Annotated in this window: 48 protein-coding genes; 21 read left to right on the top strand and 27 right to left on the bottom strand. The window is 64.1% G+C overall.

The genetic code is table 11. From position 1 onward, the window contains the following. The 3 genes from BM136_RS11125 to fdhD form a co-directional block, all read left to right on the top strand. On the top strand, positions 1 to 1809 hold a 1809-nt coding region (locus BM136_RS11125), incomplete at its 5' end, for an FdhF/YdeP family oxidoreductase (RefSeq protein WP_092971899.1). Then, the gene (locus BM136_RS11130; RefSeq protein WP_092971900.1) at positions 1809 to 2054 is read left to right on the top strand and encodes a hypothetical protein; all 246 of its coding nucleotides are present in this window, start codon (positions 1809 to 1811) and stop codon (positions 2052 to 2054) included. The genes BM136_RS11125 and BM136_RS11130, both read left to right, overlap by 1 nt. Further along, positions 2051 to 2866, top strand: a complete 816-nt coding sequence (gene fdhD / locus BM136_RS11135; protein WP_092971901.1) for a formate dehydrogenase accessory sulfurtransferase FdhD — start codon at positions 2051 to 2053, stop codon at positions 2864 to 2866. The genes BM136_RS11130 and fdhD overlap by 4 nt, the downstream gene beginning before the upstream one ends. 18 nt (positions 2867 to 2884) lie before the next feature. On the opposite strand, the gene BM136_RS11140 is transcribed toward fdhD, so the two are convergent. Then, positions 2885 to 4780, bottom strand: coding sequence for a potassium transporter Kup (locus BM136_RS11140; protein ID WP_092971902.1), 1896 nt, complete (start codon positions 4778 to 4780; stop codon positions 2885 to 2887). A gap of 349 nt (positions 4781 to 5129) precedes the next feature. Here BM136_RS11140 and BM136_RS11145 point away from each other — a divergent pair, with 349 nt between their 5' ends. Next, the gene (locus tag BM136_RS11145) at positions 5130 to 5333 is read left to right on the top strand and encodes a cold-shock protein (RefSeq protein ID WP_004627322.1); all 204 of its coding nucleotides are present in this window, start codon (positions 5130 to 5132) and stop codon (positions 5331 to 5333) included. 176 nt (positions 5334 to 5509) lie between these two features. Beyond that, a complete protein-coding gene (locus BM136_RS11150) occupies positions 5510 to 5716 on the top strand; it encodes a S1 domain-containing protein (RefSeq protein ID WP_092971903.1) in 207 nt (68 codons plus the stop codon). Positions 5717 to 5792: 76 nt separating this feature from the next. On the opposite strand, the gene BM136_RS11155 is transcribed toward BM136_RS11150, so the two are convergent. Both BM136_RS11155 and BM136_RS11160 read right to left on the bottom strand, forming a co-directional pair. Continuing rightward, positions 5793 to 7316 carry a CoA-acylating methylmalonate-semialdehyde dehydrogenase gene (locus BM136_RS11155; RefSeq protein ID WP_092971904.1) on the bottom strand — a complete coding sequence of 508 codons (1524 nt, stop codon included), beginning with the start codon at positions 7314 to 7316 and terminating at the stop codon, positions 5793 to 5795. 1 nt (position 7317) lies between these two features. After that, entirely contained in the window at positions 7318 to 8655 is a 1338-nt protein-coding gene (locus BM136_RS11160) for an omega-aminotransferase AptA (RefSeq protein ID WP_092971905.1), read from the bottom strand. A 154-nt stretch (positions 8656 to 8809) separates the two neighbouring features. Here BM136_RS11160 and BM136_RS11165 point away from each other — a divergent pair, with 154 nt between their 5' ends. The 4 genes from BM136_RS11165 (at position 8810) to BM136_RS11180 (ending at position 13276) form a co-directional block, all read left to right on the top strand. Further along, complete coding sequence (locus BM136_RS11165) at positions 8810 to 10213, top strand: aminotransferase-like domain-containing protein (protein WP_092971906.1); 1404 nt, start codon at positions 8810 to 8812, stop codon at positions 10211 to 10213. 190 nt (positions 10214 to 10403) lie between these two features. After that, complete coding sequence (locus BM136_RS11170) at positions 10404 to 11147, top strand: acetoacetate decarboxylase (RefSeq protein WP_092971907.1); 744 nt, start codon at positions 10404 to 10406, stop codon at positions 11145 to 11147. A 48-nt stretch (positions 11148 to 11195) separates the two neighbouring features. Further along, positions 11196 to 11981 carry a 3-hydroxybutyrate dehydrogenase gene (locus tag BM136_RS11175; RefSeq protein ID WP_092971908.1) on the top strand — a complete coding sequence of 262 codons (786 nt, stop codon included), beginning with the start codon at positions 11196 to 11198 and terminating at the stop codon, positions 11979 to 11981. A gap of 32 nt (positions 11982 to 12013) precedes the next feature. Next, complete coding sequence (locus BM136_RS11180) at positions 12014 to 13276, top strand: DUF3734 domain-containing protein (RefSeq protein WP_024978708.1); 1263 nt, start codon at positions 12014 to 12016, stop codon at positions 13274 to 13276. A 5-nt stretch (positions 13277 to 13281) separates the two neighbouring features. Here BM136_RS11180 and BM136_RS11185 read toward each other — a convergent pair whose 3' ends face one another. Beyond that, complete coding sequence (locus tag BM136_RS11185) at positions 13282 to 15393, bottom strand: cation:proton antiporter (protein ID WP_092971909.1); 2112 nt, start codon at positions 15391 to 15393, stop codon at positions 13282 to 13284. Further along, positions 15390 to 16466 (bottom strand): oxidoreductase, encoded by a 1077-nt coding sequence (locus BM136_RS11190; RefSeq protein WP_092972303.1) that lies wholly within the window; start codon positions 16464 to 16466, stop codon positions 15390 to 15392. Before BM136_RS11190 ends, BM136_RS11185 begins: the two co-directional genes overlap by 4 nt. A gap of 266 nt (positions 16467 to 16732) precedes the next feature. Here BM136_RS11190 and BM136_RS11195 point away from each other — a divergent pair, with 266 nt between their 5' ends. Genes BM136_RS11195 through speG form a run of 3 tightly spaced genes read left to right on the top strand, consistent with a single transcriptional unit; the run spans position 16733 to position 20616 of the window. Further along, positions 16733 to 18853, top strand: a complete 2121-nt coding sequence (locus BM136_RS11195; protein ID WP_092971910.1) for a TonB-dependent receptor — start codon at positions 16733 to 16735, stop codon at positions 18851 to 18853. 22 nt (positions 18854 to 18875) lie between these two features. Next, positions 18876 to 20018, top strand: a complete 1143-nt coding sequence (locus BM136_RS11200; protein ID WP_092971911.1) for a PepSY-associated TM helix domain-containing protein — start codon at positions 18876 to 18878, stop codon at positions 20016 to 20018. A gap of 55 nt (positions 20019 to 20073) precedes the next feature. Then, on the top strand, positions 20074 to 20616 hold the full coding sequence (gene speG / locus BM136_RS11205) for a spermidine N1-acetyltransferase (protein WP_092971912.1): 543 nt from the start codon (positions 20074 to 20076) through the stop codon (positions 20614 to 20616). 16 nt (positions 20617 to 20632) lie between these two features. Here speG and BM136_RS11210 read toward each other — a convergent pair whose 3' ends face one another. Further along, complete coding sequence (locus BM136_RS11210; RefSeq protein WP_092971913.1) at positions 20633 to 21349, bottom strand: ArsR/SmtB family transcription factor; 717 nt, start codon at positions 21347 to 21349, stop codon at positions 20633 to 20635. An 88-nt stretch (positions 21350 to 21437) separates the two neighbouring features. Here BM136_RS11210 and BM136_RS11215 point away from each other — a divergent pair, with 88 nt between their 5' ends. The 3 genes from BM136_RS11215 (at position 21438) to BM136_RS11225 (ending at position 24276) form a co-directional block, all read left to right on the top strand. After that, positions 21438 to 22577 (top strand): cytochrome P450, encoded by a 1140-nt coding sequence (locus tag BM136_RS11215; RefSeq protein ID WP_092971914.1) that lies wholly within the window; start codon positions 21438 to 21440, stop codon positions 22575 to 22577. A gap of 47 nt (positions 22578 to 22624) precedes the next feature. Further along, positions 22625 to 22969 carry an antibiotic biosynthesis monooxygenase family protein gene (locus tag BM136_RS11220; protein WP_092971915.1) on the top strand — a complete coding sequence of 115 codons (345 nt, stop codon included), beginning with the start codon at positions 22625 to 22627 and terminating at the stop codon, positions 22967 to 22969. 152 nt (positions 22970 to 23121) lie between these two features. Continuing rightward, complete coding sequence (locus BM136_RS11225; RefSeq protein WP_092971916.1) at positions 23122 to 24276, top strand: Gfo/Idh/MocA family protein; 1155 nt, start codon at positions 23122 to 23124, stop codon at positions 24274 to 24276. A gap of 53 nt (positions 24277 to 24329) precedes the next feature. Here the strand turns inward: BM136_RS11225 and BM136_RS11230 are convergent, their stop codons facing one another. From BM136_RS11230 to BM136_RS11310, 17 genes are all read right to left on the bottom strand, one after another. Then, a complete protein-coding gene (locus BM136_RS11230) occupies positions 24330 to 24620 on the bottom strand; it encodes a hypothetical protein (RefSeq protein ID WP_092971917.1) in 291 nt (96 codons plus the stop codon). A 169-nt stretch (positions 24621 to 24789) separates the two neighbouring features. Further along, entirely contained in the window at positions 24790 to 28029 is a 3240-nt protein-coding gene (locus BM136_RS11235; RefSeq protein WP_092971918.1) for a bifunctional cytochrome P450/NADPH--P450 reductase, read from the bottom strand. Between the two features lie 150 nt (positions 28030 to 28179). Beyond that, positions 28180 to 28971, bottom strand: coding sequence for a DUF2968 domain-containing protein (locus tag BM136_RS11240; RefSeq protein WP_092971919.1), 792 nt, complete (start codon positions 28969 to 28971; stop codon positions 28180 to 28182). Positions 28972 to 29077: 106 nt separating this feature from the next. After that, positions 29078 to 30484, bottom strand: coding sequence for a sigma 54-interacting transcriptional regulator (locus tag BM136_RS11245; RefSeq protein ID WP_092971920.1), 1407 nt, complete (start codon positions 30482 to 30484; stop codon positions 29078 to 29080). 15 nt (positions 30485 to 30499) lie between these two features. Beyond that, a complete protein-coding gene (locus BM136_RS11250; protein ID WP_254775662.1) occupies positions 30500 to 32179 on the bottom strand; it encodes a TadG family pilus assembly protein in 1680 nt (559 codons plus the stop codon). Positions 32180 to 32242: 63 nt separating this feature from the next. Beyond that, positions 32243 to 32572: a DUF3613 domain-containing protein gene (locus BM136_RS11255; RefSeq protein ID WP_092971921.1), complete on the bottom strand. Its 330-nt coding sequence runs from the start codon at positions 32570 to 32572 to the stop codon at positions 32243 to 32245. Continuing rightward, complete coding sequence (locus tag BM136_RS11260; protein WP_092971922.1) at positions 32569 to 33504, bottom strand: tetratricopeptide repeat protein; 936 nt, start codon at positions 33502 to 33504, stop codon at positions 32569 to 32571. The genes BM136_RS11255 and BM136_RS11260 overlap by 4 nt, the downstream gene beginning before the upstream one ends. A 1-nt stretch (position 33505) precedes the next feature. Continuing rightward, positions 33506 to 34495 carry a type II secretion system F family protein gene (locus BM136_RS11265; protein ID WP_092971923.1) on the bottom strand — a complete coding sequence of 330 codons (990 nt, stop codon included), beginning with the start codon at positions 34493 to 34495 and terminating at the stop codon, positions 33506 to 33508. Between the two features lie 9 nt (positions 34496 to 34504). Then, on the bottom strand, positions 34505 to 35431 hold the full coding sequence (locus BM136_RS11270; RefSeq protein ID WP_092971924.1) for a type II secretion system F family protein: 927 nt from the start codon (positions 35429 to 35431) through the stop codon (positions 34505 to 34507). After that, positions 35424 to 36779 (bottom strand): TadA family conjugal transfer-associated ATPase, encoded by a 1356-nt coding sequence (locus BM136_RS11275; RefSeq protein WP_092971925.1) that lies wholly within the window; start codon positions 36777 to 36779, stop codon positions 35424 to 35426. Before BM136_RS11275 ends, BM136_RS11270 begins: the two co-directional genes overlap by 8 nt. Then, on the bottom strand, positions 36776 to 38119 hold the full coding sequence (locus BM136_RS11280) for a CpaE/TadZ family protein (protein ID WP_092971926.1): 1344 nt from the start codon (positions 38117 to 38119) through the stop codon (positions 36776 to 36778). Before BM136_RS11280 ends, BM136_RS11275 begins: the two co-directional genes overlap by 4 nt. Before the next feature lie 9 nt (positions 38120 to 38128). Continuing rightward, a complete protein-coding gene (locus BM136_RS11285; RefSeq protein ID WP_092971927.1) occupies positions 38129 to 39493 on the bottom strand; it encodes a type II and III secretion system protein family protein in 1365 nt (454 codons plus the stop codon). Beyond that, positions 39486 to 40415: a Flp pilus assembly protein CpaB gene (cpaB, locus tag BM136_RS11290; RefSeq protein WP_092971928.1), complete on the bottom strand. Its 930-nt coding sequence runs from the start codon at positions 40413 to 40415 to the stop codon at positions 39486 to 39488. Before cpaB ends, BM136_RS11285 begins: the two co-directional genes overlap by 8 nt. A gap of 55 nt (positions 40416 to 40470) precedes the next feature. Then, on the bottom strand, positions 40471 to 40974 hold the full coding sequence (locus BM136_RS11295; RefSeq protein WP_092971929.1) for a TadE/TadG family type IV pilus assembly protein: 504 nt from the start codon (positions 40972 to 40974) through the stop codon (positions 40471 to 40473). 64 nt (positions 40975 to 41038) lie between these two features. Beyond that, on the bottom strand, positions 41039 to 41503 hold the full coding sequence (locus BM136_RS11300) for an A24 family peptidase (RefSeq protein WP_368073441.1): 465 nt from the start codon (positions 41501 to 41503) through the stop codon (positions 41039 to 41041). A 92-nt stretch (positions 41504 to 41595) separates the two neighbouring features. After that, positions 41596 to 41775: a Flp family type IVb pilin gene (locus tag BM136_RS11305; RefSeq protein WP_092971931.1), complete on the bottom strand. Its 180-nt coding sequence runs from the start codon at positions 41773 to 41775 to the stop codon at positions 41596 to 41598. Positions 41776 to 42340: 565 nt separating this feature from the next. After that, entirely contained in the window at positions 42341 to 43465 is a 1125-nt protein-coding gene (locus BM136_RS11310) for a collagen-like triple helix repeat-containing protein (protein ID WP_092971932.1), read from the bottom strand. Between the two features lie 490 nt (positions 43466 to 43955). Here BM136_RS11310 and BM136_RS11315 point away from each other — a divergent pair, with 490 nt between their 5' ends. The 5 genes from BM136_RS11315 (at position 43956) to BM136_RS11335 (ending at position 51863) form a co-directional block, all read left to right on the top strand. Continuing rightward, positions 43956 to 45428: a collagen-like triple helix repeat-containing protein gene (locus tag BM136_RS11315; protein WP_092971933.1), complete on the top strand. Its 1473-nt coding sequence runs from the start codon at positions 43956 to 43958 to the stop codon at positions 45426 to 45428. A gap of 268 nt (positions 45429 to 45696) precedes the next feature. Further along, positions 45697 to 47370 carry a ShlB/FhaC/HecB family hemolysin secretion/activation protein gene (locus BM136_RS11320; RefSeq protein WP_092971934.1) on the top strand — a complete coding sequence of 558 codons (1674 nt, stop codon included), beginning with the start codon at positions 45697 to 45699 and terminating at the stop codon, positions 47368 to 47370. A 129-nt stretch (positions 47371 to 47499) separates the two neighbouring features. Next, positions 47500 to 48753 carry a helix-turn-helix transcriptional regulator gene (locus BM136_RS11325; protein ID WP_092971935.1) on the top strand — a complete coding sequence of 418 codons (1254 nt, stop codon included), beginning with the start codon at positions 47500 to 47502 and terminating at the stop codon, positions 48751 to 48753. A 302-nt stretch (positions 48754 to 49055) separates the two neighbouring features. Next, on the top strand, positions 49056 to 51143 hold the full coding sequence (locus tag BM136_RS11330) for a putative bifunctional diguanylate cyclase/phosphodiesterase (protein WP_092971936.1): 2088 nt from the start codon (positions 49056 to 49058) through the stop codon (positions 51141 to 51143). Positions 51144 to 51554: 411 nt separating this feature from the next. Beyond that, entirely contained in the window at positions 51555 to 51863 is a 309-nt protein-coding gene (locus BM136_RS11335; RefSeq protein WP_004627393.1) for an H-NS histone family protein, read from the top strand. 120 nt (positions 51864 to 51983) lie between these two features. On the opposite strand, the gene BM136_RS11340 is transcribed toward BM136_RS11335, so the two are convergent. The 4 genes from BM136_RS11340 to BM136_RS11355 all read right to left on the bottom strand — a co-directional run bounded on the left by BM136_RS11340 (position 51984) and on the right by BM136_RS11355 (position 57342). Then, the gene (locus BM136_RS11340; protein WP_092971937.1) at positions 51984 to 53525 is read right to left on the bottom strand and encodes a methyl-accepting chemotaxis protein; all 1542 of its coding nucleotides are present in this window, start codon (positions 53523 to 53525) and stop codon (positions 51984 to 51986) included. 180 nt (positions 53526 to 53705) lie between these two features. Then, complete coding sequence (locus BM136_RS11345; RefSeq protein WP_092971938.1) at positions 53706 to 55133, bottom strand: PAS domain-containing protein; 1428 nt, start codon at positions 55131 to 55133, stop codon at positions 53706 to 53708. A gap of 38 nt (positions 55134 to 55171) precedes the next feature. Beyond that, positions 55172 to 56197 (bottom strand): UDP-glucose 4-epimerase GalE, encoded by a 1026-nt coding sequence (gene galE, locus BM136_RS11350; protein ID WP_092971939.1) that lies wholly within the window; start codon positions 56195 to 56197, stop codon positions 55172 to 55174. Between the two features lie 164 nt (positions 56198 to 56361). Next, positions 56362 to 57342: a tyrosine-type recombinase/integrase gene (locus tag BM136_RS11355; protein ID WP_092971940.1), complete on the bottom strand. Its 981-nt coding sequence runs from the start codon at positions 57340 to 57342 to the stop codon at positions 56362 to 56364. 86 nt (positions 57343 to 57428) lie between these two features. Here BM136_RS11355 and BM136_RS11360 point away from each other — a divergent pair, with 86 nt between their 5' ends. Further along, positions 57429 to 57635, top strand: a complete 207-nt coding sequence (locus tag BM136_RS11360) for a hypothetical protein (RefSeq protein WP_092971941.1) — start codon at positions 57429 to 57431, stop codon at positions 57633 to 57635. Positions 57636 to 57671 lie beyond the last annotated feature (36 nt).

Below are 57671 nucleotides of genomic sequence, written 5' to 3' on the forward strand. Positions count from 1 at the left end.
GACTGCTCCAACATGTGCCACGAGCCTTCCGGCACGGGCATGCGGGGCAGCATCGGCGTCGGCAAGGGCACCGTCACGCTCGACGATTTCACCAAGGCTGATGCCATCTTCATCTTCGGCCAGAACCCGGGGACGAATCACCCGCGCATGCTCGGTGAGCTACGCGAGGCCTCCAAGCGCGGCGCGGCCATCGTCTCGTTCAACCCGCTGCGCGAGCGCGGGCTGGAGCGCTTTGCCGATCCGCAAAGCAAGATCGAGATGCTGACGCTGGGCTCCACGCGCATCAGCACGGAGTACCACCAAGTCCGCATCGGCGGCGACCTGGCCACCGTCAAAGGCATCATCAAACACGTGATCGAGCGTGACGACGTGGCACGCAGCCGCGGAGAGCCTGCCATCATCGACCACGCCTTCATCGCCCAGCACACCGGCGGCTACGACGCCTTCGCCGCCGACGTGCGCGCCGAATCGTGGGCAACCATCGAAGCCGAATCGGGCCTGCCAGAACACGAAATCCGCCAGGCCGGCGACACCTACATCAAGGCCGGCAGCGTCATCGCCTGCTGGGGCATGGGCATCACGCAGCACAAGCATTCTGTGGCGACGATCCAGATGATCGTCAACCTGCTGCTCCTGCGCGGCAACATCGGCCGCCCGGGCGCCGGCGCGTGCCCCGTGCGCGGCCACAGCAACGTGCAGGGCGATCGCACCATGGGCATTTACGAGAAGCCCGCCCCCGCGTTTCTGGATCGGCTGGAGCAGGTCTTCGGGATTCAAGTACCGCGCGAACATGGCTACGACACCGTCGGCGCCATCGAGGCGATGCGCAATGGCGCGGCGCGCGTGTTCTTCGCCATGGGCGGCAACTTTGCGGCGGCCACGCCGGACACCGCCGCCACGTGGGCCGGCCTGCGCCAGTGCGACCTGACCGTGCACGTAACCACCAAGCTCAACCGCAGCCACATCGTGCACGGCAAGGCCGCGCTGATCCTGCCCTGCCTGGGCCGTACCGAGGTCGACCAGCAGGCTGGCGGCACGCAAGGCGTGACGGTGGAAGACTCGATGAGCATGGTGCACATGTCGGCAGGCATCAATCCGCCGGCCTCGGCGCATCTGCTGTCGGAGCCGGCCATCGTGGCGCGGCTGGCGGAAGCCACGCTGCCCGAGAGCACCATCCCGTGGCGCTGGCTGGTGGAAGACTATGACCGCATCCGCGAGCGCATCGAAGCCGTGTTCGACGACTTTGCCGGCTTCAACGAGAAGATCCGCGTGCCGGGCGGCTTCCGCCTGCGCAACACCGCATCCGAACGGGTGTGGAGCACGCCGTCGGGCAAGGCGGAATTCCACACGCACGCCGTGCCGACCGACACGCCAGTCCATCGCGCCCGCGAGCGCCATGCGGATACGACGGTCTTCACGCTGGCCACAATCCGCTCGCACGACCAGTACAACACCACGATCTACGGCATGGACGACCGCTACCGCGGCGTGTTCGGCCAGCGCCGCGTTGTCTTCATCAACAAGGAAGACCTGCACACGATCCGCATGAAAGACGGCGAGTGGGTCGACATGGTGACGCTCTCCGAAGACGGCACCACGCGCCGCGCCGATGGCTTCCGTCTGGTGGCGTATGACATCCCGCGCGGGTGTCTGGCGGCGTATTACCCCGAAACCAACCCGCTGGTGCCGCTCTCTTCCGTCGCTGACCAGGCTCGCACGCCGACTTCAAAGTCGATTCCGGTGATGCTGGCGCCGAGCCAGGTCGAGCGCGCTGCGGATACCCAGGCCGCCAACACGGCAGAAGCCTGATGCCAACCGAGCCGGCATGGTCTGCGCTGCAACTGGCGCTACTGGCCGCATTGCGCGAGACCGATGCAGGCAAACCGGTGTCGCTGCCGTGGCTGACCAAGCGCGTAGGCGAGCGCGCCAGCACAGTACTGCGCGCGCTGCATCCGCTGGCTGATGCTGGCCTGCTGCGCGTCGCCATGGACGACACACGCTGGCTCATCGTGCTGCTCGACGCCGGCCGCGTTCTGCCCGATTTCACTGCATGACTTTTCTGCCCCGCCACCCCGCCGGCTTGCCCGTCGTTTCCACCATCGCGACGAAGCGCACGCGCGCCGGCACGCAAGAAGACACCTCCACCGCTGTCGCCGATGAAGCACCGGTCGCGCTGGTCTTCAACGGCATCACCCATGCAGTGATGATGGCGTCGCCAGCCGACCTGGAAGACTTTGCACTGGGTTTCGCGCTGTCTGAAGGCATCATCGACAGTCGCGCCGATTGGCGTGGTGCAGATGTGGAAGCGCATCCGCATGGGCTTGAAGTGCATGCGGAAATCGCTTCGCATTGCTTCGTGCGGCTGAAGGAACGCCGCCGCGCGCTGGCCGGCCCAACTGGCTGCGGCCTGTGTGGCATTGAAAGCCTGCAGACGTTTGAAGATGCTCCGACACCGTTGGGGCCGGCTGCATGGCTGGCGTCATTGACCGACGCACAAGTGCTGGACGCCATGCACGCGATGACGGCGCATCAGCCGGCCAACGCGCTCACCGGCGGCTTGCATGCCGCGGGCTGGGTACCTGCAGACGGCAACGCGCCGCTGCATGTGCTGGAAGACGTGGGCCGTCACAACGCGCTGGACAAGCTGATCGGCCGGCTGGCCCGGCTCGGCATCCGCCCCGCAGACGGGTTCATCGTCATGACAAGCCGCGCGAGCTTCGAACTGGCGCGCAAGTGTGTGCAGGTACAGGTGCCGCTACTGGCAACAATCTCCGCTCCGTCCTCGCTGGCGATTCGCCACGCCAAGGCCGGACAGCTGACACTGCTGGCGTTCTGCCGGGGTGATGGCGTGACGCGGTTTGCGTAGCGCACAGCACGCCCGAGGCTAAATCTCCACCTTGCTCCCCAGCTCAACCAGTCGGTTGGCAGGAATCCGGAAGAAGTCCGACGGTTTGGCGCTGTTGTGCTGCATCCAGGCAAACAACGACTCCCGCCACATCGCCATGCCGGGCAGCGGCGACGGCACCACCGTGGCGCGCGTAATGAAGAACGAGGTTTCCATATCCTCAAAAACGATGCCCAGCCGCTCACCGACGTTGCGGACGATCTCGTCAACGGCTGGTGTTTCCTTGAAGCCGAAATCGACCACAGCGGTGTGGATATCATCGCCAATGGTTTTGATGGCCAGGCGCTTGGCAGGGTCCACATACGGCACGGCCAGCGTGCGGAAGTGAATGAACAGCACGCGCTTGTGCAGCACGTGGTTGTGCTTGAGGTTGTGCAGCAACGCCAGGGGCACGAAGTCGATGCTGGGCGTGAGATACACGGCCGTGCCGTCCACCCGATACGGAGGATGGCGCAGCAGCCCTTCCATGAACGGCTCGAGCGGAATGCCGCCTTCCACATTGCGCGCCTTCAACAGCTGCGTGCCCGAGTGCCACGTCACCATCAGGAAGAAGATCAAGCCACCGAGCAGCAGTGGGAACCAACCACCTGCGGCAATCTTCAGCAGGTTGGCGGAGAAGAACGACAGATCCACCGCCAGGAAAACCGCGCCGATGCAGGCCACCAGCGACAGGCGCCACTTCCAGGCGTTGCGCATGACCACCGTGACCAGACCCGTCGTCAGCACCATGGTGGTCGTTACCGCGATACCGTAGGCCGCTGCCAGATTGTCGGATTTGCCGAAAGCCAGCACCACCGCCACCACCAGCACCAGGAGCATGTAGTTCACCACCGGCACGTAGATCTGGCCGATCTCCACATCCGACGTGTAGAGAATCTTCATGCGGGGCGCATAGCCCAGATGCACGGCCTGCGCCGTCATCGAAAATGCACCTGAGATGACTGCCTGTGACGCAATGACGGTGGCCGCGGTGGCCAATAGCACCATCGGGCCCACTGCCCAATTCGGCATCAACAGAAAGAAGGGGTTCTGCACAGCGCTTGGCTCACGCAGGAGCAAGGCACCCTGGCCAAAGTAGTTCAGCAGCAGACACGGCATGGCAATGTAGAACCACGCGTAGCGGATCGGGCGCGCGCCAAAGTGGCCCATGTCGGCATACAACGCCTCGGCGCCGGTCAGCGCCAGAAACACCGAGCCGAACACGATGAACGCCAGCACCGTGTGCCGAAACCCGAATTCAATGGCGTACACGGGGCTCAGCGCCACCAATATCTGCGGCGACTTCACCACCGAAACTATCCCCATCAGCCCCAGCAGCACGAACCAAATCACCATGATCGGCCCGAAGAGGCGCCCAACCACGTGCGTGCCCTGCTTCTGGATCAAAAACAGGGCGATCAGTACGATCAGCGCGAGGGGTAACACCCATTTCTGCAACGCGGGCGCCATGATCTCCATGCCTTCAATGGCGGAGAGCACGGAAATGGCGGGTGTGATGACGGCATCGCCATAGAACATGGCGGCGCCCAGCAGGCCGAGCAGCATCAACGTGCGTGTGAACCGCGCGCTACCGCTGCTCGCACGCATGGCCAGCGCCGTGAGCGCCAGGATCCCGCCTTCGCCGTTGTTGTCAGCGCGCATGACGAACAGCACGTACTTGATGGACACCACCAGCGTCATCGCCCAGAACAGCATCGACAGGATGCCGAAGACGGTCTGATCGGAAAACGGAACCCCATGCTCGGGGTTGAAGCATTCCTTTAACGCATACAGGGGGCTGGTGCCGATGTCCCCGAAGACCACGCCAATTGCGCCCACCATGGTGGCCATCAACGCGGGATTTTTCTTGGTTTTACTGGCTGCGGCGGTCGTCATGGGTAGGCTGCGACTGGAACGACGGGGGCACACGCAATTTTCGTGCACCGTCTGCGGCGCTGGCTTTACGGTGGGCCGAGTGCGGCAGAAGCCACTAAAGCTTAGGTGAAAACGCTCGGTTTTGCGCGGGTGTTTGCACCGATGGCGAGCCTGCGCGAACCCTGCTGAACGTCAGAAAACGACGGGGCTACCCGGTCCGAAAAGAAAGCTTAAAAAAACAGACTTTGACGGGGAGACGCGCCAAGCATATATTCACCAAACGATCGTTTGGCCGGTTAGGCCGGGTCTGCCTGCTGCGTTTGTATTTGGCCGGCGGCCGATCGATTTCTCAACTTCACGACTCAAAATCATGGCTACTGGTACCGTCAAGTGGTTCAACGACGCAAAGGGTTTCGGCTTCATTACCCCGGATGATGGCGGCGAAGACCTTTTCGCACATTTCTCCGCTATCAACTCCGCAGGCTTCAAAAGCCTGAAGGAAGGTCAGAAGGTGTCGTTCGAAGTCACGCAAGGCCCCAAGGGCAAGCAAGCTTCGAACATCGTGCCCCAGTAACTAGGAGCACGCGGGCGCGGTAGCCCGGTTTTGGCTTGCCGCGCGAGGTTTCCTCGCGCGTGTATTGGCCGGGATATTCCGCCAGGCAGGTTGTTCAGTACGTGTTTGCCATCAAGCAGTCGGATGGCCGCCGGAAGCGGTGGCCTGGTTTGACGAACCCCTATTGGGAGCATGCAATGGCCAGCCGAATTGAAGAGAACGCCGTTCAATATGATCCGCCCGCCGGGGCAGTTGCAGAAATGCATGCTGCCCCGAGTTTCATTCGGGATTCGGAAATCCACTTTTCGCGCTCGCAGACATTCCATGAAGGCCAGCGCGTCAGCTTTGATGTAGAGATTGGGCCCGATGGCGAACTGATTGCCGTCAACATCAAACCGATATGACACGCCGGTTTCAACTCAGCATGTTCAAAAGAAAAAGGGAGGCATTGCCTCCCTTTCTCATGGGTGATGCGCCGGCTTACTTGGCTGTCGGCATCACGAACTCGGCGCCCTTGGCAATCGAATCCGGCCAGCGTTGCATCACACTCTTGTAACGCGTGTAAAAACGCACGCCTTCTTCGCCATAGGCGTGGTGGTCCCCGAACAGCGAGCGCTTCCAGCCGCCAAAGCTGTGCCACGCCATCGGTACCGGAATCGGCACGTTGATCCCGACCATGCCCACCTGGATCTGCCGGGCAAATGCGCGCGCCACACCGCCATCGCTCGTGTAGCACGACACGCCGTTGCCGAACTCGTGCGCGTTGATCAGTTTCACCGCCTCGGCAAGATCGTGCACGCGCACCACCGAAAGCACCGGCCCGAAAATCTCTTCCTTGTAGATCGTCATGCCCGGCTTGACGTGGTCGAACAGCGTGCCACCCGTGAAGAAGCCCTCAGCATGGCTCTCGACCGTGTGGCCGCGGCCGTCCACCACCAGCTTGGCGCCCTCTTCCACGCCCTTGGCGATATAGCCTTCGACCTTGGCCTTGTGCGCAGCCGTCACGAGCGGGCCCATTTCGCTGTCGGCTTGCATACCGTTGCCGATCTTGAGCGCACGGGCGCGCTCGGCAAGGCGCGGGACGAGCTTGTCAGCCACGTCGCCCACTGCCACGGCCACAGAGATCGCCATGCAACGCTCGCCGGCCGAACCGTAGCCGGCACCGATCAGGGCATCCACCGCTTGGTCGAGGTCCGCATCGGGCATGACCACGAGATGGTTCTTTGCGCCGCCCAGGGCTTGCACGCGCTTGCCGCGCTTGGTGCCCTCGGCGTAAATGTATTCGGCGATGGGCGTGCTGCCGACGAACGAGACGGCCTGCACATCCGGATGCTCGAGCAGCGCATCGACGGCATCCTTGCCACCCTGTACGACGTTGAACACGCCATCGGGCAGGCCAGCCTGCTTGAGCAGGTCGGCAATCATCAGACTGGGGGTCGGATCGCGCTCACTCGGCTTGAGGATGAACGTGTTGCCGCACGCCAGTGCCACCGGCGCCATCCACATCGGCACCATGAACGGGAAGTTGAACGGCGTGATGCCGGCCACCACGCCCAGCGGCTGGCGCAGGTTCCAGTTGTCGATGCCGCCGCCAATGTTGTCGGTGAACTCGGTCTTGAGCAGGTTCGGAATGCCGCAAGCAAATTCCACCACTTCGATGCCGCGCGTGACTTCGCCCTTGGCATCGGAGAACACCTTGCCGTGCTCCCGCGTGATGGCTGCAGCCAGGGCATCCTGGTTCTGGTCGAGCAGCTCCTTGAACTTGAACAGAACGCGCGAGCGCTTGAGCGGCGAGGTCTCCGCCCAATCGGCGGCGGCCGCATGCGCCGCGGCCACGGCGGCGTCCACTTCGGATTTGCCGCCCAGCAGCACCTGCGCGCTCACGGCGCCCGTGGCGGGGTTGAACACATCGGCGCTGCGCGTGCCGGTGCTGGCATGGCGTTGCCCGCCGATGTAATGGCTGATGACGGATTCCGTCACGGCGGGATCAATCGGTCGGTTCATTTCAGGCTACCTCTTGCAGAACGGTGCGAACGGTGTCGAAGATGCGCGCGATCTGCGCCTCTTCAATGATGAGCGGCGGGGAGAACGCCAGGATGTCGCCGGTGTAGCGCACCAGCACGCCACGCTCCAGGCATTTCAGGAAGACTTCGTAAGCCCGCGCGCCCACCGCGCCCGGCCGCGATTCCAGCTCGATGCCGGCGACCAGGCCCAGGTTGCGGATGTCCTTCACATGCGGCGCACCCTTGACCGAATGCGCCGCTGCTTCAAACACCGGCGACATCGCACGCGCGCGCTCGAACAGCCCTTCGCTGCGGTACAGATCCAGCGCTGCGACCGCCGCGGCCGCAGCCAGCGGGTGAGCCGAATACGTATAGCCGTGGAACAGCTCGATCGCACCTGGCGCGCCGGCATCGACGACGGCGTCGTGCACCGACTGGCGCACGGCCACGGCGCCCATCGGCACGGCGGCGTTGTTGATGCCCTTGGCCATCGTCAGCAGATCTGGCGTCACGCCAAAGAATTCCGCTGCCGTTGCCGCGCCGAGGCGGCCAAAACCGGTAATGACCTCATCGAAGATCAGCAGGATGCCGTGCTTGTCGCACAGCGCGCGCAGACGCTCCAGATAGCCCTTGGGCGGCACCAGCACGCCGGTGGAACCCGCCAGCGGCTCGACGATGACGGCAGCGATGGTCGACGCGTCATGCAGCGTCACAAGGCGCTCCAGTTCGTCGGCCAGGTGCTCGCCCCAGGCCGGCTGGCCCTTGGAAAACGCATTGTGCTCAGGCGCATGCGTGTGCGGCAGGTGGTCCACGCCCGGCAGCAGGTTGGCCGAGAACGCCTTGCGGTTCGGCGAGATGCCGCCCACCGAGATGCCGCCGAAACCCACCCCGTGATAGCCGCGCTCGCGACCAATCAGGCGTGTGCGCTGCCCTTCGCCCCGTGCGCGGTGGTAGGCCAGCGCAATCTTGAGCGCCGTATCCACCGCTTCCGAACCCGAGTTGACGAAGAAGATGCGGTTTAGCCCCTCCGGCATGATCTCGGCGACTTTTTCTGCCGCACGAAACGCCAGCGGGTGGCCCATCTGGAAGGTGGGCGCGAAATCCAGCGTGGCGGCCTGCGTGGTGATGGCGTCGACGATTTCCTTGCGGCAGTGGCCGGCATTGACGCACCAGAGACCCGCCGTGCCGTCCAGCACCTCGCGGCCATCGCCGTCGCGATAGTACATGCCCTGGGCCGACGTCAGCAGGCGCGGCGCGGCCTTGTACTGGCGGTTGGCCGTGAACGGCATCCAGAAGTAGGACAGATCGGTGGTTTCCAGCGGGTGCGGTGCGGGTTTCATCGGTCACTCCGAAAAAACAGCGAAAGGGAATGGACTGGCAAGCCAGCCGTTGGAGCAAACTGTACAGAGTCAAATCCGACACGGACATGCACAGATGGCGGTTCTATAAGAAACTGTATAGGCGTCCACCACCGCATCCCCGCTGCATCGCAACATGCAACTCGAACTCGATCCTTCTCATCCCCAGCGTACGTTGGTCGACCAGATCGTCCAAGGTATTCGTGCGGCGGTCGACAGCCACACTCTGCTGCCAGGCACGCGGCTGCCTTCCGTGCGCAAGTTGGCCCAGGCCCACGATGTGAGCACCTTTACGGTGGCGGAGGCCTATACACGGCTGGCGGCACTGGGCGCCATCGTGGCGCGGCCGCGCTCGGGCTACCTGGTGGCGGCGCGCACCCCCACCCAACCGGCGCCCGTGGCCCCTCGCTGGGAGCCGCCCACACTCAACGCGGCGTGGTTGCTCTCGGATGTGTTTGCCGATCGCTCCATCGCCATCAAACCGGGCTGCGGCTGGCTGCCGAACGACTGGCTCGACGAGCGCGGCGTGCAGGAAGCCATGCGCGCGGTGAGCCGTGTTTCCGCGCTTCGGGTGGCGGGCTACGGTCACCCGTGGGGTTATGCGCCGCTGGGCGAATATGTGGCGCAGTCGCTTGCGCTGCGTGGGCTGCCGGTGGAACGCTCGCAAGTGCTGCTGACCAGCGGCGCCACGCAGGCACTCGACCTGATCGTCCGCACCCTGTTCAAAGCCGGCGACGTCGTCGCCGTGGATGATCCGGGCTACTGCAATGTGCTCCAGGTGCTCAAGCTGGCCGGCCTGCGCGTGGTCGGCGTGCCGCGCACACCGGATGGGCTCGACACAGCAGCATTGGAAACCATCCTCCGCGCGGACGATACCGACCGGCCGCGCGCCCTTTTCACCAGTTCCGTGCTGCAGAACCCCACCGGCTCTTCAATGACCGCACAGAACGCTTATCGCGTGCTGCAACTGGCCGAACAGCACGGCCTGTGGATCGTTGAAGACGACTTGCACCGCGAACTGGCCGACCCGGCCGCGCCGATGCTGGCCGCGCTCGACGGCCTGCGCCGCACGCTCTACGTGAGCGGCTTCTCCAAGACGATCTCGCCGTCATTGCGCGCGGGCTACGTGGTGGCCGACGCCGCCATCACGCGCGAACTTGCGCGCACCAAGATGGCAGTGGCACTCACCTCGTCGGAGATCACCGAGCGCATCGTGCACGCTTTCGTCACGCGCCCCGTCTATGGAGAGCACGTGGCGCGGCTGATTGCGCGGCTTGGCGAAGCTCACACGCACGTCGAAGCTCTCATGCGCCAACATGGTGCCGAATTGTTCGATACACCAGGGCGCGGCCTCTTCCTGTGGGCCCGGCTGCCGGGCCACGCAGATGCCGCTGCGCTGGCCAATCGGGCCATCGATCACAACATCTGGCTTGCACCGGGACAGTATTTCCGGCCGCATGACGAGCCCAGCCCGTGGCTACGCTTCAACGTGGCGTACTCCGCCGAACCTGCACTCTGGGAATTTCTCTCGCGCGCGTAACGGCGCTGTCCGCATATGTCGCAATGACGTATTGCATGCAATCAATCACGTTACGGGCACTCAAACGTGATTCGCGTGAACGGAAGGTTGCAGCGTCACAAAAGCGCGACACGATGCGCTGTCGCCTACCGTTCTCTTGCGCCGTACCGATTCCCAACGCCACTTGCAGCCAGCCTGCACAAGGAGTGCCATGGACATCAAGACCGTCCGCGAAACCGCGTTCGCAATGCCGCTCACGAGCCCCGCGTACCCGCCCGGCCCGTACCGCTTCATCCATCGCGAGTTCTTCATCATCACGTACCGCACCGACCCGGCCAAGCTGCGCGCCATGGTGCCCGAGCCGCTGGTGGTGCCTGAACCGCTGGTCGCCTACGAGTTCATCCGCATGGCCGACTCCACCGGCTTTGGCGATTACACCGAGAGCGGCCAGGTGATTCCCGTCACCTACGAGGGCAAGCCCGGCACGTACACGCTGGCGATGTATCTCGACGACCACCCGCCCCTGGCCGGCGGCCGTGAAATGTGGGGCTTTCCCAAGAAGCTCGCCACGCCCAGGCTCGTGACGGACAAGGACACCCTGATCGGCACGCTCGACTACGGCCCCGTGCGCGTAGCAACCGGCACCATGGGGTACAAGCACCGTGAGCTGGATCTGGCTGAGCAGAAACGCCGCCTGGAGCGCCCGAACTTCCTGCTCAAGATCATTCCGCACGTGGACGGCAAGACCGCGCGCATCTGCGAGCTGTCGCGCAACTACATGATTGATGTCGACATGAAAGGTGCCTGGACGGGCCCAGCATCGTTGGAGCTGGCGCACCATGCGCTGGCACCCGTGGCCGAACTGCCTGTGCTGGAGATTGTCGAAGCCCGGCACATCATTGCAGACCTGACCCTTGGCATGGGCGAGGTCGTGTTCGATTACCTCGCGCAGTAACGCCTGCCCGACGCCATCCTTTTTTCCGTCAACCCTCGGAGTACACACATGTCTGATTTGAAAGGCAAGGTCGCCGTCGTCACCGGTGCCGCAAGCGGCATCGGCAAGCAGATCGCCCTCACGCTCGCCGGCTCGGGCGCGGCCATCGCCATCGTTGACCTGAACGAAGACGGCGCCAAGGCCGTCGCCAAAGAGATCACCGATGCGGGCGGCAAGGCGATCGGCCTGCGCATGGACGTGACCGATGAACAAGCCGTAGACAGCGGCATCGACCGCGTGGCTGAAGAGCTCGGCTCGGTCGATATCCTCGTTTCGAACGCCGGCATCCAGATCGTCAACCCGTTCGTGAGCTACTCGTTTGCCGACTGGAAGAAGATGCAGGCCATCCACGTCGATGGCGCGTTTCTGACCACACGTGCCGCGCTGCGCCACATGTACAAGGACAACCGTGGCGGCGTGGTGATCTACATGGGCTCGGTGCACTCGCACGAGGGTTCGCCGCTCAAGTCGGCCTACGTGGCGGCCAAGCATGCGCTGCTCGGCCTGAACAAGGTGCTGGCCAAGGAAGGCGCCGCGCATAACGTGCGTTCGCACGTGGTGTGCCCAGGTTTTGTGCGCACACCGCTGGTCGAAAAGCAGATTCCCGAGCAGGCCAAGGAACTCGGCATCAGCGAAGACGAAGTCGTGAAAAAGGTCATGCTGGGTGATACCGTGGACGGCGTGTTCACCACGGTGGAAGACGTGGCCGAGACGGTGCGCTTCCTGGCCACGTTCCCGAGCGCCGCGCTGACCGGCCAATCGTTCGTGGTGAGCCACGGCTGGTTCATGCAATAAGTCTCTGCACACGCAAGGAGGTTGGAGGAGATATGCCCGCACCCAAACTACGCGTGGCCGCAAGCAAGCGGCCCACACCGGCAGAATCGTCGCGCCCGGCAGATGCACCGCTCACCACGGCACAGCGCATCGTGCTGCCGGCGTACGAGAACATCGCGCTGGTGCTGCAAGGCGGCGGCGCGCTTGGCTCGTACCAAGCCGGCGTGTTCGAAGGGCTGGACGAAGCCGGCATCGTGCCGAACTGGATTGCGGGCATCTCCATCGGGGCGCTGAATACGGCCATCATTGCAGGCAATGCGCCCGAGCATCGGCAAGCAAAGCTGCGTGAGTTCTGGCAGATCATCACGCAGCCGACGTTCTCGCCGCCGCTGCCTGACATCCTGGAAAACGCCTGGTTTGACGGCAATGCGCATCTGCGCAAATGGCTGACCGCCATGCAAGCCGCCGATACGCTGCTCGAGGGCCAGCGCGGCTTTTTCACACCGCGCTTTCCCGCTCCCCTGCCAGCCAACGAAGTCGACCCGCTCGAAGCCAGCTATTACGACACTACGCCGCTCAAGGCGACGCTGGAACGCCTGTGCGATTTCGACCGCATCAACGATGGCGGCATCCGCGTGTCAGTGGGTGCCGTGAACGTGCGCACAGGCAATCTGGAAGCGTTTGATAACACCGAGCGCCGTCTGCGCGCAGAGCACTTCATGGCATCGGGCGCGCTGCCGCCGGGCTTTCCGCCCGTGCTGATCGACGGCGAGTATTACTGGGACGGCGGTGTCGTCTCCAACACGCCGCTGTCCTATGTGCTTGGCACCAAGCCGCGCCGCGACACGCTGGTGTTTCAGGTGGACCTTTGGAGCGCGCTGGGGCCGGTGCCCAATACGATGATCGGCGTGGCCAGCCGGCAGAAGGACTTGCAGTACTCCAGCCGCACGCGGCTTACTACCGACTGGATGGAGCGCTCGCAATCGACTCGTCGGTTGATGCGCAAGCTGCTCGATCACCTGCCACCCAAGGAGTTCGAGCGCACGCAGTGGTACAAGCACGCGCAGGAAATGGCCTGCACCAAACGCTACAACGTCTTCCACCTCATCTACGCCGCCAAGGAACATGAAGGGCCGGGCAAGGACATCCAGTTCGGGCCATCAACCATGCGCGACCACTGGGCCTCGGGCCTGGCGGATATTCGCGAATCGCTCTCGCATCCGGAGTGGCTAGAGATGCCCGACAACGACACGGGCTTCGTCACGCACGACATCCACCGCCATCCAGGCGTGGAGCGGGAAGACAAGCGGCTCTGAGCAATCTACTCCTGAGCGGCCGGCATGCGCAGCGCAGTCGACAGCGGCGGCCGCGGCAGCGCGGCCGTCCAGGCACGGCGGATGACCGCGCTGATCTGCTTGTAGACCTCTTTCGAGATCACCGTTTCGGCCAGCATCGTGTCGATCTTGCTCTGACCGATGTAGAGCGCGAACAACACGAGCAGGCGCTTTTCCAGGGCGGCGCTGTAGTCGCCAAACTTTCCGCGCAGTTCGGCCAGACCCTCTTCCGCCGCCTCGATCCGGGCAATCAACACGCCGTCGAGCAGATCTGCCATGCGCTCGCCCAACACGGGCTGCAGCGACGCACGGTTGTACGCGCGCAAGCGTTCGAGCACCGTCTGGCGACAAATGAGCAATTCAAAGCGATCAGCCAGCGCGTTGGCCAGCGGGCGGTCGATATGCACCACGCGGTGCAGCCAGACCGCGAACCGGTAGCCGGCGTGCTTGGCCAGGATGCGCCGCGATGCGCGCTTGTAGCCAAGACGCCCCTCCGTGCGGGCCGCGTCGATCATGTCCGCGGTGTTGCGCATCATCGCGTCAAGGTTGCGGATGGAGACGAGGCCGTTGCCGTACTCGGGAATCAACTCGCGCTCGCGCGTGGCGAGTGAAACGAGACCTATGGTCAGGCGCTCGCGTTCGGACAGCGCTTCTTCAAGGTTCAGCTCGACCGCACCAGCCGCGACCTCCCGCCGATACGCCCGCGCCGCCTGATCCGTCGCACCCGAGGTGAAATGGAAATGCCCGCCGATGCGGCGCATGGTGGATTCCACTTCCTCCGTCGACATGTTCAGCGCCTGCCCTTGCAGGGCCTGCTCTTGCGGCGACAACTGATCCAGCCCCAGCCGGCGCATCACCCAGCGCAATGTGGCGCCGTTGAAGAGCACGCTCACCAGCACAAAGCCGGTGGCAAGGATGGTGACGAAATGGCGATCTGCCTCGTGCACGGCCTGGTTCTCCGCCACGCCCAGTGCCAACACCAACGTGACGGCGCCACGCAAGCCGCCCCACGCAATCGCAAGCTTGTAGGCATGGCTGACTGGTGCAGAGAGCTTGAGCCACGCGAGCGCAGGCAACAGACCGAACAGCACCGCGAGTCGTGCACCAAGCGCAGCCAACACGATCACCGCCAGCCAAAGCGCGTCTTTCCACACCACGCCGTGCAACAGCTCCGGAACGCGCACCGCAGCCAGCAGGAAGACCACCGCCCCAGCCAGCGCTGCAATCTGCTCCCAGATGAGCTGCAGGTGCGACCAGTTGCGCGGCGTCAGGCGCGTGCGGCCCAGCGCGCCGATCACCAGCCCCGCACAAACCACCGACACCACGCCCGACACGCCCAGCACGTTTTCGGCCACGAGATACAGCGGATACGGCAGCGCCAGCGTCCACGCGGCTTCAGCCTGGGCAATGCCACGCAGCGCGGGCAGCAGGAATGCGGCGATGCGCCCGGCAATCAACCCAAACACGACGCCGCCACCAAACGCCTTGGCCAGTTCGCGCAGGCCGGTGCCGACGGTGGCGTCCCCGCCGTGCCCTGTCAGCATGGCAAGCAGCACGCCCATGATGGCAATGGCGGCCGCATCGTTCAGCAGCGCTTCGCCTTCCACCAGGCGGATCAACCGTGCTGGCGCGCCCACGTCGCGAAATACCGCAATCACAGCGGACGGATCGGTCGTGGCAATCATCGCGCCGAGCAGCAGACATGTGACGATGCCGAACGGCGTGACAGCGGCCGCAGCGAGTCCGATCACGCCCGTGGCGACCACCACGGCGACGATGGCCAGCATCAAGATCGGCGCGGCATCCGGCGCCATGCTGCGCACGTCCACCGACAGCGCTGCCTGAAAGAGCAGCGGCGGCAAGAACAGCCACAGATACGCCTCTGCCGGCCAACTCGGATCGACAAGCGGCGCGAAGAACGTGGCCGCGGAGGCCGGCGCGCTGTTCTGAACGATCACATAGGCGCCGCCGATGCCGATGCCCGCCAGCGCCAGCAATGTCGATTCCGGCAGCGTCAGCCGCGAGGCCAGCATCTGCACCAGCGCCACCACGGCGAGCAAGCCGCCCGCCACCAGCAACAGGATGACGACGCCGTTCACGAGGCCGTCTCCCGTGCAGCCAGCCAATCCGCGCGTTCTGCATCGGTCAGGTCCGGTACGACAGCCGTACCGGTTTCGGCCGCGGCCACGGCGGCTTCCAGCACGGCCATGACGGCCACGGCTTGCACGGGCGGGACCGGGTTTGCGCGCTCGCCGAGGATGGCGTCGCGCACAGCAGCGTAGTAAGCGCGCTGATCGCCCGAGGGCGTTGCAATGCTGGTTTCGGCTGAGGTTGCGCCGTCGATCAGCAGGCCCGCGTCGTCGTCCGCACCCCAGCCTTGCGCACCGGGCTGCATGCCGGCAAGGAGCTGCGCTTCCTGCTGATCCATCCGGCGCTTAATGAACGAACCGCGCGTGCCATGGACGACCCAGCGCGGCGAGCCGCCCGCCACCAGCATGCTCGCGTGAAGAACCGCTCGGCGCTCGCCCGCTTCAAGCACGACATGCGCCCAGTCCGGCGTTTCGGCGCCCGGCCGCTGGCGTGCAAACGAGGCGCTCACCGCATCCGGCAAGCCGAGCAGTTGCAGCGTCTGGTCGATCAGGTGCGGGCCAAGATCAAACCAGATGCCCGTGCCCTGCCCCGCCTGCTCACGCCAGCGGGCACGAACCTGCGGGCGATAGCGGTCGAAATGCGCCTCGACGTGCATGGCCTCGCCGATGCCCCCACCGGCAATCGCAGCTTGCACAGCGAGGAAATCGCTGTCCCAGCGGCGGTTCTGGAAGACCGACAGCACGCGCCCCGTTTCACGCGCCAGCCGAGCCAGATGCCGCGCCTCTGCCAGCGTGACGGTAAACGGCTTGTCCACCACGACATGTTTGCCCGCGCGCAACGCAGCTTCAGCCAAAGGCGCATGGCGGTCGTTGGGCGCTGCAATGACGACGAGGTCGACCTCCGAATGCGTTGCCGCCGCCTCGGGCGTGCAGACCACGGCATTGTGCCGATCCGCACGCACGGCTTCGGGCCGGTTGGAGCCAATGACGTGTAAATGCAGCCCCGGTGTAGCGTCGATCAATGCTGCGTGAAACAGTTTGCCGGCGTAGCCGTAGCCCACCAAAGCGGCTCTCAATGGCATCTGATGTGATGAATGCGACATGTGGAAAAAATGGCAAAAACAGGCGAATGAGACGGTGGCGGCGCAACTTGGTGCCCAAAACCTTACGGGTGATACATGAAAAATTGCCTCGCGCGGGGCCAGCAAACGTTGCCCATCGTCAAAAACACGCCTTAACTCTCTTGTAAATAGGAATTGTTCTCATTATTATCTGCGCCTTCACATTCTGAAGGCGCCAACCTCGGGGGAGGGAGTCGCGCCCTACTTTTCACTTTACGGGAACTGCAATGCCGCCGAAACGTTTGTGCCTGTCTCTGGCCGTCCTTGGAACGCTGCCGTTTGCCCAGGTGGCAACTGCCGACGACACCGTTGCCGCAGCCGACGCTGGCACGTTGCCGACTTCCACGGTCAAGGGTACGCGCAGCAGCACGAGCTACGACACGCCCATCGCCAACACCGCCACGAAGATTCCCGTGCCGCTGCGCGAGATTCCGCAGTCGGTGAACGTCGTGCCGCGTGCGGTGATCCAGGACCAGGGCGCGCTGTCGATCAACGACACCCTGCGCAACGTGCCGGGCGTGTCGGCCTCGCTGGGCGATGCGCAGCGCGATCAGGTGACCATTCGCGGTTTCTCGTCGATCAATGACCAGTACGTCGACGGCCTGCGGGACGACTCGCTTTACTTCCGCGATCTCTCCAACATCGACCGCATTGAAGTGCTGAAGGGTCCGGCGGCCGTGCTGTACGGGCGCGGTTCGTCCGGCGGCATCATCAATCGCGTGACCAAGAAACCGCTGGCCACGCCGCTGGCCGAAGTGGGCGTCGTGGTAGGTACCGAGCGCCAGAAGCGCGCCGAGTTCGACCTGAACACGTCCATCAACGACGACGCCATCCGCGCGCGCATTACCGGCGCGGTTGAGGATTCGGGCGGGTTCCGCAACGACTATTTCCTGCGCCGCCAGGCGATCTCGCCGTCGTTCCTGTTCAACCTGGCGCCCGATACCAAGCTGACGGTGCAGTTCGATTACCTGCACGACAAGCGCATCGCAGACCAGGGGGTGCCGTCGTACCGCGGCCGTCCCGTGAACGTTCCCATCGAGACGCGCTATGGCTCCGCCGACGCCGCTGCCGGTAATGTCGAATCCACCGTCAAGAGCGTGACCGGTACGCTGGACCACCGCTTCAACGATAAATGGTCGTTCCACAGCGTGGTGCGCAACTACGAATACTCGCTCGGCCGAAACAACTACACGACCGTCAGCCGCGTTACCGATGGGCCGATCCCGACCGTCACGCTCGCTGTCAACCAACGCAACCGCAGCGACCGCGGCACCCTGTGGCAGAACGAGCTGACGCAGAAGGCCGAGACCTGGGGCATCCAGCACACGCTGCTGTACGGCATCGAGCTGGGCTATCAGGACAAGAGCGACCGCGTGGCCGGCGCGCCCGGCACCACGACCTACAACCTCTTCAACCCGACGCTGCAGGTGTTGCCGACCGTACCCGGCAACGCGGTGCCCACCAACTACGGCCTCTCGCACAACGAGACGTATGCGGCGTACGTACAGGACTTGATCAAGTTCTCACCGCAATGGACGGTGCTTGCCGGGCTGCGCTATGAAATCCTCAAGCAAAGCCGTGACGACCTGACCCCGCGCAATGTGGATCTGTCGCGCACCGACAAGCCGGTCAGCCCGCGCCTCGGCGTTGTGTATCACCCGATCGAGCCGCTTTCGCTGTACGCGTCGTACAGCCGCTCGTTCCAGCCGCTGGCAGACAGCTTCACGTTCTTCCCCAACAGCGGCGCGCTGGCCCCGCAGTCGACAACGAACTACGAGATCGGCGCCAAGTACGACCTCTCGGCCGGTGCAAGCGTCACGGCGGCGCTGTTCGACATGAAGCAGACGAACCTGACGGCGGCGGACCCCGTCACGCTGCTGGGTGTGCCCATCGGCACGCAGCGCACGCGCGGCCTGGAGCTATCGTTCACCGGCGAGATTGTGAAAACCTGGTCGCTGATGGCGAGCTATGCCTACCTTAACGGCCGTCTGGAGAACCCGAACGACCGCAGTGGCAGTGTGGCGGTCAACGGCAACCAGCCGTCCCTCACGCCGCGGCACAGCGGCTCGGTATGGTTGAAGCACGATCTGCCGAACGGCTTCTACATTGCCGGCGGCGTGCGTGCGGAAGCTGCGCGTTACGCATCGCAGTACAACCTGACAACGCTGCCCGGCTACATGACCGTCGACCTGGGCGCCGGTTATCGCAGCAAGCACGTTGACGTCACGCTGAATCTGCAAAACCTGTTTAACCGCGCGTACTACGTGTCGGCGCACGGCGGCGCCGAGAACTACAACATGCCGGGTGCCCCGCGCATGGCGTTGCTGGGCGTGCGCTACAAGATGTAAGCGGCGAACAGGCGAACCTGCGATGCTGCGACGAGTGATCTTCCGCCTGCACTGGCTGATCGGGTTGTCAGCCAGCGTGGTGCTGGCCGTCGTGGGCGCCACCGGCGCGCTGATGGCGTACGAGGACGAACTGCTGCGGGCGCTCAATCCCGGCGTGCTCAGCCTACCCGCGCGCAGTGGCCCTGCGCCAACGCTGCCGCAGGTGGCTGCCCAGGCGCGCGCCGCCATGCCCGAGCGCCCCGTCACCTTCATCACTGCGGCATCCGACCCCACCGAGCCCTGGCGCGTCTGGTATGCGTGGCCGCCCGGAAAACGCGGTGGCAGCAGCCGCGGGGAACTGCGCTACATCGATGCCGCAACCGGCACGTTATTGCCCGAAGCGCACGGGCAGCGCTTCTTCGCCACCGTCAAGCTGCTGCACCGGACCTTGCTTGCCGATGAGATCGGCAAGCTGATCGTAGGAGCGAGCACGATTGGGCTCGTCGTCATGGCCCTTTCCGGCTTGTATCTGCGTTGGCCGCGCCGCGTAACGAATTGGCGAAGCTGGCTCGTCATCCGCTGGAGCCGCGCAGGCCGCATCCGCTGGTGGGATGTACATACCGTCATCGGAACGCTGGTGCTGCCGCTGTATGTGCTGGCCGCCTTCAGCGGCCTGTATTGGGCGTATGACTGGTACCGCGATGGCCTGCAGCGCCTGGCCGGCATGCCGGTTGTCTCCAAGGCAAAACCGATGGAAGGTTCTCGAAAACCGCTCGAAGATGCAGCAATTGAGCGCACGTGGAACGCTTTCCTCGCCAACGCGTCGAACTATGGAACAGCCACCCTCCGTATCGACGATGCCCGCAGGGGCCATGTCGATATCAACTGGCTCCCGGTCGATGCACCGCACGACCGCGCCTTCAACCGATTGACGCTGGACGCTAGTACCGGAGCCGTCCTGCGCAACGAATCCTTCGCAGCAAAGCCGCCAATGCAACGCCTGCTGGCAGGCATGTTGCCGCTTCACAATGGACGCTATTTCGGCCCGATCGGCGTCGTGCTAGTGTTGATCGGAGCGTTGATGCTGCCGGTGTTTGCGGCAACGGGGTGGTGGCTTTATCTGGATCGGCGCCGACGCGCGCAACCGCAGCGCAAACACGCATCCGCAGCGACACGTCCTTGCTGACACTGTAGGGATGTCGACGCGATGTCGGGCGCCTCAACATAGCAAGGACAACACCATGGTGATCGAAAAATCGCGCGACCTTTCCCTGCGCCCGCTGGAGCGCAACGACCTGCGCTTCGTGCACGAGCTGAACAACGACGCGAAGATCATGCGTTACTGGTTCGAAGAACCGTACGAAACCTTCACTGAACTCTCACAACTCTACGACCGCCACGTGCACGATCAGCGCGAGCGCCGCTTCATCTGCGAGAACAATGCCGGCGAAGCCGTGGGTCTGGTCGAGTTGATGGAGCTGAACTACATCCACCGCCGCGGCGAATTCCAGATCATCATCGCGCCCAGCTGGCAAGGTCACGGCTATGCTTCAACCGCAACGCGACTGGCCGTCGACTATGCATTCATGGTGCTGAATCTGCACAAGCTGTATCTCGTTGTAGACGTGGTGAACGAACGCGCGATCCACGTGTACGAAAAATGCGGATTCCAGCGCGAAGGCGAGCTGATCGAGGAGTTCTTCAGCAACGGTGCGTATCACAACGCCTTGCGCATGTGCGTGTTCCAGCGGGACTACGTAAAAGCGATTCGCAACGCCAGCTAACTCGGGCTGCACGTACCTACGCCGTGTGAAGCCACGCATGCAATTCGCGCTGCCCGGCTTCGGTCACACTGAGTGCGCGCGAATGCTTCTGCCGCGCCAGCCACCCGAGTGCGATACAGCGTTCTGCTACAGCTGCCCCGAGTGCACCGGCCAGATGCGGGCGGCGCTCGCTCCAATCCATGCAACCGTAAGCGAAGCGGCGCCGGCCGTGGCGCAGCGTGTTCACATCGACGCCGATGGCGGCCAGCGCCTGCTCACCCTCGGGCGTAACCTCATAGGCGCCGTGCGTGTCATCGAGCTGCGTCAGCCAGCCGCGCGACAGTAGTTTCTCCGAGACCTCCGTGCCAAGCTGACCAGCCAGGTGGTCATAACACAGGCGCGCCGCACGCAGGTTTTCCGGCACGGTCGAGCGCCGCGGGTCGGCCGGCTTTTCAGGCGCGACCACCAGCAGCGATTCGATCATCTCTGCCACCGCCGGCGAGCGCAGCCCGAAGTATTTGTAGCGCCCGCTGGACAGCGAAGTGATGAGCGCATCGGCCTCAAGCCGGCGCAAGTGCGCGCTGGCCGTGGCCGGCTCCACGCCCGCGCCGTAAGCGAGCTCCTTGGCGGTAAGCGAGCGGCCTTCCATCAACAGCAGCAGCATGCGGATGCGGGTCGGATCACCAATGGTGGCGGCCACGCGGCCGATGTCCGGCTGAGTTGTCGATTCGGTGGCTGAGGAAGATGCGGTCATGGTTCGATGGAGACCAAACTGTTGGCGCGTGACAGGCGGGCGGGCAGTCCAGACAATGGGAGCCATCTTACTCCCGCGCCCCACGCTGATGACTGCCCTGGACATCGCCCCGCCCGCCGACGCGCTGCAAGCCATCGTGCATGCCGACCCAGCCCCCTATTACGCCGAACTTGCGGCCGACCGCCCGTTCTTCTTCGATGCCGCCCTCGGGTGGTGGGTCGCAGCCAGTGCGGAAGCCGTGGACGCTGTGCTCTGCAGCGCTGCCTGCCGCGTACGCCCGGCCGATGAGCCCGTGCCCAGGGCCGTGGCCGCGACGCCCACGGGCGCATTCTTCGGGCGCCTCGTGCGTCAGATCGACGGGCCGGACCACAGCGCGCGCAAGGCGAAGGTGATGGCCGCGCTGGGCCGGCTGGACGTGTCGGCGCTGGCCGGCCGCGCGCAGCGGCATGCTCGCACTGCGCTGCCCGATGCAACGCATCTACACGCTGCGCTGGAGACCGATGCCCACTTCGCCGTGCCACTCGCCACGATCGCGCAGACGCTGCTGGGCGATCACGCCGATGCACCTGCCTGCCAGGCTGACATTGCCGCGTACTTGGCCGCGCTCGGCCCAGGTGCCAGCGCAGCAGCCGTTGCACAAGCCGATGCCGCCGTCGACCGCCTCCAGCGCCGCTTTACCGACTCCCCGCTGGCTAGCGGTGGTGATGACGGCGACGCAGAGATCACCAACCTCGCCGCCCTGCTCGCGCAAACCTACGACGCCTGTGCCGGGCTGCTCGGCAACTGCATCGTCGCGCTGTCGCGGTACTCGGGATTGGCGACACGGCTGCGCGCGCAACCGCATGCCATCGAGCCCTTCGTGCGCGAGGTCCTGCGCCGCGATGCGCCCGTGCAGAACACGCGCCGCTTTGTCGCGCACGATGTTGTGCTGCTCGGCCACCCGCTGCGCGCGGGCGACAAGATCCTGGTGCTGCTGGCGGCCGCCAACGTGGATGGCAAAACCAACCCGGACCCACTACGCTTCGACATCGACCGTGCAGCGCCGCGCCTGTGGACGTTCGGCGGCGGCGTGCACCGCTGCCCCGCCGACGCATTGGCAACCACCATCGCGCGCGAAACAGTGCTGCATCTGCTGAGCCTGCCGGATGTCGACCGGTGGCTCGCCAGCCTTGGCGAGGTGGCATATCGCCCCTCGCCCAACGCGCGCATCCCCAGCTTTCACGCTTGAAATTGCAAACAACGAAACCGCTGCGAAAACATCCCAGGAGACTTGCCATGATCGCTGTCATCTTCGAAGTCGAGCCCGCACCGGGCCAACGCGACACCTACCTGAACCTTGCCGCGCGCCTGAAGCCGCTGCTTGAGCAGGTCGATGGTTTCATCTCGGTGGAGCGCTTCCAGAGCATCACCAACCCCGACAAGATGCTGTCGCTGTCGTTCTTTCGCGATGAAGAGGCCGTCAAGGCCTGGCGCAACATGGAGCAGCACCGCGGCGCCCAGCACGCCGGCCGCGACCACGCGTTTGCCGACTATCGGCTGCGCATCGCCCATGTGGTGCGCGACTACGGCATGACCGAGCGCGCCGAAGCCCCCGCCGACAGCCGCGCCGAGCACGCCTGAGCGCCCGGTGTGGCGCCCCGATAGGGCCCGGTGTGACGCCTTTTTCGCTCACCGGGCACCGCCTTTGCTTAGTCAGTTAGAACCCGCACGGCCGAGCGCGCCGCACCACGGCATCGGCATGCCCCGTGCGCAACGATTGCAAAGGAATTGTCATGTCTACCGCTTTTCATGAGGCCGAACGTGAGCCGCAAGCCGCTCCTGCACGTACCGTTCAGAGTCCTGTGCGTTATGCCGTGGTCGGCGCCGGTTGGATTTCCCAAGCCGCGTTTCTGCCGGGCGTGGCACAGAGCGGCAACTCCATCGTCACCGCGCTAGTCACCGGCGATGAGGTCAAAGCCACGGCACTGGCCGACCGCTATGGCATCGAGCACGTGCACGGTTACGCCGACTACGACCAGTTGCTGACCTCCGGAGATATCGACGCGATCTACCTCGCGCTGCCCAACGACATGCACCGGCAGTACGCCCTGCCCGCCCTGCAGCGTGGCATTCACGTCCTGCTTGAAAAACCCATGGCCACGAGCGAGGCCGATTGCGAAGCGATGATCGAAGCGGCCCGCAATGGCAATGCGAAATTGATGATTGCCTACCGGCTGCATTTCGAGCCCGCCACGCTGGCCGCCATTGAGCTGGTGCGCGCAGGCAAGCTCGGGCGCATCCGCGCGTTCTCGGCCATGTTCAGCCAATCGGTGGCACCGTCCAACCACCGCGCCAACCATGGTTACTGGGCGGGGCCCGTGTCAGACATGGGCGTGTACCCCATCAATGCAGTGCGCAATCTGTTTGGCGAAGAGCCGGTGGAGGTTTCAGCCTGCGGGGTTCGCGACCCCGATCTGCCATTCAACTTCGATGACACCGTCAGCGTGACGCTTCGCTTTGCCGATCACCGCGTTGCGCAATTCGTGGTCAGCTACAGCGGCGCCAGCATCGATCAGTACCGCGTCCTCGGTACCAAGGGGGATCTGGAAGTCTCGCCCGGCTTCATGTTTGGCGTGGGGCTGAAATACCGCGCCACGATCGACGGCAAGACGCAAGAGCAAGCGTTCGACGCAACCGACCAGTTTGGCGGCGAGCTGCAGTACTTTTCGGATTGCATTCTCAACAACCGCGAACCCGAACCCAACGGCGAGGAGGGCCTGGCCGACGTGCGCGTACTGGCCGCCATTGAACGCGCGCTGGAATCCGGCCAGCCGCAAAACCTGGGGCCGTTCCAGCGCCAGGGCCGCATGGAGACTGCGCAGGTACGCAAGCTGCCGCCTGTGCCGTCGCCAGAACTGGTGGACGCGGCGGAACCTAGCCAGGGATAAGAAAAACCGGGAAAAAAACGCCCGCGACGAATGGCGGGCGTGGGATTCAGGATTTACAGATTGATGCGCTGGACGGCGTCGCGCATGCGCTTCCGGATCGAGACGTCCGAGTTGGTGTTGTTGCTGGAGCCGTCGGTTTCCATAGCGTTATCGCACCGCCACTCGGTGGCTTCACCGTTGTCGGTCAGCGCACAGACGCGGTGGGTCCAGCGGTCCCACACGAACACATCGCTGCCGGCCTCGCCAGAGAGCAGCGGCTCAAAACGGTACATCCACAAGTACCCGACACCCAGCAGGGTGACCAGAAAGATCGCCATCCAGGACGCTTTGATTCGGCGCCACATTCTCTTTTCTCCTCATGGAGCCGCTGCGCCGGACGCGTCTGACAGTGCGTCGCTGGGCCAAAAGCGCGGTGCTCCGAGGGGCAAATCGTAACATGGGGGACTTGCGCCCCCGCTCAAGCGGGGCCGCCAATGCGGCAGTGCCGCAACACCGATGTCTCTCCCGGCGGCCTCAGTTGAAGACGTCCTGGCGGTAGCGGCCGGATTGCATCTGCGCCGTCAACCAGTCCGACGCGGTCGCAAGGTCGCTACCGTAGCGCGCCTGGTGCATGCGGATCAGCGTGTCGCGCACCGCCGGCGCCATCGCACGGCCGTCGCCACACACGTACAACGTGGCGCCGGCATCCAACGCCGCCCACACGGCTTCGCGCGCATCCCACAGCGCATGCTGGACGAAGCGATGCGGATGATCGGCCACGCAGGAATACGCCGGGAAAACGCGCACGACACCTGCGTTTTCCCACGCGCGCAATGTGTCGCGGTACAAAAAGTCGTGCTCGGGGTGGCGGCAGCCGAAACACAGCAGCGACGTTGCCACCGCCTCGCCTGCCGCCTGCTGCGCGGCGCGCTCTTCCAGGAAACCTCGGAACGGCGCGATGCCTGTGCCGGCGCCGATCAGCACCATTGGCTTACCGGCATCGGCGGCGAGGGCAAACGGTGGGTTGGGCGTGCGCACGGCAGCGGCGATCTCAGCGCCCGCATGCAGCGTCATCAGGTAATTCGACGCCGTTCCGCGATACGTGCCGACCCCGGACCAAGCCGGCCCCGACACCGTGCCCACGGTCAGCGCTGCCACACCCGGCGACACACGCGCCGACGAAGCGATGGAATAGAAGCGCGGCCGCATCGCGCCAAGCCGCGCGAGAAACGCCTCCAGCGTCAGTTCAATCGCAGGAAAGCGGATCAGCAGGTCAAGCACGCTCACGTGCGCGGTTTGGATGTCCTGGTCGAAGCGTTGAGCTGCATCGTCGCCTTCCAGCCAGACGGCAAGTTGGCCACGCGTGAATGGACAGCGCGTGGCCGAATGCAGCGCGGTGATGTCGCGCACGGTGGCGGTGTCCTGCAGCTCGACGAAATCACGCAGCAGCTGGCGCACGGACACCGCTCGGTTAAGCGGCAAGTGCCGCACGTGCGCATGGCGCGCGGTCAGCGTGACGAGCGCGTCGCCCTCCAGCCCGAGTCGCGCGATGGCCGCGTCGACTCGGTCGTCGGCATTGCGCGGATAGACGGCGAGGTGGTCTCCGGTGGCGTAGGTCACGTCGTCTGGCAACCGCACCGTGAGATGACGCGTGGGGCCGCGCGGTGCTTCCTGTGCGAAGTCCCACAGGCCACTGGCATCGCTGACGAGCTCTTCGTTGGCCAGCACCGTCATCGCGCGGGCGGTGGGTGGCAGCGTGGCGGCGCGCACGGCATCGGGGGCGAGATAGTCGACGTGGACGGATGGGCCATCGGTCTGCGCCTGACGGGCGCCCAGGGCGCTCCACAGGCTGCGCGTCCAGGCATCGACGGCGGCATCGAAACCGGCGTTGCCGTCAGCCTCGCCGCGCGGCACGATGGCTTGCGCACCGGCCGCCGCGAGCATCGCGTCCACCCGCTTTGGAAACGCCTGGAACGCGGGCCATTGCGAGTTGCCGCAGCCAAGCACTGCGTAGCGCAATCCTGTTGCCTGCCGCGTAAGGGCATCGGCGGCATCGAGCCGCGCCTCCAGCGTGCGGGCGCTGTCCGGAGCACGGCCGTTGTACGTGGCCGCCACCACGATCAGCACGCCTTGCTGCGGCAGCGCGTCGGCAATCGTATCCAGCGGTGCGACCTTGGCGTCGAAGCCGGCGCGCGATGCGGTGGCAGCAAGCTGCTCGGCGATGTCCTGGCAGGTGCCGAGGCTACCGCCGTACAGCACATGCATCGGTTCGCCGCCGCCGGCGAGTGCGGCTTCGGCGTCGTTTTGCGTGACCACCTCCGTGCGCGACGGCATGGCGATCGACAGCCGCTCCCGCGCATTGCGCAACCGCGCGCGCAGGCGGAAACCGTCGGGTTTGAGCGTCAGCGTTTCTTTGATGTGAAAGCCGTAGTCGTACGGGTCGGACAACGCAAAGCGCTGCAGGATCACCGCGAGCGCCAGCTTGGCTTCGGTCAACGCAAACTGGCGGCCGATGCAAGCGCGCTCGCCGTTGCCGAAGGGCTTGTAGGCGTGCGGGTGAAGCTTGGCTTCGTTCTCAGGCAGGAAACGGTCGATATCGAAGACTTCGGGGCGATCCCACACCGCCGGATCACGATGCAGCGCCAGCAGCACGGTCACCACACGCTGGTCCTTGCGGATGGCGTAGCGGCCGCCAATGCGCGTGTCTTCATAGGGCGCCACGCCAAAGCTCGGGGCGGTCGGCCACAGGCGCAGCGTTTCCTTCAGCACGCGCTCGATCACATCCAGCTGCGCGAGGTGCGCATACTGCGGCACGGTATCGCCCGGCAGCACGCGGTCAACCTCGGCATACGCCTGCGCCAGCACGGCCGGATGGCGGAGCAGCATGTAGAGTGCGAAGGTCAGCAGGCCGCTCGTGGTTTCATGCCCGGCGATCAGGAAGGTGATGACCTGGAAGCGGATGTTCGTGTCATCCAGTGGCTCGTCCGACACCGGATCGCGGGCGTTGAGCATCAACCCAAGCAGGTCACTCGCGCCGACGCCGCCATCTTTTGCCTGACGGCGCGCGCGGATCACCTCGTCCACCAGTTGATGCATGGCGGCCACGTCGTGCGCAAACCGGCGATGGTGCTCGCGCATGAAGCGGTCTTTGAGCGGCAGGCGCGTGAGCTTGCCCATGGCTTCGGACAGCACGCCCACCATGGCCGCCAGGAACGGATGCAGCTCCGGTGTGTTGAACGAATCGAAGCGGTATCCGAAGCCCGCCAGCGAGATGGTGTCGAGCGTGAGCCGCGTCATGTCGTCGGCCACGGGGATATCAGCGTCGGGCCCCTGGCGCGCCCATTTGTCGACCAACGCATTGGCCACTTCAAGCATCACGTCGAAGTAGCCCTTCATCGCACGCTGGCTGAAAGCCGGCAGCAGAATGCGATGCGCCTTGCCCCAGTTGGGCTCGTCCTGATGCGCGGTGAAGAGGCCGTCGCCCGCACCCGCCCGCAAGAACGACAGCGGCGGGCCGATCAGCTTGCGAAAGCGCGTTTCGTCGCACAGTTCGGCCACCAGGTCGGCGGAATAGACGAACGGCACGCGCCGCCCGGCAAAGTCGAGCTGGTAAAGGCCTTGGGGAAAGTGTCGACTGGTTTCCAGGAGCGTCTGGGCCAGACGGTCTTTGGGAAGTTGAAGCAGGTTGCCCAGCCACGGCAAGCCCTTGGGCTGCGGGATGGGCTCCGCCGCTGCGGGCGATGCATTGGCGGGTAACTCGGAGGCGGAACGCATGCGCGGTCGACTGCGAAAATGGATTGTCCGCCAATGTACGCGCCGCCCCGCTCCGCATCAAACAAAGTCGCCATGTTTGAATGCCCACCCCTAAAAGTGAACCGGGCGACCCGTAGGCCGCCCGATCTGGGGATGACGTGAAGCGTTGAATCAGCGCCGGCGCGGCTGAGAATTGAACGGCGCGTTGACCTGCGCTTCGAGTTCGCGGATCTGACGCTGCAGCTCGTCCACGCGCGCCCGAGCGGCACGGCGTTCGATATCCAGCGCGTCGGCTTCGGTCCGGGCAGTCTTCTGCCGTTCCTGCGCCTGGGCCTGCTGCTGACGCTGGATGTCCAAGTCGGTCTTCAGGCCACGGAGTTTTTCCTGCTGGGCGGCAATCTGGCGCTCGGAGCGCTCTTTCTGGGCTTCCAGGCGGATACGCTGCAGCTCCAGATCGGCCATCGTGCGGGTCTGCCTGGCGAAGTCGTTGTACAGGCGTTCGGCAGCGGCTTCGTTGGCGGTCTTGATGACACGCCAGAGGTCCTTCTGCTGGAACAGCGTGACGTAGTAAGTCAGGTCGCTCTGGGCAAACAGCAGGCTGGCGCCATAGGCGCCGTTGTACGTCGTGCGCAACTCCGAGAGTTCGTGCGCCTGCATGCGCTGTTGCAGCTCGAATACAGCGCTGGTCGAAGCCCGGCTGCCGGTGCTGGCCGCGCCGCTGGGCGTGGCTGGCGCACTGGCAACGGGTGCAGCTGCAGCCGGCTGGCCAACCGTGGCGGTCAACGCCGGCACGGGCGCAGCTGCGGCAATCGGTGCAATGGCGGTGGGCGGTGCGGCTGGGCTCTGCGCCACGGCAGATGTGCAGGCGGCCGTACCGGCCAAGACTGCGACTGCGGCCGCGATGGCCAATCCCCTCTGAAACGCCTGATGCGACGCTTTCCCTGATTGTTGTTGTGTTCTCATCTCGACCCTGTGGATTCTGCGCAGGTGTTGCAGCCGAAAACTATACGCGATCCGCCGCCCGAGTGGCGCGCCGGACGCCCGCCCCGCAGTAGGGTGTTGTATGGCGTCACTCCAGTTCGCGCAGCTCGGCTTCGCCGTCGGCAATCTGGTATTTGCGCATCTTTTCCCACAGCACCTTGCGGCTGATGCCCAGCGTGGCGGCGGTGTCCTGGCGGCGCCAGTTGTTGGCGTCCAGCGCGGCGAGGATACGGCGGCGCTCCTCTTCGCCACCCGTGCCCCCATTCCCACCGCTACTGCGCTCGCCATAGCCGCCATGGCTGCCCTCGCGCTCGAAGGCGTCACGCTGCAGGCCGGCGAACAGCGGCAGGATGCGGGCTTCGTCCCAGCGGCCGAACTGGCGCAGCGTAATGCCGATGCGCTCTGCCAGGTTGCGCAGCTCACGCACATTGCCGGCAAAGTAGGCGCGACTGACCGAGGTACGCACCCATTCCGGCACCGGCGGCATGGCATTGAAGGTTTTGTCGCCCAGCAAATGCCGCAGGAAGGAAAGCAGCAGCGCGATCTTGTCATCCGCGCCACGCTGCTCCAGGCTGGGGATGCGCAGCTCGATCACAGCCAGGCGGAAATACAGATCGGCGCGGAACTTGCCCGTGGCGACCATCTCGCGCAGGTTCTTGTTGGTGGCAGCCACGAGGCGGAAATCCAGCTTGACCGGCACCGTCGAGCCCAACCGCGTGCATTCGCTGTCTTCCAGTACGCGCAACAGCTTCACCTGCTGATACAGCGGCAGATCGCCCAGCTCATCGAGGAACAACGTGCCGCCGTTGGCCTGTTCGAAGTAGCCGCGGTGCGCGTACATGGCGCCCGTGAATGCGCCCTTGGCATGGCCGAAGAATTGCGATTCGAACAACCCATCGGGAATCGCGCCGCAGTTGACCGCCACGAACGGGCCCTTGCCGTAGACGCTGTTCTTGTCGTGCAGCAGGCGCGCAATACGTTCCTTGCCGGCGCCGGTTTCACCGTAAAGCATGACGTTGCTGTCGCAATCAGCAAAAGTATCGACCTGCTCCAGCAACCCGTGCATGGCCGGCGATGCGGCTACGAGGTCGCTCTGATCCTGCGCCTGGGCCTGCGCAGACGACATCGACGGCAGGACCTTGCTGATCTGCGCGCGCAGCTCGGTTGCGCCAAAATCCGGACCCAGCACGTACGTGTATTCGGGCGGGAAGCGGCTCGAATCATGCTGCGTGTCCGCCGCCACCCAGATCACCGGCATGCCTTGCGCAGCCTGCCAGTCGAGCACCGTAAAGCCACCGCTTTCCACCACCGACGCGCTGATCACCGCCACCGCCGGCTTCAGCCGAGGCTCGGCCGGTTGAAAATCGATCCCGCCCGCACGGATGACCTCCGCCCCAAAAGGGGCCATGAACCGCGCCACACGATCGGCAATATCGTGACGGCCTTCCCAGACAAAAATCTCAAGCGTTTCGTACGCCCAGCGATCGGTTTTCATGTCGTCGCTTCCATGTCAGTAAACCAACTCGACGGCGTCGCAGTCGAGCGAGAGGAGTTTGATGTCGGCGTAGCCGAGTTGGATGCCGAGGACTTCGAGTAGAGGGGTGAGGACCGCGTCGAGCGTCGCGCCAATCACCGCTAGCACCGGAGACAGAATCGCCGCACCGATCGGCCCCAGTGGAATTCCGAGGACCGTCAATTGCAGTTGATTGAGGTTGCTGTTCAGGACCGAACCGAACACCGCCTGTGTCGCCACGCGTGGTGGTGAATTGCCGCTCGTATCAGTCTGCGGATTCAATCCGATCTGCGTAGCGGCAATAGTTTCATCAGTCCAACCAGAATTGGCTGCCGGCGACACATTGGCCTTGATACTCACTGCGCCGATCCCAAGCAGATTGACAAGCGGCGCTGGCGCGGCAGATGAACAATTCAACGCGCCACTGACTGCCGTATCCGCCCCCATAGCAATGCATAGCGAAACGGGCTGAGGTTGCACCGAGATGGTGGCTGTCGAGTTCAGACGAGGAACGACGCAATTGGTTGATTTCGCGTGCCCCTGCGCGCCGGCCACCTGCAAACCAATCGGCAATGTAATGCCGGCGAGCCCCAAGACGTTGGCATTGATGCCTAAGCCCAACCGGACCTGAGCCGTCCGCGCTTGCGTTCTCCATTGCCCCGCATTCGGGCCCGACAAGAATTGCCCCGGCGGCCCAACAGCAATCGCCGGCGGTTCAATAATCTTCAGCGATAGCGTGACCGTCCCAAGCCCCAGGATGTTGAGCGCAACAGGCGCCACATTCACGGCCGACTGGCTATTTGCAATCTGCGCAGCCGTTGTCAGAAGATCGAGCACGTTGACGGTGGCATTGAGCGCAGCTTGTTCATTACCGGCCAGCGCCAGCACCTGCAGCAAGCCGGGCGAAGAGGCTCCACCATCGCCAATATTGATCGGCACATTCAGATCGTTGCCAAACGACAGCGCATTGCTGGCGCCTGCCCCACCTACCGACACCCCGGCCAGCCCGGACTGCGACGCCACCGAGATCACAGCATTGAAAAGCGTCCCCAGGCTGGGCGACAGCGACAGCAGTTCCTGCATCGAACCCGCACCCAGCGCCACCGCAAGATCGGCCAGGCGGATGTTGGTCGTGGCCAGCCCCTGATACGAGACGGCATCAATGTTCAGGTTCGTGTGGAGCAGGTATCCGAGCAGTTGGTTCAGGAGTCCGTTATCGACGGAGGCGAGCCCAGACCCGAGCGAGAACGCCACGATGGACGTGTTCTTCGCAATCGCCGTCGCTGTCAGTTGCCGCCGGCCCACCATGAAGAAATACGGCACGTTTTGGGTAATCGTCACCTGTGCGGCGTTGGTGTTGCCGTCGACTGCTGCCTGCGCGGTGAAATACGTGGGCGCCGTGCCCGCGCTGGCATCCCAAACGCCCGGCACGACTGCAAGCGTGACATTGGTGCCATCCACCGTCAGTCCGTTCTGCACCACCGCCTGTTGTGCAGCGGCAGGCAGGTCAAGGCGCTGGGCCGCGGCCATGGCTGCCAGATCAGCCGAGCGTTGCAGCGCGCGCTGCTGATAGAACAGGTTGCCGATGTCGATCGACACCAGCACCGCCAGACCAACCGTGGCGATAAAGGTGGCCGTCATCACGCTTACCGCGCCGCGCAGGCGGCGACGGAGCATGACGGCTTGGCGAAGATGGTAGGAGGCGGCTCGTGTCACAGCGTCGTGTGCGTTCTGCAGGAATCAGCGCCCGGACTGCTGAACAAGGTTGACCGTCGACGCCCGCGTTCCGGAACTCTGCTGTGCCAGGCCAGGCATGGCCTGATTAAACGAATTGAGGTAACGCTGATAGGCCAGCGCCGCCTGCTCGCCTCGCAACGGCACAAACTCACCCGCGTAGGTGCCATCGGCTTGCGCCTTGAGCAGCGCTCGCGTCGCATCATTCACGTTGGTGCCGACTTTGGGCGCCGCCGCGGCGCTCTGCGGGTCGCTGCCCGAGAACCCTTGCGCGCCGGCGACGCCGCACGTCAGCCATACCGCCAAACCGGCGGCCGTCAGGATGCGGGAATTCATTGCGAAACCTCCAATGTGTCAAGCAGGCGACCGCGCTGCAATACCAGCGGGCGGTCCGATGTGCGGGTGGCGGTCGCCGCGGCGGCGACCGAAACGCCAGCGGACGCTGTGGCAGAGGGCCCCGCTGCCACGGCGCGCGGCACCATCGTCGTGGTTTCCCGGGCAATACGGCGATCTCGCCAGGCGGTACGGACGCGTGCAACGTCGTCCTCAACCGCCTTGCGCGCCGATGCTGTCAGTTGTGCATGTGCGGCCAGCGACGCAGCATCGTCCTTGCGATCATTCACCGTGAGCCAGATCACTAGGTTGCCCGCGATCTTCGGGCTGGTCGCGGCCATCTGCTGCGCCTGCATCAACGGCACGCGGGCTTGCTCGACCTCACCCGACCGCATCAGCGCGTAGCCAAAATCGCTGGCCGTGCTGGCGTCAGTCGGATTGGCTTGGGCAGCCACCTGCAGGCGGCGGGCCGCTTCGGCAAAGTTGCCTTGACGCCCCGCAACGATGCCCAGGCCGCGCCACGCTGCGGCATGGAGCAATCCGCCTTGCGTGCCTGCGCCCATGGCAGAGGTGGCGCCCACCACCGCGCGGTATTCGGCGTCGGCTGCAGCAAGTTGATCGGTTTCGCGTAGCGCATCCGCACGCAGCAGCATGATCTCGGGCGCGCGGCCATAGCGTTGCTGGTAGGCATCGATATGCGCAAGCGAGGCGTAGTACAGCCCCTGCTCTTGCATCCTGCGAATCAGCGAAAGATACGTTGCCGGACTGGTGATCTCGGCCTTCTCCTGGCTCTGGCGCTGACGTGCCATTTCAATGTCGGCATCGGTGCGCAGGCTCATGTCGGATGTCGCCATCGAGCCGCAGCCGGCCACGAGGATGGCCAGCACGGCCACGCCGGCCAAGCTGGCGCGCGCGGCATTTGGAAAGCGTGTCATCTCAATGTCCCCCGGTGTGTTGCAGGCTGCGCATGACGCCCATGAAACCTGGTCCCGCAGTGACGATCAGTAGCGCTGGCAAGAGCGTCAAGACCATGATCATCGTCATCTGCACGGTCAGCTTGCCCACACGCTCTTTCAGGCGCGCGCGGCGGTTTTCCTGCAGACGCCCGCCGAACTGCCGCAGCGGCTCCTGCACCGCGCCGCCGAAGCGATCCACTTGCGTGAGAAGCGTGATGAGGCCCTTCAGGTCTTCGTTGTCGAACAGACGTGCAATGCGCAGCAATGTCTGCTCGCGAGGGCGGCCCGAGGCGAATTGCTGGTTGGCCCGGCCAAACTCACCTGCCAGCACGGGCAGCATGCTGTGGAATTCGTTGGCAATCACCTGCAGGCTTTGGTCGATCGACAAGCCGACACCCTGAAGCAGCCGCAGCATGTCGACCATGACGGGCAGCTCATCGTCCATACGACGCCGGCGGCTCTCCTTGCGGCGCCCGAGCAACCACTTCGGCCCAAGGTAGCCCAGCGCAAGACCGACAAAGCCAAACACGAACACAAACAGCAGCGAGGACCCGTGCAATGCGCCGAACACGGCAAGCAGCGGCGGCAGCAGGATACGGGTGCCACCAAAGACGGTGCGGGCGTGTTCGCCGTAATAGCCGCATTCTTCAAGCAGCTTGCGGTCTTCCTCAGTCACGATGCGGCGGCCCAGACCGGTGTCGATCCAGCGCTGCCCCACCTTGGCAATCTGTTGCTGGAGCTGCTGGGCTTCTCGCGAGCCATGCGGGCGCGGTTTGGCAGCGGGGTGCACAACCGGCGACGCGGAGGGCGCTGTGGGGTTGGCCGCCGTCGCGCGCATGTCGGACAGCGCCGTATCGAGCTTGCGCGCGCTGCGATGTCGCGTGAGCGTTGCACGCAGCGCGAGTCCACCGAACACCAACACGCCCGCGGCAGCTGCGGTCAGACTGAGGGTAACCAGGGTGTCGTCCATGCGTTCTCCTCAGACCGATTTCGCGAGCTTGGCCAGCATGACAGCGCCGAGCACTTCCATGCCGAAGGCCGTCAGAATCAACGTCTTGCCGAACGGATCGCGCCACATCGACATGATGTACGCCGCGTTGAACATGACGATGACTCCGCCCACCACAATCGGCAGCAGGCCGATGATCCATGCCGACAATCGCGTCTCGGCCGACAGGGCAAACAGCTCGCGCTGGGCCTGCTGCCGGTCGCGCATGAACGCTGCGGTGCGCTCCATCACAATGTCTGCACGCCCGCCGTAGCGCAACGCCAAGCGCAGCACCGATGACAGCAGGATCAATTCGTTCACGCGGTACTGTTGGCCGACGGTCAGCACCGCAGCATCGAGGTCCTTGCCGGCGCGCTGCATTTGCGTGATGGCGATCAGGCAGTTGCGCAACGGCTGCTCGGTATTGGCGCTGGCTGCCTGAAACGCCGCGGGGACCGCGCTGCCGATGCTCATCAGCCGCACCACACCATCGAGAAAGCCAGGCAATTGCGCCAGCAGGCGCTCGTTCATCTTCCGGGTGCGGTTCCAAAACAGGAAAGCGACGATCACCACGTACAGGGCTAGCGCCGTCAGGGCCGAAAGCGCGCTCGACATCGCCCAGACAGCGAGCGCAATCATGAACGCGGGGCCAATAAGAAATATGTAGAAGCGCCGGCTCGGTTCGATATCTGCGCGGCGCAGTGCATCCTGCCAGGCGCGGTTCAGCGAGTCGGGCACGCTTGTCGGCACGGGCTCCACATTCGGTTGATAACGCGCATTGATCTGCTCGGTCTGTGCGCGTACGAAGCTGCGTGATGCCTCGCGCTCGCGACGGCGCACGGCCTCCGCCCACAGCATGAGCGATGCGCCCATCAGTAGCAGTGCGAGGCAACCGAACCAGAGCGTCATGCTAGACATGGAAACGGCCTCCGCCGCCGAATCCGGTCATGCCACCGTCCATCCCGCCGCCTTCGCTGTTGCGCATGCGGGCCAGCTTGGGCGAATGCGGCTGCAGGCCGAGCGCCGTCCAGCGGTCGACCTCTTCGCCATCCGGGCCGATATAGGGCTCGTAGCGGTACAGCTCCTGCGTGGAGATGATGTTGTCCCCCAGCCCGGTCACTTCCGTGATCGACAGGATGCGGCGCTTGCCGTTGGACAACCGCCCGATCTGCACGATGAAATCAATGGCGTTGGTGATCTGCCGGCGCAAGCTCACCTCACTGCCCTGGAAGCCGGCAAAGCCCGCCAGCATCTCCAACCGGTAGAGGCATTCGCGCGGACTGCTGGCGTGAATGGTGCCCATTGAGCCATCGTGGCCAGTGCTCATGGCTTGCAGCATTTCCAGCACTTCACCGCCACGCACTTCGCCCACGATGATGCGGTCGGGCCGCATGCGCAGGCTGTTGCGCAACAGCTCCCGAATCGTGACGACGCCCGTGCCCTCAAAGCCGCCCGGCCGGCTTTCCAAGCGCACCACGTGCGGATGGTTGAGCGAAAGTTCGGCCGTGTCTTCGATGGTGATCACACGCTCGGCCTCGGGAATGTGATACGCCATCGCGTTAAGCAGCGACGTCTTGCCCGAGCTGGTGCCACCGCTCACCAGGATGTTGCAGCGGGCGCGCACAGCAGCTTCGATCAGCGCGCCGATCTCTTCACTCATCGTACCCAGGCCGAGCAGGTCTTCCGGCTTGAGCGGGTCTTTCCGAAACTTGCGGATCGACACCACCGGCCCTTCGAGCGCCAGCGGCGGAATGACCACGTTGATGCGGCCGCCGTCGGGCAAGCGTGCATCGACCATCGGGTTCGATTCATCCAACCGGCGCCCGATCGGCGCGAGGATGCGGCGCACGATGCGCAGCAGGTGGTTGTTATCGGCAAAGCGCACCGGAATGCGCTCCAGAATGCCGTGGCGTGACACGTAAACGTCCAGATGGCCGTTGACGAGAATGTCTTCCACCGCCGGATCGGCCAGCAGATCTTCAATGGGGCCAAAGCCGGCCAACTCTTTGGTCAGCGCCTCGGCAATCTGCCGGACTTCCGTCTCGTTGACGGGAATGCGGCGCATGCGCGTGAAGCCTTCCACTTCCAGATCGACAAAGCGCTGAATGGCTGTGCGCGACCAGCGACCGAACTCGGCACCAAGTTCTTCGATGCGCGTCAGCAGGTGTTCGTGCGCGGCTTCCTTGATGTCCTGGAAGGCCTGCGAAACGGCAAACGCGCCGTTGCCGGCGTCCGGCTGGTTGGAGAACTCGATGGGTTGGGTCATGTCGCGTTCCGTTCGGTGGTACCGATATCCAGTTCAGTGGCGTCTGCCGACTTGCGTTTGGAGCGTGCGCCAAAGCGGCCACCCAGTCGCGCACTCACGCCTGACACCCAGCTTGAGACACCTGAAGCTCGCTCGCTCTGCTGGGCGTAGCCAAGTGTCTGGGCAATCTGGGCAAGCGCGCGCACATAGGCATCGGTGGGGTGCGTTTCCGCGAGCATCGCTCCCTGGTTGGAGGCAATGACCAGCGCTTCGCGGCGGTTCGGCACGGTCAGCACCGAAGGAATTTCCAGCCGCTCGGCGATCTGCGCTGCGTCCAGCGACAAGCGCGTGTCGAATTTCGAAATGGTCAGATGCAGGTGATCGCGGTCAATTTCTCGCTTCTTGAGTTCCTGCATCAGCTCGGCCGCCGACACGATGGCGCCCACGCTCTGCTCGGTCACCAGCATCACGTCGTCGGCGGCTTTGATGATCTGCGCGATGAAGTCGATGTTGCCAAAGCCGCCCAGGTCGACGACCTGCAGGTCGAAGAACGTACGCAGCCGGCTCAGCAGGCCGAGCGCTTCAGAGAACGAAATGTCGCGCATCTCAGCCAGCGAGATCGGCAGCGGCAAGACGGCAAGCCCGTTCGGATGACGCGACAGCGCGGTCTGCACAAACACCTGGTCGAAGCGGCGCAAGTTGCGCACGGCCTCGACGAAATGGAAATTGGCCTGCACGTTCAGGTAGAGCGCGCCATCACGCAGCGGCTGCCCCAGGTCGAGCAGCATCACATCACTGGCCGACGTGCGGCGCACGAGCGTGGCCAGATTGGTGGCCAACGTGGTGGCGCCCACGCCGGGGCGTGCACCCAACACGGCCAGCACGCGGCCACGGCGGGTCGGCTCGGCCGATGCGCGCTCCGCCAGCAGGCGGCGTACCACGCGCACAGCCTCAGCCGGGGCGCCATCCACGTCGACGAAATCCTTGACCCCTGCGCGCAAAGCAGCGAGCATCGCGCGACCATCGGCAGCGGAACCCACGGCCACCAGCGGCAAGCCCGGAAACAAGCGCGTGAGTTGCGCGACCAGTTGCGTCGCCTCGATGATCGCGTCGGCCCCCTCGCCCAGCTTTTGGTCGTGATCTGGCACATCAATCAGCGTGGGCGACGAGGCAAAGCGCACGAACACCACTTCGGGGTTCACTGCGCCAATCTGCTCGATGAACGCATCGTGGCCAGTCGTCTCGGCCACCAGCACACCCAGCTCGCGAATCGCCCCGGCCAGCCAGCGGTGCACACCTGCCGCCTGGGCATCGCCCTGCATACCGCCGCGCGCGCCGCCGTGCAGAAGGAAGTAATCCATGCCGGCCCCTTACTTAGAGAACCCGGGCATGGCGGCCGGATCAGCCACCCCCAGCGCAAACGGCCGCCACACGGCGTCGCGTGCGGTATCGCGATCCTGCCCGCCGCTCTGTCCCGGCAGCATCTTGTCGATCGGCGCATTGCGTGCCATCGGCTTGACCAGATGCGGCGTGACGATGATCACCAGTTCCCGCTCTTCCTGGTTGTAGTTCAGGCGTTTGAAGAACGTTCCGATGATCGGAACGTCGCCCAGGAACGGTACCTTGTCGACGTTGGACAGCGTCGATCGGCTGACCAGGCCACCGATGACAAAGCTCTCGCCATCACCCAGTTCAACCGTCGTATCGGCACGGCGCGTGACGATGGCCGGCACCGTCGCACCGTTCAGGGTAACGCCTCGGCTGAAATCCAGGTCGCTGGCTTCGGGCGCCACTTTCAGCGCGATGCGGTTCTCCGACAGGATCGTCGGGGAGACCGTCAGCCCGATGCCGAATGGCTTGTATTCGATGGTGGTGGTACCCAGCGCTTGCGGCACGGGAATCGGAATCTCGCCGCCGGCCAGGAAGTTGGCGCTCTGACCGGACAGCGCAACCAGGCTTGGCTCGGCCAGCACGCGCGCCATGCCGTTCGATTCCATCAGGCTCAGGTTGGCGAAGAGCCCTTTGCTGACCGACGAGACCAGCAGGTTGAACGCCGAGCCGATCGGCATGGTCGATTCAGTCGTCAAGCCGCCCGATCCGAACGTGACCTTGGAAAGCGACGATGGCGCAAATGTCCGAAAATCGAAACCGCCGCGCGTACGACCGAACGTGAACCCAGCCTCCTTCAGCACCGTCTTGCTGAACTCCACCACACGCACGTCGACTTGCACCGTGCCCGGCACGTTCATCGAGGTGGTGTCGATGACGTTGCCGTCTTTAGGTTTTTCCCCGCCGCTGGCTGCGGCGGCCGAGCGGCGCGCACGGGCAAGCGCGTAGACATCTTTAGGCTGGCCGGACACGACCGCGCTATCGCCCTGCGCAACCACGGCCGGATCGCCAGGCAGAGGCGCCGCGGGGTCCACTTGGACGTTGTAAGTCGTCGCAACACCGCCTTGCGTCCATACCATCACGTTGGCCGCACCCGGCTTCTTCGCGATGATCAAAACGCTCGTGGCCGTACCACGCCCCTTGAGCAGCAACGCATCGGCAATTTCAGGGTTGCCGATGGCAATGCGCTCGAGCGGTTTGCCCAGGCGAATTTCGCGCTGACTGCCCGTCAGGAGATGAAGCGTCTGGCCGGTCGGTGCCGTCTCGGCAAATGCGCTCGGCACGAAGGCGGCGCAGCCCAACGCGAGTACGCCCATCCAACCGCGAACCATGGCGGCATCAGTCATGTTGCTCCTCACGTTTTCCTGCGCGGATGATTTCTACGCCGCCGGTCGCGGCCGTATTGGCTCGTGCGGTCGTGCGTGTTGACGCCACGACGGGCAGCGGCGGCATCTGGAGCACCGGCGAGCGGCGCGCCGTGCCAGTCAGGCTGGCCATCGATACGCCGGCCTGGGCCACGTCCATCGGATTGCGGTTGGCCGCAGCCAGCAGGGCGGCATCCTGCGGCTTCACGGTCGGCTCGGCATCGTCGGCCGGATTCCGCAGCGCGAGCAGCAGGCGGCCGCTCTGATGCGCCATAGCCAGTTGGCTGACAGCCTCCACCGGCACGGCCAGCACGGCCGTCTTGGCCTGATCGACCTTGCGCGTGACCCCGTTGTTCTCGGGCTGCTTCTGCGCCCCTTCATTGACGGCCAGCGGGCCAAACGCCAGCACGCGCAGGTGCGGCAACAGCAGGCGCGCCTGGCTGTCTTCGACCTCCTGGCCATCCTTACGCATCACCAAGAACACGTCGACGTAGTCACCCGGCATGACGCGGTTGCCCACACCGATCACCTCGTCCACGTTGATGGCGACCGCGCGCTGCCCGGCCTCCACCTGCTGCGCAAGGCCCGACGACAGCTGCGAGGCAATCAGCGGCACACCCACGCCGACCGGCAGAATGGGTTCACGCCCGACCACCTTCGTCACGTCTGAAAACGCCTCCGCCGGATTGATGGGCAGTTGCTCGACGGCCACCTGGTCTGCGGTGATGGGCTTGCCCGCTTCCAGCGGTTTCGTGGTCACGACCACGGGATAGACGGTTTTGCCATCTTTCTGCTCCGCCACGGGCGCCGGCGGGCGATGCGCCGTCTTCCATGCTACGGCGCCAAGAATGGCGGCCAGCAGCAATAGCGCGGCGGCGAAGATCTGGAGGTGTTTGCTGGTCATCTGGGCGGCGTGTCCAAGCGGTCGATCGAGAGGGTCAGCGAACTGAAAAAAAGCTTCAGGAGCCAGGCACCAGCTGCACGACGGCAGAGCCCGTCAACGTGGCCGGTGCGGGCAAGAGGGGTATCGAAGGCAGCAACGGGTTATTGCCGGAGGTCACGGGCAACGTCAGGACCACGCTCAGGCATTGCATGCCTGCCACGTTCTGGCAATTCACGAGCGGGGTGCTGTTCTGATTGGTCTGCACCCGCCCGGTAAGGAACGTGGGGAGTACCGACGTCACGGCCGCATAGGCAGCTGCCACGCGCTGCGTGTTGGAAGGCTGATAGCGGAGCGCGGCGCGTGCGCCCTCTTCAGCCGCAAGGGTCAGCGCCTGCTGCATGGCGAGGATCACGCCGTAGTACACGATGCCAAGCATGAGCACCAGCAGCACCGGCACGACGACGGCAAATTCGACAGAGGCTGCGCCGCGACCACCGCGCCGCCGAGGGCGACGGACAGCATGTGCGCGGACTTCCGGGTGCATGCGAGCACCCTCCCGTTCCCGTTGCAATGTCGGCATGGCCGACTCCTTTCTTATAGGCAGGCCGCTTAGCGGCTCTTGTTCAACGCTTCAACTGTCTGAACTACATGCCCGGCAGCCAGGGCATGCGCATTGCCGTAGGTACCCACGGCAAGCTCAGCAACCCGATTGCCATGTAGGCGGCGTACGGAATGCCGCGGCGGCCCGCCTGAGCGGTATCCCAGCGTGCGATAGCCGGGCACACGCGCATCACGATCCAAGCCGATGGAGAAGACGCATCAAGCTGGCGTAACCCCATGATGGCGAGCGCGTGCAAGCCGGAAATCATGCTCGAGACAAGCCAGACGGCCACGAGGCCATGCCAGCCGGCCAGCAGGCCGACGACGGTGAAAAACTTCACGTCGCCGGCGCCCATCCAGCCGAGTGCATATAGCGGCAAAAAGCAGGCAAACGCGATGGTCCCGCCGAGCCAGAAGTCCTGCCAGTCATAGGCAAGGTCCCGCACTCCGCCCAACTTGATCAGAGCGATGGACAGCACAACCCCCGCAGCGACGAGCCAGTTCGGCACCCGCCTTGAACGGAAATCCTGCGCAATTGCAACCAATGAAAGGGCTACGACCGCTGCCCAGCCTGGCGTATCGACGTGGCCGTACCAGGTTGCTAGCAAGCCGCGTTCTTGTTGACGGCCTGGCAGATGGTCGCAAACACGCTCTCAAGCTTGGTACCGAGCGTGGACACGATCGTCACGATCGCTGCAGCAATGAGGCCAGCGATCATGCCGTACTCGACGGCAGTGGCACCTTGTTCGTCACGGATGAACTTCAGAATGGCGTTCTTCATGATCTCTCTCCTGTTTGCACTCGCCCGCGGATGTGTTGATCTCGACCAGCTTTCGGCGCTCCAACCTTAGCCAGTTCATATTTGCTAATACCGGATAAAACGCATGGGGATTTACAGCGATGACACGAATAGCAAAAAATTTCGCTGTTCGCGCCGTTCCACTAATGGAACGAAATTCAGATATCACCAAACGAAGCGTCCCGCACACGCCTGGTGATCACCGCACGCCCCCCATGGGCATTCATTTTTCCGGCGTGTCACGTATGTCACGTAACACCCCGTAACAACTTTATAGGCGTGCAGCGCCGCAAACAAAATAACTCAATTGAGGTACTTGCCCCAAATTAGAATGAAGTCTCTATTTAATTTTATTAAAGACACGCCAACCCTCTGAAAACCAATGGAAATCCCCTAATGACGGTCAGACTAGATCGATTATCTGAACGGGTTTCCCATTAATCCTCGGGGCCGGTCTGAGCGCTCCCCATTTCTGTCCAGGCAAAAAAAGGATGCGCGAGCGACGGGAACACGCCCGCGCACCTTCAAGAGCACAGACAGGTACTGCTCAGTGCGCCAGGCTGCCAACGCCGCCCAGCAAGTTGGTGACAGGGGCCAGCGGATTGCTGCCCGATGCGCCGCCGGCTGCGCTGGTCGCGCCGCTCAGCAGGTTGGTGACGGGCGCCAGCGGGTTGCTGCCACCGGCTGCACCGCCCAGCAGGCCCGTAACAGGAGCCAGAGGGTTGGAGCCAGCCGATACGCCGCCCAGCAGGCCGGTCAGCGGAGCCAAGGGGTTCGTGCCGCCAGTGCCGCCGCCTACGCCGCCGAGCAGGCCGCCCAAGGGGTTGCTGCCCGCCGAACCGCCGGTCGTGGCAACGCCGCCGATTGCCGCGACGGTGGTGCCGAGGGAAGTCACCACCGGGCCAAGGTTCGAGACCACCGGCACGCCCGTTCCGGTGATGGTGTTGCCGGCGCCGGCCACACCGCCGCCAACGGTGCCCAGCAGGTTATTCAAGGCCCCGCCCAGGCCCGTGGAATCGCCAATCATCTGAGTGGCGCCGCTGACCTGCGTGGTAACCGGCACGATGGCCGTGCTCAGTTGTTGCGTCACCTGCTGCACCGCGCCGGAAGACAACGCGCTGCCCAGCAGCGTGCCTCCGCCGATCAGCGCCTGGCCGATCTGCTGAACGCCGCCACCCACGGGTTGCGTAATCGGTGCCAGCGGCGCGCCGGAGCCTTGACCCAGGCCCTGCACGAGCGAGCCGGCGCTCACGGTCGCCTGGCCAAGATCCGTCACGACATTGCCGGTGCTGGCCACCGTCGTGCCGATCGGATTGGGGTTCTGCCCCATCTTGCCGAGCCCGGTCTGGATGCCCAGGCCGAGATCGCTGACAGCTTTGCCAGCGTTGTCCACCGTGCCGCCGAGCCCTGCTTTGGCTTGATCCGACAAGCCCGGAATATTTGCGTTCTGAAGCGTCGAGCCGAGGCTGCTGACTGCCTGCCCGGTTGCCACGACGGTGTTGCCGGTGCCGTTTGCCACCTTGCCGACGGGCGTCACACCCGTCGTGTCGCTCGGGCTCGGATTCGGCGAACTGCCCGAGCCAGAGCCCCCCGAAGAACAAGCCGCCAGCATGAGAGCGGCAACAGCGCAGGCCAAAGGCGCAACGCGAATGGAGTGTCGAATGTGAGTCATGGTCCGTCCCTTTCTTGGAATGATGTGTCTTGATGTCTGAGCTCGGTACTGCGGACTGCGGGCCACATTCTGCAAATGGCATGCCAGGCGTGTCAGAAACGTGACTCAGTTCTCAAAGGACGGCGTACTTATTGGTTTTGCGGACAGCACGTCAGGTGTTACCCGACCTTAAACACGGGCTGTTACCCCACTCAAATCCGTGTTCCGAGCGTTACGACGTAACGTGACACGGAACACAATCAACCCCGACATAACGTCAAAAGCAAACGTTTAGCCCCTACTTTGGTAGGGTATGTAAATCCCGCATTCTGGTTAGTTTCCACAATCTCTCCATTTTTATTGAGGCAAACGCGGCAAATTCACAGACCCCATTACGCATTGCGTAATAATCGTGACATGGCACACCGTTTGCAGAGTCCGGCCACCTCACATCAACAGTGAGACTTTTTCCAGCTGACTAAAGCGGACTTTTTAAAACGGGAGATCCATCATGAATAAGAACATCAAGTGCCTGGCCGCCACCATGGCAAGCCTGTTGGTTTTGGGTGGTTGCGCCAGCTCCGGCTCCGGCGATCTCGGCAGCTCGTTGGGCGGCTCGAACGGCGGCGGCTCGAATAACAACGGTGGCGGTTCAACGCCAACGCCTTCGCCAGCACCGTCCCCGTCGCCCTCCCCCTCGCCGTCGCCTTCTCCGTCCCCGAGCCCCACTCCGACGCCGGCACCTGCGCCGCTGACCCCGAGTGGCGCCGTCCTGAACAATGCAGGCGGCATCGTCACGGCAGCCGGCTCGACCGTGAGCGGCCTGGGCAACACCATCGCCACCGCACCGTTGCCCTCGCAACTGAGCGGCGTGCAAAGCGGCCTGGGCGGTGTGGTTGAAAACGCTGGCGCGACGGTCTCAGCGCTGGGCACGGGCGTACAGAACGGCCTGGGCAGCATCGGCCGCAACGCCAACCCGGTCGGCACGACGGTTTCCAGCCTCGGTAATGTGGTGACCGGCGCGGGCAACACGGTCACGAGCGCCGGCACGCTGGTTAACAACCTGGGCACGGGCCCGCTGGCGCCGCTGGCCCCGGTGACGACACCGCTGGCTGGCGTGGTGACGCAAGTCGGCCAGGCGGTTGCCAACGGCGGCGGCACGCTGGGCACGGCCCTGTCGACCGGCCCGGTGGAACAACTCACGCAGCAACTGAGCACGGCCATCGTGCCGTTGACTTCCCAGATCACCAGCGGGACGCAGACGCTGGGCGCGGCCACGGGCCTCGGTGCGCCGGCAAATACGCTGCTGGGCACGATTGGCGGCGCGGTGGCCAACGGCGGCACCACACTCACTGCGGCCAATGTTCCGGTGGTGAGCGGCCTCGGTGGCGTGGTGACGGCCACGGGCAACACGGTTGCCGCGCTGGGCGGCGTTGTCTATTCGCCGACGGCATCGGGCGGCAACCCGCTTGCCCCGATCACCGGCCTGCTGGGCGGTCTGGGTGGCGCAACGGGTGGCAGCAACCCACTCGCTCCGATCACGGGTGCACTCGGCGGCCTCGGCGGTGCCGGTGGCTCCAACCCGCTGGCGCCGATCACGGGCTTGCTGGGTGGCCTCGGTGGTTCGACGGGTGGCAGCAACCCGCTCGCTCCGATCACTGGCGCGCTCGGCGGCCTCGGCGGTGCCGGTGGCTCCAACCCGCTGGCGCCGATCACCGGCCTGCTGGGCGGCCTGGGTGGTTCGACGGGTGGCAGCAACCCGCTTGCTCCGATCACCGGCGCACTTGGTGGTCTCGGCGGCGCGGGCGGCTCCAACCCCCTCGGCCCCGTCGGCACAATCACAGCACCGGTCGGCAACGTGGTTACCACGGTGGGCACGGGTCTGACGTCGGCTGGTGCGGCAACACCGCTGTCGCCGGTCACTGGCGCGGTGGGCGGCCTGCTGGGCACGGTGGGCACCGCACTCGGCGGCACGCGCCACTGATCAACGAGCCACGCTTCGGCGGACCGGCTATCACGCCAGTCCGCCGATGTCACGTTTCAAACGCACTGATGCCGCGCAACGCGGCATCGTTGTTGGGCTGGCTGCCACGCACCGATGCATCCCAGTATTTACCTGGGCCGTTGCGTCGCGTGAACGCTCCCTCTATGTGTCTTGTTGTAAAGCACCATGTCTCGCGGTTATCGTTTGATGCAACGCGCGGCTGCACGGCTTCGCGACACCACAAACGAAAACCACGGAGGAGACAGGCGTGCGGACCACCACCATGCGGTTGGCCCTGGCCACAGGCGTAGCACTGACCGGCCCGGCACTGAGCTGGGCCCAGAGCAGCCCCACCCAAGGCAACCCGATCGACACGCTTCCCAAAGTCGATACCTCCCGCCCGCCCCAGCAGAAGATCCAGGTGGAAGTGCAGCGGCCGAATCCGGCGCTGGAAAATCTGCTCGCGACGCATATCACACCGACCAAGTTCCAGATCGAAGGCGTGAAGACGCTGCCGTTCCCCGAGGTCGCCGCGCATTTCGCCCCGTTGGCCGGGCATGACGTCACCGTCGCGCAACTGCTGCAGGCCGCGAACGATGTCACCAAGCTGTATGCCGACCGCGGTTTCCCGCTCTCGTTTGCTTTTGTGCCGGCACAAACGTTTGAAGGCGGCGTCGTGCGCGTCACCGTGGTGGAAGGCTACGTGGCACGTATGCGCATCGAGGGCACACCCGGGCCACTGGAAGGCCGCCTGCGCGAAATCTCGCAGCGCCTGATGAATGAAAAGCCCTTGCGCCGCGAAACATTCGAGCGGGTGACCGGTGTGCTGGCGCTGCAACCCGGCGTGCAGATCACCGCGACCGTGCAACCGCCCACCACCACCGATGGCGCGAGCGAACTCGTGTTGAACGTGAAGCGCCAGCCGTACACCATCGGCACGGGCGTCGAATATCGCTCGCCGGGTGTGCGGGCAATCATCACGGGCACGCTCAATAGCGTGACGCCGCTGGGTGAGCAGATCACCGTCTCGACGCTACAACCGCGCGGGTCGGATCACGAGACGTTCTACTCCGCCACGTGGGCGCAGCCGATCGGCACCGATGGGCTGCTGGCCAAGCTCACGTGGTCGCACTATCGCGGCATGCCCGAGAATCTGCCGCTGGAGCAACTGGGCTATCAGTCGCGATATCTGACCGACACGCAGCGGCTTGGGTTGTCGTTGAGCTATCCGGTGCTGCTGTCGAACACGCGCAACCTGACGGTAACGGGCTCTTTCTACGGTAACGACGACAAGCAGCGCTATACACCGCAAAACCCCGGTTTTGCTCAAACTGAACTGGATGCCAAGGTGCGCGTGGCCGGCGCCGAAGCGCTGTACACCGAGGTGAAACCCGGTGAAACGCGCCGTGCGTCGCTTGGCATTTACCAAGGCATCAACAGCCTCGGCGCAGGCAAATCGGTCAACAACAACGTCGACCTCAGCTTCTTGCGCACGCGCATCACCGCCAGCGAAGCCCACGACCTGCCCCTGGGTTTTGGCGTGGTCGTGTCGGGGGCTGCGCAGTACAGCGGCGCGGTGCTGCCGTCATCGGAGCAGATCAGCTTTGGCGGGCGCTTCTTCGGCCTCGCCTATCCGGCCGGTGAAGTGGCGGGTGATCGCGGCTGGGGCGCGTCGGTCGAACTCAATCGCGCCTTCCAGGTATCGATGGAGTACCTGAAGACCGTGCAGCCCTACGTGCTGTATGACACCGCCAAGGTCTATTCGAATGCAGGCACGCTCGTGCACGATCAGCTCGGGTCGATCGCGCTGGGCGTGCGGTTCTCCGACCGGAAGTATTACACGCTGGACCTAGCAGTCGCGCGCCCGGTAGGCGACAAACCGATCAACTCAAGCTCGCGCAGCCTGCGGTTCAACGCGGCCTATACCTACCAGTTCAACTGACACACGCCGATCATGAACATGTGTACGAATTTTTTATATTTTTTATATTTTCAGCGCTGAAAGTCGACCATACTCCCCTCTCAAGAGGGGGATACATCGCCGCTGGAATTTGGGAGCATCGAATGCGGAATGTTAAGTTTTTCCAAAGAGTTGCCGATTACCACAGAAGTCGCGCAGAACAACAATAATCATTACAGCGACGGCGGCATCACGCCGCAACACGCCGACAGCAAGGGATTGCACTCTGAGCTGTCGCAATACGCACCGGGGGCCATCATGCTGCAACGTCTATCGGATGACGCAGAATTCCATCGACTCGTCGATACCATCTACGAGGCGGTACTCGAGCCTGCGCAGATGCCGATCGCCCTGGCCCTGCTCTCCGTCTACGCCGGCGCCGAAAGCGCACACTATTTCGTCTGGGACAAGCACACCGACACGCCGCGTCACGGCGTTTCGTCGGGCTGGTGTCAGCATTGCCCGCAGCAAGGTCACTGCAACGCCTTCTGCCAAGACCCGCAACTGCTCAGCGCAGCACAACCTGAAGAAACGTCGACGGCATCGATGACGCTGATCGACACGCCGGACATGCGCGTCACGATGCGCCTGCGCACGCGCGAGGACGATGCATCGGAAGTCGGCGCCCTTGAGCGCGAGACCCGCCTGCAGCGCGTGCTGCCTCACCTGCAGCGGGCAGCGCGCATGCAGCAGCGCCATCTGGAGCTGAACGAACTCGCCGCACTCGGCATGGCCGGGCTGGATACGCTGGACTTCGGCGTGATGGTCATCGAACGCACCATGCGCGTGAAATACGCCAATGCCTGGGCGCGCACGATGACGACAGAAGACGACCGTTTGTCTCTCGATGGCAGCGTTCTACACTCAGCAGATCACACGCACGACACTGCGCTGCGCAACCTCATCGAACATGCCGCGGGGTCGCTGGGCGTGCAGGGCGCGGCCGGCTCGTGGATGTACCTGGCGCGCGATGGCCGCCCGGTGCCTTTCATTGCTACGCCGCTCGCACCTTCCGATGCAATGCGTTCGGCCTGGGCTTCGCCGCTGGCGCTGGTGCTGGTAGGCAACTCCGAGGCCCGCTCGGTCATGGACGCCGGCGTGCTCGCCTCACTCTTTGGGCTGACCAACAAGGAATGCATCGTCGCTGCGCGGCTGGCCGCAGGTGAAACCCTGCAGGAAATTGCCGAGCGCGAATTCCTCTCGCTGCACACGGTCCGCGTGCATATCCGCGACATCCTGCGCAAGACCGGCACACACCGGCAGTCTGAACTGGTGCGCCTGCTGCATCTGTTGCCCAGCGTCGATCTGGAACGTGCAGGCGCCGCCACTCCGGCTTCACGCCGCCGAGGCCGCCTCAACGCCTGAGCGCGCGCGATTTTCCTCCCCACTTCATTTGAGTTCGGACGCCCAATCACGGGCGTCTAGCCATCCGCGTATACCCGGCTCACGTTTCGGCGGTTTCTGCCGATCCTTCAAGACAGGCGTGGCGCCGTGATGCTTGCCTGATGCGAAGCGGTAGCGGCGAATGATCCCGACGCATTCTGTGAATAGCGCGCAACAAACGCACCTTTTCACGGCCTGAAACGACAGGTTTTTGCGCTATCCTCGCCGCAAAACACAGACTAGGCGCTGGTCGTAGATCGGGGGGCCGCGCCGGATGCGCTCGCATGCATAACGATTTCCATATTGCGCTGCTGCTGTTTGCGTGGGTCAGCACGGGGTTGACCACGTTTGCCGCACTGGACGCTGCGACACGTCTGCCGGGGGGGTCGACGATCGCAAAACGCCGCAACTGGCGCATCGCCTGCGCGGCCATTCTTGGCATGGGGTTGTGGTCGGGGCTTTGGCTCGGCCAGCTTGGCTTGCATCGGCAGGTCGGCACGCCCATTTCCGCGCCGATAGCGGCGACACTCATGACGGCGCTGGCAGCATCGCTGGCGGCTTTCTCTATCGTGCTGCCGGACACGTCGTCCTCCAATGGCGCACAGGCTCCGCAACGACGCAGCATTGCCATGGCGGCCGTGGCGCTTGGCATCGGTTTGTTGACGATGGAGCTGTATCTGACACGCCCCTGGGCGCATGACGAGGCCTTGCCGCTGCGCCGCGCCCTGCTTGGCTGGGGCGGCGGCGCGCTGGTGCTCGGCGCAGGCGTGTGCCTGGCGATGTGCATGGCGTTTCATATGCCTGCGGCCCAGCGCCGCGCCGCCGTGGGTTTGCGCGCACGTGCTGCTGCCGTGCTGGCCACAACGGCTGTGCTGTCGCTTGCACTGTGGCCAGGCGCCGCCGCATGGCCGGTCGACGAGTCGGCGATGCATATCGTGCCCATCATCATGCTCAGCGCCGGCGGTGTGTTGATCGCGCTGGGCTTGCATGCTGCGCTGATGATGCTTGAAACCCGCGTCGACTCGGCGCAGGCGCACCTGGAAGCATCGCTGGCGCGCGTGGCAAGTCAGACGCCCCGGCCTCAACTCCATGACACGCTGACCGGTCTGCCGAACCGCCTGCATCTGCGCGAAGCATTAGAGGCGGCAATTCTGTCGTCCACGCGGCGCGGACGTCCGTTTGCCCTCTTCTATCTGGATCTCGACAACTTCGGTCAGATCAACGACCAATACGGCCGCAACGCCGGCGACCGTGTGCTGCAAATCATCGCCGAGCGCCTGCGACAGGCCATTCGCGGCGAAGACACCGTGGCACGGCTTGGCGGCGACGAATTCGGCATCCTTGTTGAAGGTCTGGCACTGCCCGAAGCTGCCGCCACCATCGGTGACAAGCTGCTGTTCCGCCTGCGTGAATCGGTGGAAGTGGAAGGCCGGCGCCTGCGCGCGACCGCCAGCATTGGCGTGGTCGTCCATCCGCACAACGGCGCGACGGCAGACACGCTGCTTGAACACGCCGACACGGCCATGTTCGATTGCAAGCAGTCCACCGGCAACGCCTACCGTTTCTTCGAGCCGCGCCTGAATACCACCGCGCACCGCGTGCTGCAAATCCAACGAGCGCTTTCGCATGCGGCCCTCAACGGGCAACTCTCGGTCTACTACCAGCCGAAGTACGATGCGCGCACGCAGGCCATGACCGGCGCTGAAGCATTACTGCGCTGGAACCATCCGGAGCTGGGCCCTGTATCGCCTGCGGAGTTCATCCCGCTGGCTGAACGCACCGGCACGATCGTCGAACTTGGCGATTGGGTGGTCGAAGAAGTCTGCCGCCAGATCATGCATTGGGATGCCATCGGCATGTCACCGCAGCGCATTGCCGTCAACCTCTCGCCACGGCAATTCCAGCAGCCGGATCTTGTGCAGCGTCTGTCGCAGATCCTGCATCGTTATCAGGTTGCAGCGCATCGGTTGATGTTCGAGATTACCGAGACGGCGGCCATGCGCGATGCCGGCCAGAGCATTGCGGTCATCCGTCAGATCCAGTCGCTCGGCTTTGAGGTGGCCATCGACGATTTCGGCACCGGTTATTCCAGCCTCAGTTATCTGCAGCGCTTTCGCGCCCAGCAGATCAAGATCGACCGCGCGTTCGTCTCTGCGCTCGACGACAACCCGGCCGAGGCGGCTGCCATCATTCGCGCCATTTGCGCGATGGCGCATTCGCTGGACATGACCGTGGTCGCAGAAGGCGTTGAAACCGAAGCGCAAATGCAGGCTCTGGTAAATCTGCAATGCGATCAGGTGCAAGGCTATCTGCTCGCCCGTCCGATGCCGGCCAAGGACTTTCAGGGGTTACTTGGAATCGAATACGCCTGAACAGGAGCCTCGAATAGGCGGCACAGAAAATGCGCCGTTTTGATGTATTCGAGACAACCTTTCGGGAACCTTTCACCTTCATATTCGGAAATATTGGCGAAGAGTTGATGCGATTGCCGAAGCAATGAAGCAGTCACATAAGAAAGGAATTGAGTTGGGATTGCGGAGTTGGTGCACTGGCTTGATTGCAATGCGGCCCAATGGTTTTGCAATGGTTCATATGTTTACGATTTCGACACATCGCGCAAACGCCCGCCCCATGCAGGTTTGCGCAAAGCGCAGTGCGGCGGAAAATCCACGCCGTTGACATGAGGTCTTAACGAAATTCAATTCTCACCTGCAAAGTCGTTATAATGCCCTGGGCTACGGGGAGCGTGCCCATGTTTCAATTGCAAAGTTGAGGAATCCATAATGCCGACTTACAAGGAAATCGTTCAGAAGATCTCTGAACTGCAGCGCCAAGCCGATGAACTCCGGGCAAATGAACAAGCGACGGTGATCGCTGAAATCAAGCACAAGATCGTGGAATACGGCCTGACCGCCGAAGACCTCGGTTTTGGCGCCAAGGGCGCCGTGGCCTCGAAGAAGGCCGGTCGCAAGGTGCCGGTGCGTTATCGCGACAACAACGGCAATACCTGGACGGGTCGTGGCAAGCGTCCGGGCTGGCTGGTAAAGGAGTTGTCGTCGGGCCGGAAGATGGAGGATTTTCTGGTCGCCTGAGCAGCGCTTCATGCGCAGCATTCCGAGCCCGCACAAAGAGGCGCGCCGGAAACCACAAAAGAGAAAGGCCGGCGGATTTGCCGGCCTTTTGCATTTCTGCGCGACTGACGTCCGACGCAGTTACACCTGGAAGCGTCCCACTGCCGTGCGCAACAATTGCGCCTGCTCTTCCAGCGACAGCGCGGCCGCGGCCGCCTGTTCCACAAGCGCGGCATTCTGTTGCGTCACTTCGTCCATTTGATTGACGGCCTGGTTGACCTGTTCGATGCCGGAACTCTGCTCCTCAGACGCCGCAGAAATCTCGCCCATGATGTCGGTCACACGCTTCACGGCAGTCACCACGTCTTGGATCACCACGCCCGCCTCTTCTACGAGTGCCGAGCCGTTCTGCACACGGCCCACCGAATCGCCGATCAGCTCCTTGATCTCCTTGGCAGCGCTCGCTGAGCGTTGCGCAAGGCTGCGCACCTCGCCCGCCACCACGGCAAAGCCACGGCCCTGTTCGCCCGCGCGGGCAGCCTCCACCGCAGCGTTCAGCGCCAAGATGTTGGTCTGGAAGGCGATGCCCTCGATTACGCCGATGATGTCGGCAATCTTCTTGCTGCTTTCGTTGATGCCGGACATGGTCTCGACCACACGCCCGACCACCTCGCCGCCCTTGACAGCAATGTCCGACGCGTTGACGGCCAGCGTGCTCGCCTGACGTGCGTTGTCGGCGTTCTGCTTCACGATGCTCGTCAGTTCTTCCATGCTCGACGCCGTTTCCTCCAGCGACGACGCCTGCTGCTCCGTGCGCTGCGACAGGTCGGCATTGCCGGCGGCAATCTGCTTGGTGGCGCTGGCAATGGAATCCGCCGAGTTCTTGATGTCGCCAATCGTGCCGGTCAGCTGCTGCTGCATCTGCGACATGGCGAAAAGCATACTGTCACGATCGCCCGGGCGGGTCTGCACCCGCAACGCCAGATCACCACTGGCGATGCGCGCGGCAATGTCTGCGGCATAAGCCGGTTCACCGCCCAACTGACGTTGCAAGCCACGCGTCACGGACACTACAACCACGGTCATCAGCAGGCCAATACCGAACAGCAAGCCCAGCGACTGGATCAGCGAGGCGCGGAACGCCGCATCGACATCGTCGATATACAGCCCCGTCGTCATCGACCAATCCCAAGGCTGGTAATACGAGACGTAGGTCAGCTTGGGTTCAGCCTTGTCGCTACCGGGTTTGGGCCACAGATAGCGCACGAACCCACCGCCCGCCTTGGCTGTTTGCGCAATGTCGACGAACAGGTGCTTACCTTCCGGATCCGTTGCACCGGACATATTCTTGCCGACCATCTCGGGCTTGATTGGATGCATAACCGACACGGTGTCGGTTCTGGACAGCGAGAAGTAGCCGTCTGTGCCATAGCGCATGTCTTTCAGCCGCGCGATGGCCTGGGCCTTCGCCTCGTCCACCGTCATCTTGCCGTCCTGCGCCAGCTGGGCGTATTCCTTGATGACGCTGAACGCTGTTGCGCTGACGTTCTGGAGATCGCGTTGCCGCTCTTCCATTCGTACGGTGCGCGCGCCCCATGCACTCCACAATGTAATGACAAGCAGGCACAGCCAACTCAGGACGAGCGGCAGCCACAGCTTCTGACGAAGCGTGAGTCGATTCATCTTCCTTCCCTCCAAGCGTTTCTTGTGTCCGCGCATGGCACAGGTGCTGTTCGCGGCGCTCCCCTGGCGCGATTACACGCGCTCTGCTTGAGCTATCGAACACAAATGCGAAAAACTTGAGTAGGACATGCACTCAAGTGCCAGTTCGCTACTGAGGAAGGGAGAGAAAAAGAAGACGCCTTAGCGCAAGGCGTCAGGATTGATGCTGGGAAGCGTGCCGCCCGTGGACGTCGTGGCGGGCACGGGCGTGGATGTCGATGCCGTTTGCGGTGCGGCAGCCTCAGCAGCCGGATGATCGACAGGCGTCCAGGATTCCCACAAGCCATGGCGACGCAGCGTTTCGGGTGCGTCGACGGAGGCTGAAGAAGACGCCACGGCAAATTCTGCCGAGGCCACCTTTGCTGCCACCTCGATATGCGACCCTGCCATGCGCACGGCATGGCCACCGGCGTCACGCACTGCCACGCCGTGCGCGGCAATCTGGCGATAGCTGCCATCCTTGTGCCGCATACGGAATTCCGCCACGTACGCCGGCGTGTTGCCGTCAACGTGCGCCTGGATGCGATTAAGCACCATGGGCAAATCATCCGGATACACCAGGCGGAGATACTCGCTCGTGCTTGGGCCGATCTCCTTGAGCGTGTAGCCGAGCATGCCGGCAAAGCGCGCGGAAAACTGCGCTGCGCGCGTGACCAGATCGAACTCCCAGAGGCCAACATCTGCACCGTCGAGCAGCAGTTGGTGGCGTGCAACGAGTTCTGCTTCGCGACGACGGTAGCTCTGCTCCAGGTCGTTGAGTGCCTGTACGGTTTCCTTGCGCAGACGAATTTCGCGCGTCGCGATGGCGGCGGCGGTGTCGCCAGTAGCGCGATCCCGATATCCCAGCAGGAAAGCAGCGAGCACCGTTGCAACCGCGCCAATTACCAGCAGCAACTGCAAGCCTGCAGGCGCGTTGCGGGGCATAGCGGAAAGCGTCGAAAACGAGCCGGCGAGCGACGCCGTGTACACCGCATCCACCGTCAAGGCGATGCCAAACAGCACGCTCACAAACAGACTGACGCCTGGGCGGCGTACCGCCACCCCAGTCGCCCCCGAGCGCGCCGAAAACGCAAACTGCAGCGCGGCCGCACACGCCACCGCCGACAGCACCATGACGATGCCGAGCAGCCCAGCGTCTTCCCAGGCGGTGGCGCTGAAGCTCGTCACGCCCGCCAGCAGCAGCACCGCCACCGGCCCGCTCACGCTCAGCAACACGCCGAGCAACATGGCGCGCACCAGGCCTGCACGCCCGCCCAGCACGCACCACAGCGCCGCAACGGCCAGACTCCAGCAGAACGAAGCCAGCGTCATCACAAGCACGGCGGTGTCTTCGTGCAGAGGCCAATGCGCAAGCAGCGGCAGCAGCGGCACCGCCCACAGCCCGACCGCCGAGAACAGCGCTGTCATGACAAGCGGCACGCGTGTGCGCGAGGCCGTAGCACTGCGCAAGTCGTCTAGCAAACGCAGCAGCAAGCTGCCCGCGCCGCATGCCACAACAAATGGCAGCAACGCAGGCAACAATGCGCGCGCCAGCGCACTGATCAGGTGAGCGATGAACGCCTCATCCACGAGGGAGCGTCTCCTGTTGGTTCGAGCCGTTCAATGAATCAACCACGGGTCTGGAAGCCGTCCGGATTCATGCTCTGCCAACGCCATGAGTCTTCACACATGCGCTCGATGCCGTATTGCGCGCGCCACCCCAGGAGCGAGGCCGCCAGTGCCGGATCGGCATAGCACGCTGCAATATCGCCGGGGCGGCGGTCCACGATCTGATACGGCACCGGCTTGCCGCTGGCGCGCTTATAAGCCTCCACAACTTCCAGAACCGAGTATCCACGGCCCGTGCCGAGGTTGACGGTAAAGCCGCGGTTGTCCCGGCGCAGGGTGTCGAGCGCCGACAAATGGCCGCGCGCAAGATCCACCACGTGGATGTAGTCGCGCACGCCCGTGCCGTCGGGCGTCGGCCAGTCGCCGCCGTAAATAGAGAGCTTCTCGCGCTTGCCGACTGCCACCTGTGCCACATACGGCATCAGATTGTTGGGGATGCCGCGCGGGTCTTCGCCGATCAGGCCGCTGTGGTGCGCCCCCACCGGGTTGAAATAGCGCAGATAAGCGATTTGCCAGGCGGCATTGGAAATCTCCAGATCGCGCAGGACCTGCTCGCCCATCACCTTGGTCTGCCCATACGGGTTGGTGGCCGACAGCGGAAACGATTCGGTAATCGGCACGGTATGCGGGTTGCCATACACCGTTGCCGACGAGCTGAACACGAGCTGCCGCACATTCGCATGCGCCATGGCGGCACACAGCGTCACCAGCCCACCCATGTTGTTGTCGTAGTAGGCCAGCGGCTTCTGCACCGATTCACCCACCGACTTGAGCGCCGCAAAGTGAATGACAGCGGAGATGCGGGAACTGGCAAACAGGTCGTCGAGCAGGCGGCGGTCGCGTACATCGCCTTGCACGAACTTCGGCGTCTTGGCGGTGATCTGCTCGATGCGGGACAGCACAGTCGAACTGCTGTTGCAGAAGTTGTCGAGGCCGATCACCTGGTAGCCCGCATCCAGCAGTTCAACCCAGGTGTGCGAGGCGATGTAGCCGGTAGCGCCGGTCAGCAGAATGGTTTCTGTCATGGGGTGCGAGGTATCGAGGAAGGAGAGAGCCAGTGTGCCGGTTTGAACCCGGCATCGTCGTTCTACGCTGCGCCGACCTGCTCCGCAGCGCGCAAAACAGCGCGATCATAACAAAGCCTGCCAACGGCTCGCGGGCAGTTTGCAGCCCTTGTTGTCCAAAGGCACTACGGCTGGCCGTCGGGATGGGCAGCCGCCTGCCACTCAGCATAGGCGGCGCGCAGACGCCATGCCGAAGTCGCATCGCGCAGGCCCAGTGCGTACCCCACCTCAGCAGGGTCCGCGCCTGCGTCGAACAGCGCGGCGGTGTAGCCGTTGCGCAGCGTCTGCGGTGACAGCCGCTCGCTGCGGTGCAGCAACGCCGGCAACGCGGCCAGCCATGCCTCCACGCGCCGGTACACCGACGCGGCGTGCATGACGCGCCCGCCGGAATCGGCAACGAACACGCGCTCGCCCGGCACTTCTGCGTGTGCGCGCACCGCCAGCCAGGCAGCCAACGCTGGGCGTGCAGCTTCAAGCATGGGCGCCTTGTACGACGGGCCGCGCGGGCGCTCGACCGTGATCGCCTCCAGCGCATCATCCACTTGGCGGAGCAGCAGCGATTGCACCTGCGCGACTTTCAGCCCCGCGCCATGGCACACGGCTACGAGTGCGCGGTCGCGCGCCAGCTTGAACGCGCTGGCGTTGACGGCGGCCTCGCTGGCCTGCGCGCCCACTTCCAGTGATGCCTCAATTGCCGCACGTTCAGCCAATGAAAGGAACGTGGTCGGATCGTTCTCGCCTTCGGCCAACTTCTGCTGCACCGCAGAGCTTGCAGGGTTGTGCGTGCCAGTCCGTTGCTGCTCGATCTGATGGAAGACGCGCTCGATCAGGCGCGCGTAGCGGTAGCGATGCAGCTTGGTCAGGCCCGACTCGTCGAGAAACGCAGCGATGTCGTCGGCACTCCAATCGGCCAGCGCGCGCTGGTGCGACTCGGCCCAGCGCAGCCATTTGCGCCACATCGCGCGATACACCGTCGCCGACGATTCGCGATAGCCGCGTGCGGCCAGCCAATGTTCGAAGGCTTGAGCGGGCCGCTCAGCCCAGTCTTGCAGGCTGGGCTGAAACAGATCCGGAACGGGCGTGGCAGGCGGCGTGAACGAGGTCAATGCGGTAGCAGAAATGCAGAAAAACGGGCGCGGGCGGACCAGGGGGTTGGCAATTCGCGTATCCTGCCGAGCGTAACACGCAGCCCATGTATCCCATTGCGGACCCCATCGTGAAGAAAACAGACCTCGAAAAACTCAAGGGCCTCAAGATCGCCAACAACATCAAGCGCGGCAGCCAGCGCACCGGCAAGCCCGGCCAGGGCACCGGCAAGGCGATTCCCCAGAACAAACTCCTGAAAGCCCTGCTCGGCAAGCCCGCGGAAGACGACACGAAGAAGTCGGGAAAATCCTGACACGCAGTCCACACATCTAGAACCCCGCCCTGTTGT

Origin of the sequence: Ralstonia sp. NFACC01 (assembly GCF_900115545.1) — a bacterium.
Classification (GTDB): Bacteria; Pseudomonadota; Gammaproteobacteria; order Burkholderiales; family Burkholderiaceae; genus Ralstonia; species Ralstonia mojiangensis.

Bases quoted from the DNA above. Each gene is read 5' to 3' on its own strand.
- BM136_RS11130 (WP_092971900.1), top strand. From the start codon at position 1,809: ATGCCAACCGAGCCGGCATGGTCTGCGCTGCAACTGGCGCTACTGGCC.
- fdhD (WP_092971901.1), top strand. From the start codon at position 2,051: ATGACTTTTCTGCCCCGCCACCCCGCCGGCTTGCCCGTCGTTTCCACC.
- BM136_RS11140 (WP_092971902.1), bottom strand. From the start codon at position 4,780: ATGACGACCGCCGCAGCCAGTAAAACCAAGAAAAATCCCGCGTTGATG.
- BM136_RS11145 (WP_004627322.1), top strand. From the start codon at position 5,130: ATGGCTACTGGTACCGTCAAGTGGTTCAACGACGCAAAGGGTTTCGGC.
- BM136_RS11150 (WP_092971903.1), top strand. From the start codon at position 5,510: ATGGCCAGCCGAATTGAAGAGAACGCCGTTCAATATGATCCGCCCGCC.
- BM136_RS11155 (WP_092971904.1), bottom strand. From the start codon at position 7,316: ATGAACCGACCGATTGATCCCGCCGTGACGGAATCCGTCATCAGCCAT.
- BM136_RS11160 (WP_092971905.1), bottom strand. From the start codon at position 8,655: ATGAAACCCGCACCGCACCCGCTGGAAACCACCGATCTGTCCTACTTC.
- BM136_RS11165 (WP_092971906.1), top strand. From the start codon at position 8,810: ATGCAACTCGAACTCGATCCTTCTCATCCCCAGCGTACGTTGGTCGAC.
- BM136_RS11170 (WP_092971907.1), top strand. From the start codon at position 10,404: ATGGACATCAAGACCGTCCGCGAAACCGCGTTCGCAATGCCGCTCACG.
- BM136_RS11175 (WP_092971908.1), top strand. From the start codon at position 11,196: ATGTCTGATTTGAAAGGCAAGGTCGCCGTCGTCACCGGTGCCGCAAGC.
- BM136_RS11180 (WP_024978708.1), top strand. From the start codon at position 12,014: ATGCCCGCACCCAAACTACGCGTGGCCGCAAGCAAGCGGCCCACACCG.
- BM136_RS11190 (WP_092972303.1), bottom strand. From the start codon at position 16,466: ATGCCATTGAGAGCCGCTTTGGTGGGCTACGGCTACGCCGGCAAACTG.
- BM136_RS11195 (WP_092971910.1), top strand. From the start codon at position 16,733: ATGCCGCCGAAACGTTTGTGCCTGTCTCTGGCCGTCCTTGGAACGCTG.
- BM136_RS11200 (WP_092971911.1), top strand. From the start codon at position 18,876: ATGCTGCGACGAGTGATCTTCCGCCTGCACTGGCTGATCGGGTTGTCA.
- speG (WP_092971912.1), top strand. From the start codon at position 20,074: ATGGTGATCGAAAAATCGCGCGACCTTTCCCTGCGCCCGCTGGAGCGC.
- BM136_RS11210 (WP_092971913.1), bottom strand. From the start codon at position 21,349: ATGACCGCATCTTCCTCAGCCACCGAATCGACAACTCAGCCGGACATC.
- BM136_RS11215 (WP_092971914.1), top strand. From the start codon at position 21,438: ATGACTGCCCTGGACATCGCCCCGCCCGCCGACGCGCTGCAAGCCATC.
- BM136_RS11220 (WP_092971915.1), top strand. From the start codon at position 22,625: ATGATCGCTGTCATCTTCGAAGTCGAGCCCGCACCGGGCCAACGCGAC.
- BM136_RS11225 (WP_092971916.1), top strand. From the start codon at position 23,122: ATGTCTACCGCTTTTCATGAGGCCGAACGTGAGCCGCAAGCCGCTCCT.
- BM136_RS11230 (WP_092971917.1), bottom strand. From the start codon at position 24,620: ATGTGGCGCCGAATCAAAGCGTCCTGGATGGCGATCTTTCTGGTCACC.
- BM136_RS11235 (WP_092971918.1), bottom strand. From the start codon at position 28,029: ATGCGTTCCGCCTCCGAGTTACCCGCCAATGCATCGCCCGCAGCGGCG.
- BM136_RS11240 (WP_092971919.1), bottom strand. From the start codon at position 28,971: ATGAGAACACAACAACAATCAGGGAAAGCGTCGCATCAGGCGTTTCAG.
- BM136_RS11245 (WP_092971920.1), bottom strand. From the start codon at position 30,484: ATGAAAACCGATCGCTGGGCGTACGAAACGCTTGAGATTTTTGTCTGG.
- BM136_RS11250 (WP_254775662.1), bottom strand. From the start codon at position 32,179: ATGCTCCGTCGCCGCCTGCGCGGCGCGGTAAGCGTGATGACGGCCACC.
- BM136_RS11255 (WP_092971921.1), bottom strand. From the start codon at position 32,572: ATGAATTCCCGCATCCTGACGGCCGCCGGTTTGGCGGTATGGCTGACG.
- BM136_RS11260 (WP_092971922.1), bottom strand. From the start codon at position 33,504: ATGACACGCTTTCCAAATGCCGCGCGCGCCAGCTTGGCCGGCGTGGCC.
- BM136_RS11265 (WP_092971923.1), bottom strand. From the start codon at position 34,495: ATGGACGACACCCTGGTTACCCTCAGTCTGACCGCAGCTGCCGCGGGC.
- BM136_RS11270 (WP_092971924.1), bottom strand. From the start codon at position 35,431: ATGTCTAGCATGACGCTCTGGTTCGGTTGCCTCGCACTGCTACTGATG.
- BM136_RS11275 (WP_092971925.1), bottom strand. From the start codon at position 36,779: ATGACCCAACCCATCGAGTTCTCCAACCAGCCGGACGCCGGCAACGGC.
- BM136_RS11280 (WP_092971926.1), bottom strand. From the start codon at position 38,119: ATGGATTACTTCCTTCTGCACGGCGGCGCGCGCGGCGGTATGCAGGGC.
- BM136_RS11285 (WP_092971927.1), bottom strand. From the start codon at position 39,493: ATGACTGATGCCGCCATGGTTCGCGGTTGGATGGGCGTACTCGCGTTG.
- cpaB (WP_092971928.1), bottom strand. From the start codon at position 40,415: ATGACCAGCAAACACCTCCAGATCTTCGCCGCCGCGCTATTGCTGCTG.
- BM136_RS11295 (WP_092971929.1), bottom strand. From the start codon at position 40,974: ATGCCGACATTGCAACGGGAACGGGAGGGTGCTCGCATGCACCCGGAA.
- BM136_RS11305 (WP_092971931.1), bottom strand. From the start codon at position 41,775: ATGAAGAACGCCATTCTGAAGTTCATCCGTGACGAACAAGGTGCCACT.
- BM136_RS11310 (WP_092971932.1), bottom strand. From the start codon at position 43,465: ATGACTCACATTCGACACTCCATTCGCGTTGCGCCTTTGGCCTGCGCT.
- BM136_RS11315 (WP_092971933.1), top strand. From the start codon at position 43,956: ATGAATAAGAACATCAAGTGCCTGGCCGCCACCATGGCAAGCCTGTTG.
- BM136_RS11325 (WP_092971935.1), top strand. From the start codon at position 47,500: ATGTTAAGTTTTTCCAAAGAGTTGCCGATTACCACAGAAGTCGCGCAG.
- BM136_RS11330 (WP_092971936.1), top strand. From the start codon at position 49,056: ATGCATAACGATTTCCATATTGCGCTGCTGCTGTTTGCGTGGGTCAGC.
- BM136_RS11335 (WP_004627393.1), top strand. From the start codon at position 51,555: ATGCCGACTTACAAGGAAATCGTTCAGAAGATCTCTGAACTGCAGCGC.
- BM136_RS11340 (WP_092971937.1), bottom strand. From the start codon at position 53,525: ATGAATCGACTCACGCTTCGTCAGAAGCTGTGGCTGCCGCTCGTCCTG.
- galE (WP_092971939.1), bottom strand. From the start codon at position 56,197: ATGACAGAAACCATTCTGCTGACCGGCGCTACCGGCTACATCGCCTCG.
- BM136_RS11360 (WP_092971941.1), top strand. From the start codon at position 57,429: ATGTATCCCATTGCGGACCCCATCGTGAAGAAAACAGACCTCGAAAAA.